The organism is Pontibacter mucosus (genome assembly GCF_003054055.1).
In the GTDB taxonomy this organism is placed as follows: Bacteria; Bacteroidota; Bacteroidia; order Cytophagales; family Hymenobacteraceae; genus Pontibacter; species Pontibacter mucosus.
The window spans coordinates 172,427-216,953 of the sequence record NZ_QBKI01000010.1; the positions used below are offsets into that span (position 1 = coordinate 172,427).

At 48.0% G+C, this 44,527-nt stretch carries 28 protein-coding genes (1 of these 28 only partly in view); 21 read left to right on the forward strand and 7 right to left on the reverse strand.

What is annotated here, in order from left to right:
• Positions 1 to 1,523: the 3' portion of a hypothetical protein gene (locus tag C8N40_RS18200; RefSeq protein WP_108213226.1), read on the forward strand. Its footprint begins 2,500 nt before the window's first position; only the last 1,523 of its 4,023 coding nucleotides appear in the window; the start codon falls outside the window, past its left edge; its stop codon occupies positions 1,521 to 1,523.
• Between the two features lie 16 nt (positions 1,524 to 1,539).
• On the forward strand, positions 1,540 to 2,871 hold the full coding sequence (locus tag C8N40_RS18205) for a S8 family serine peptidase (protein WP_108213227.1): 1,332 nt from the start codon (positions 1,540 to 1,542) through the stop codon (positions 2,869 to 2,871).
• A 463-nt stretch (positions 2,872 to 3,334) separates the two neighbouring features.
• On the opposite strand, the gene C8N40_RS18210 is transcribed toward C8N40_RS18205, so the two are convergent.
• From C8N40_RS18210 to C8N40_RS18225, 4 genes are all read right to left on the reverse strand, one after another.
• Positions 3,335 to 3,805: a JAB domain-containing protein gene (locus C8N40_RS18210; RefSeq protein WP_108213271.1), complete on the reverse strand. Its 471-nt coding sequence runs from the start codon at positions 3,803 to 3,805 to the stop codon at positions 3,335 to 3,337.
• A 382-nt stretch (positions 3,806 to 4,187) separates the two neighbouring features.
• On the reverse strand, positions 4,188 to 5,855 hold the full coding sequence (locus C8N40_RS18215) for a type IV secretory system conjugative DNA transfer family protein (protein ID WP_108213228.1): 1,668 nt from the start codon (positions 5,853 to 5,855) through the stop codon (positions 4,188 to 4,190).
• A complete protein-coding gene (locus C8N40_RS18220) occupies positions 5,852 to 6,649 on the reverse strand; it encodes a DUF5712 family protein (RefSeq protein WP_108213229.1) in 798 nt (265 codons plus the stop codon). Before C8N40_RS18220 ends, C8N40_RS18215 begins: the two co-directional genes overlap by 4 nt.
• Complete coding sequence (locus C8N40_RS18225; protein ID WP_108213230.1) at positions 6,646 to 7,170, reverse strand: BfmA/BtgA family mobilization protein; 525 nt, start codon at positions 7,168 to 7,170, stop codon at positions 6,646 to 6,648. Before C8N40_RS18225 ends, C8N40_RS18220 begins: the two co-directional genes overlap by 4 nt.
• 1,252 nt (positions 7,171 to 8,422) lie before the next feature.
• Between C8N40_RS18225 and C8N40_RS18240 the strand changes: the two genes are divergently transcribed.
• From C8N40_RS18240 to C8N40_RS18250, 3 genes are all read left to right on the forward strand, one after another.
• The gene (locus C8N40_RS18240) at positions 8,423 to 8,701 is read left to right on the forward strand and encodes a helix-turn-helix domain-containing protein (protein WP_108213233.1); all 279 of its coding nucleotides are present in this window, start codon (positions 8,423 to 8,425) and stop codon (positions 8,699 to 8,701) included.
• Positions 8,692 to 8,901 carry a hypothetical protein gene (locus C8N40_RS18245; RefSeq protein ID WP_108213234.1) on the forward strand — a complete coding sequence of 70 codons (210 nt, stop codon included), beginning with the start codon at positions 8,692 to 8,694 and terminating at the stop codon, positions 8,899 to 8,901. The genes C8N40_RS18240 and C8N40_RS18245 overlap by 10 nt, the downstream gene beginning before the upstream one ends.
• A 447-nt stretch (positions 8,902 to 9,348) precedes the next feature.
• Positions 9,349 to 9,765 (forward strand): helix-turn-helix domain-containing protein, encoded by a 417-nt coding sequence (locus C8N40_RS18250; protein ID WP_108213235.1) that lies wholly within the window; start codon positions 9,349 to 9,351, stop codon positions 9,763 to 9,765.
• A gap of 229 nt (positions 9,766 to 9,994) precedes the next feature.
• Here the strand turns inward: C8N40_RS18250 and C8N40_RS18255 are convergent, their stop codons facing one another.
• Positions 9,995 to 10,222 carry a hypothetical protein gene (locus C8N40_RS18255; RefSeq protein WP_108213236.1) on the reverse strand — a complete coding sequence of 76 codons (228 nt, stop codon included), beginning with the start codon at positions 10,220 to 10,222 and terminating at the stop codon, positions 9,995 to 9,997.
• Between the two features lie 46 nt (positions 10,223 to 10,268).
• On the opposite strand from C8N40_RS18255, the gene C8N40_RS18260 reads away from it, so the two are divergent.
• The 16 genes from C8N40_RS18260 to C8N40_RS18330 all read left to right on the forward strand — a co-directional run bounded on the left by C8N40_RS18260 (position 10,269) and on the right by C8N40_RS18330 (position 38,480).
• Entirely contained in the window at positions 10,269 to 10,700 is a 432-nt protein-coding gene (locus C8N40_RS18260) for a very short patch repair endonuclease (protein ID WP_108213237.1), read from the forward strand.
• Positions 10,681 to 12,309 carry a DNA cytosine methyltransferase gene (locus tag C8N40_RS18265; protein ID WP_211318141.1) on the forward strand — a complete coding sequence of 543 codons (1,629 nt, stop codon included), beginning with the start codon at positions 10,681 to 10,683 and terminating at the stop codon, positions 12,307 to 12,309. The genes C8N40_RS18260 and C8N40_RS18265 overlap by 20 nt, the downstream gene beginning before the upstream one ends.
• Before the next feature lie 133 nt (positions 12,310 to 12,442).
• A complete protein-coding gene (locus tag C8N40_RS18270; protein WP_108213238.1) occupies positions 12,443 to 14,569 on the forward strand; it encodes an ATP-binding protein in 2,127 nt (708 codons plus the stop codon).
• A gap of 5 nt (positions 14,570 to 14,574) precedes the next feature.
• Positions 14,575 to 16,152: a hypothetical protein gene (locus C8N40_RS18275; RefSeq protein ID WP_108213239.1), complete on the forward strand. Its 1,578-nt coding sequence runs from the start codon at positions 14,575 to 14,577 to the stop codon at positions 16,150 to 16,152.
• A gap of 3 nt (positions 16,153 to 16,155) precedes the next feature.
• Entirely contained in the window at positions 16,156 to 17,301 is a 1,146-nt protein-coding gene (locus C8N40_RS18280) for a restriction endonuclease (protein WP_108213240.1), read from the forward strand.
• The gene (locus C8N40_RS18285) at positions 17,271 to 18,209 is read left to right on the forward strand and encodes a DUF2971 domain-containing protein (RefSeq protein ID WP_108213241.1); all 939 of its coding nucleotides are present in this window, start codon (positions 17,271 to 17,273) and stop codon (positions 18,207 to 18,209) included. The genes C8N40_RS18280 and C8N40_RS18285 overlap by 31 nt, the downstream gene beginning before the upstream one ends.
• A gap of 249 nt (positions 18,210 to 18,458) precedes the next feature.
• Positions 18,459 to 19,958, forward strand: coding sequence for an ATP-binding protein (locus tag C8N40_RS18290; protein WP_108213242.1), 1,500 nt, complete (start codon positions 18,459 to 18,461; stop codon positions 19,956 to 19,958).
• A 5-nt stretch (positions 19,959 to 19,963) separates the two neighbouring features.
• The gene (locus C8N40_RS18295) at positions 19,964 to 22,855 is read left to right on the forward strand and encodes a Z1 domain-containing protein (protein ID WP_146173595.1); all 2,892 of its coding nucleotides are present in this window, start codon (positions 19,964 to 19,966) and stop codon (positions 22,853 to 22,855) included.
• Entirely contained in the window at positions 22,830 to 23,837 is a 1,008-nt protein-coding gene (locus tag C8N40_RS18300; RefSeq protein WP_108213244.1) for a PD-(D/E)XK motif protein, read from the forward strand. The genes C8N40_RS18295 and C8N40_RS18300 overlap by 26 nt, the downstream gene beginning before the upstream one ends.
• Positions 23,838 to 23,839: 2 nt before the next feature.
• A complete protein-coding gene (locus tag C8N40_RS18305) occupies positions 23,840 to 26,194 on the forward strand; it encodes an AIPR family protein (protein WP_108213245.1) in 2,355 nt (784 codons plus the stop codon).
• A gap of 566 nt (positions 26,195 to 26,760) precedes the next feature.
• Positions 26,761 to 26,937, forward strand: a complete 177-nt coding sequence (locus C8N40_RS22775; protein ID WP_170114145.1) for a hypothetical protein — start codon at positions 26,761 to 26,763, stop codon at positions 26,935 to 26,937.
• Between the two features lie 156 nt (positions 26,938 to 27,093).
• Entirely contained in the window at positions 27,094 to 28,605 is a 1,512-nt protein-coding gene (locus tag C8N40_RS18310; RefSeq protein ID WP_108213246.1) for a hypothetical protein, read from the forward strand.
• A gap of 2,216 nt (positions 28,606 to 30,821) precedes the next feature.
• Positions 30,822 to 31,064 (forward strand): DUF4981 domain-containing protein, encoded by a 243-nt coding sequence (locus C8N40_RS23485; protein WP_425440667.1) that lies wholly within the window; start codon positions 30,822 to 30,824, stop codon positions 31,062 to 31,064.
• 849 nt (positions 31,065 to 31,913) lie between these two features.
• Entirely contained in the window at positions 31,914 to 33,188 is a 1,275-nt protein-coding gene (locus tag C8N40_RS18320; protein ID WP_108213248.1) for a Gfo/Idh/MocA family oxidoreductase, read from the forward strand.
• A 61-nt stretch (positions 33,189 to 33,249) separates the two neighbouring features.
• Complete coding sequence (locus C8N40_RS18325) at positions 33,250 to 36,678, forward strand: 3-keto-alpha-glucoside-1,2-lyase-like domain-containing protein (RefSeq protein WP_108213249.1); 3,429 nt, start codon at positions 33,250 to 33,252, stop codon at positions 36,676 to 36,678.
• An 86-nt stretch (positions 36,679 to 36,764) separates the two neighbouring features.
• Positions 36,765 to 38,480: a GMC oxidoreductase gene (locus C8N40_RS18330; RefSeq protein WP_108213250.1), complete on the forward strand. Its 1,716-nt coding sequence runs from the start codon at positions 36,765 to 36,767 to the stop codon at positions 38,478 to 38,480.
• A 154-nt stretch (positions 38,481 to 38,634) separates the two neighbouring features.
• Here the strand turns inward: C8N40_RS18330 and C8N40_RS18335 are convergent, their stop codons facing one another.
• Together C8N40_RS18335 and C8N40_RS18340 are read right to left on the reverse strand one after the other, a co-directional pair.
• Positions 38,635 to 40,368, reverse strand: a complete 1,734-nt coding sequence (locus C8N40_RS18335; protein ID WP_245905183.1) for a RagB/SusD family nutrient uptake outer membrane protein — start codon at positions 40,366 to 40,368, stop codon at positions 38,635 to 38,637.
• A gap of 71 nt (positions 40,369 to 40,439) precedes the next feature.
• Positions 40,440 to 43,796 (reverse strand): SusC/RagA family TonB-linked outer membrane protein, encoded by a 3,357-nt coding sequence (locus C8N40_RS18340; RefSeq protein ID WP_211318142.1) that lies wholly within the window; start codon positions 43,794 to 43,796, stop codon positions 40,440 to 40,442.
• Between the last annotated feature and the right edge of the window lie 731 nt (positions 43,797 to 44,527).

Genomic DNA, 44,527 nt, shown 5'->3' on the forward strand with positions numbered 1-44,527 from the left:
AATACTCTATTCCCACCAAGCTTTCAGGATCAGGCATATTTTTCCAGCTAAAACTAAATGAGCAGAGCACCCTTGAAGCCTTTTATGATCAAACGGCCGGTGGGAGTCTTCGGTTGGGTGATGAGGAGGTTAAAGGCAATGAATTTACTCTTCAAATTATTTTTGAGCCTTCAGAACACTGTTATTATGTTGTTAAGGATGGGACCAGATGGCAGAAACTATCACAGCTCATACATCCAGAACTCTCTGTTGTCGATCTGCAACTACCCCCAGAGGTGCTTCCCTTTGTGGTGCTAGATGGGACTGGAAACATTAGTTTAGAAAGGTCAGGGCGATATATTTTTATTGCCAACTTGGGACACCCCTATGCCTGTATTAAAAGAGTAAAATTATTTGGATCATCCATTTTTCAAGCATATTTCCCTGGAGCATCTACAGAATATGACATTGGCACAGAAGGTACTATCTTTAGCCTCGCCATTCCGAATAATAGTCAACCCACTGCTCCAAAGGTAGATGTAGATATATTGCTCAAACATCAAATAGACTTGGGCTGGTCAGAGCCTAGATCTGTCAATCTGAAGGAAAATATCACAGAAAGCCTAGTCCGCTTGACTGTTCAAGAAGATTTTATGACTGAAGGCAAAAATCAGTTGGGCATTGTGCTTTCGAAAGTAAATGCAGTTGCAGGTGACAAAGATCCTTATGTTTCCAGAATAGGAGAGGATATTACTAAGTTGACAAGCACGGACTGGTCTAATGATACACTAAGAAGTCTGCTAGACCTATCGGAAAAAGATCCGGCGTTAAATAAGTATTTCACTGATAAATTATTGTATTGTCAGATTAATCAAGGCGTTTACGAAGTGCTTCGATGTACTCCGTATTATAATACAGAGCTTCGCAAATGGCAGGTTGTGCTTCCTTTAAAATTTTTCCAGGGATCTGAGGTGATGTTTTTGAAATTGGTATGCCTGAAGATTGCGCCAGGGAAAAACCCACCTACTGGTAACTATACTCCGCATAACCCTTTCAAAGACACTACAGGCACGAATCTTTCGTCCTTTAGTGATGCGGTACAACTACCGGTTTATACGCGAAAGATTATCCGCGTAACGAGAAAAAAGCAAGGTGGGCGTACTACGTTTACCATTCGTGTTAACTCCAAATCTCGCCATATTAAGAAAATCTATTTCTTGATGATGCTTAAGGAAAATCCAACTGGTTTTTTGCTTAACCTTAAAGATAGTACCCATATTGATAAGCTCTCTAGCCTCGTATCCTTTACGGTAGTTCCTAGTGCGGAGGGCACTCCAAAAAAGGGTAAAATATTGGCTTTCAACAGCACTGAAGATGTCACAGTTTATAGAGAAGATTGTTACTCACTATTGGTATTAGAATGTGAAATTCACGACAATGCTGGTAATCTTCCAACCCATAAATCTTTCGATGTACCAGAAAATCCTTTCTTTGAAATGAAGGGTGTGCGTGTAATTAACTTGGCAGAATTTAAAGTAAATTGATTTTTAGAAACTTAAGATGTTTGTAAAATTTTGTCTTTCTGTGTCTATCATTATTTTTACCTTGCTGCTCTCATGCAACAACGTATCTAAAGACAGCCCCGATAATGTTAAGGTAGATACTTTTCCCCAACCTACCTCTACATCTGATTCGAGTGTGGTTGCCAAAAAAAATGAGGTGGCTCAGCCATTGGAAGGTGATTATATTCTTGTGTATGATGATACACTAGCTCGCCGTCTTGCCGCCATTCAAATACCTGGTGAAAAAAAGAGTAATCCAGGTTATTTGGACAGTTTGTTTACTGCGGAAGCCAAAAGAATTTTTGAGTTTCAGCTGTTGGCTGAGGATCCTACCCTTGAAATTTACAATGCGACTGCATTTTGTTTATTTGCGCGTTCTCGTCTTTCTTATTCCGGTTTAGTTGCCAAAAGTAAACTGTACAGGAACACCGGTTTACGCAGGGTAGAAGACAACTACTTATTTCGAGTTGATATTCCGGAATCTAAAAGTGTGGCAGCGCCTCCAACATCGGAAGCGCAGTGGGGAGTGCTTGCTGTCAGTAATTCTTCCAAACCCAATGGTACTTATAAAGCAGCCTGGGTGCTGGATACCGGTATTGATCCCGAACATGAAGACCTCAATGTTGATATGGTCCGATCGCAAAGTTTTGTTGACGGAGAAGCTCTTATGGATCAAAACGGGCACGGGACACACATTGCTGGTATAATTGGAGCAAAAGCAAACGGTACCGGTGTGGTAGGAATAGCTCCAAATGCTCCTATACGGGCACTAAAAGTGATTTCTTCAGATAATCAAATCATATTAGGGGATTTAATACGAGCTCTTAACTATGTATTATTTAATAGTATTTCCGGTGAAGTAATGAATTTAAGTTTTGTTCGCGGTTTTGGGCCGGACATTGATGTACCCATTATTCAAAGCATTGCAGCCAGAGGGGTTTATGTGACCATTGCTGCCGGCAATTCCAGTAATATGCCTAGCCGGTCTGCGGAGAATATAGACTCCTACACGTATAATGGTCGTACAGGAGTTTACCCAGCTGCCATAAATGGTCCCCGAATTTACACAGTATCTGCTTTTGGTAGTCCCTTGCATGATGCCATTTTCGCAAATTATGGCCCTTCTGTAGATTTTAGTATGCCTGGAGTAAACATTATATCAGCTGAGCCTTTGGGGCAGTATTCAAGTCGTGATGGAACTAGCATGGCAGCGCCTCATTTGGCCGGTTTATTACTCTTACACAATGGTAGTGTCCACAATAGCTCGAAAGTCCTATGTTCCCATGATGGTAATACTTACCAAGTAGCTAGCGAGCCTAAACTTGATTGATGGAATATGACATTTACTATATATTAATTGACGCTCTTACAGGTAGACCAGAGATCATTGAAAGCTCAACACCAAGGGTGGCGGTGTTGAATAGTGCTATATGCGATAACCAATGAATAAACTAGCTATAGTATTTCGTTTTTTGAACCTATAGGTTTAAGAGATTACGCTATTAATAATCTATCTGAAGTGCATACAGCTGGAGAACATCGTCAAAGGCTATTAAATTTAAAAATGATAATAAATAACTTCTGTTGCAAACAGGAGTTTGCTGTCTGGTAGATGATAAGTTGTAATAAGCATAGTATTTTAAACTGCTACTCTACCAATTATCGAAACGTTGTGTTTCATCTTGAGACTTAAATACACTTTTGATAAGTAGCTAGTATTGAAATCAATCTGCACAAAAGGTATTCTGTCTTGGAGGGTGAGTTTATAAGTATATATTAGCAGACGAGGGGCTCTACATGAGCCCCTCGTCTGCTAGTGAGTAATAGCCCTCGCTGGTGAGAATGATATGATCCAGCACCGCGATGTCCAGCAGCTCGCCGCCTTGTTTGATTTTCTTAGTGAGCTGCAGGTCGGCCTGGCTGGGTTTGAGGTTGCCCGAAGGGTGGTTGTGGGAGAGGATGACGGCCGAGGCGCAGGCTTTAAGCGCGGCCACGAAGACGAGCTTGGGGTCTGCCACGGTGCCGGCCACGCCGCCGGTGGAGAGCTCGTAGACGCCCAGCACGCGGTTGGCCCGGTTTAAGAGCAGCACCTTGAACTGCTCGACGAACTCCAGCTTTCCTAAATCCCAGCTCTCTTTGAGGACCTTGTAGGAGTCGGCCGAGCAGGTGACCTGCGGCCTTTCGCTGGGCTTTACCTTGTTACGGTAGGAGAGCTTGACTTCGGCTACTCGGGTTGTGGCGGAGATTTTAACGGTCTTTTCCATAATCATCTGGTTTTTAGAGTGAGGGAATTGATTATGGTGCCCCTACAGGCCCCGGGCAACCAAGCCCGGAAGGAAACGGAATAAATGGGCCGTGGGCGGGCCTCGAGGGTTTATGCCGTAGTCTTTTGGGCGCCCCGGCAGCCCGGGGCCTACCTTTGCGCCAACACCAATGACCATGGACTTTTGCATTGAAGTGGCTTCCGGCCTGCGCCTTCCAGCTTCCCGCTTTTTCTTCCTCCTTTTGATCAGTTGCCTTTACCATTACCACCGCGCTGTTGGCATGTGGGAAACCCAATGGGCTTTTTCCACATGCCAACAGCCTTTGAAGTGGGTCTTGGAATGATTTCCAGCGCTTGGGCAAACTGTTGTTATTGAAGCACCGTTACACGTCCAGCCGGAAGCGGGAGGCGGGGTCTTGCCCTGCCCGTTTCCCCGGTTCGGTCTCCTGCGGCGCGTCCACCGCCACGAGCAGGCTGTTTACCTCCCGCCTTACCCGCCGGTAATATTCCAGCATGTCGCCTTCCGCAGTAGGCTGAGGGAGGGGGACTTGCGGCGGCCTTGCCGGCACCCGGAACTGCGCGTTGAACTCTGTCATGTTGCTCTCCACGGCGATGCCGGCGAAGCGGCCCACCGGGAACCGGAGGAACGCGCTGGCCCTGATCCTGTCGCGCTCCTGCACCGTCTCGCTTTTCCCCTCGTTGCCCCCGAGCCACTGGCGCCAGTTTCTGCTCGCGCTCGAGGTGGTGTAGACCTGGTCGTAGCGCCCGAACTGCTCGGACATGAACCGGGCCGTCTTGCTGCTGCTCACCCGGCCGTAGAAGTGGGTGTTGAGCGCCGCGCTCAGTACGTCGGCCTTCTCCGTGCCGTACATGTCTACCATCTGCGCCAGGTCCTGGCACATAAACACGGTGGCCACCCGGTTGCTCCTGGCCGTGTTGGGCAGCAGATCCAGGTGGGGGATGAAGAGCGTCGGCCCCTCGTCCAGCAAGAGGAAGCTGTGGTGCTTGCCCGGCTGGTTCATCAGTCGGGTGGCCACGGTGATCACCAGGCTGCACAGCGGCGCGTAGGTGCCGGCAAGGCTCGGGTGGCTCCCCAGCGATAGGACAATAGGGTTCTCTGGGTCGTTGATGTCCAGGGAGAAGTCATCGCCCCCGAAGAGGTAGCAGATCTCGGGCGTGTTGATTTGCGCGATGGCCCCTTGCAGCGTGCCGACCACGCCGCTCACCTGGTTCTCCGCCCCCCGCTCCAGCGCCCCCAGGATGGAGACGGTCATCTGCGCGCACTGCTCGTTTTGCTTAAGCGTCTTCAGCAGCGCCTCGTCCGGGCTGGTGACCAGGGCCAGCACGTGGGGCAGGTCACACATCTCGGGGTGCTCTGAGCGCAGGTACCAGATGCAGGCGGTCAGAAGGTCGGTGGCGCTGCGGGTCCAGAAGTCGGGCCGCCTAATGCTCTCCCGCATCAGGTTGCTGACGATGGCCGTGGCGTACTCCCGCGCGTAGCCGGTGTGGGGCAGGTAGCGGGGGTGCAGGGGATTGACACGGTAGGAGCGGAGCGGGTCGTGGAAGTTAAGGAAGTAGTGCGGCAGCGGGTTTTGCCGTGCGGCCAGCAAGCTGTACATGTCCCCAGTCAGACTGGGGAACTTGAAGTCGTAGAGTACCCCGGTGTAGCCTTTTTGGGCGAAGCCGCGCATCAGGGGCAGGGCGATGCTCTCGCTCTTGCCGCTGCCGGCAGCGCCCACGACCAGTATCCCCCTGAAAGGGTTGTAGAGCCGGATCGGCCCTCGGGTGGTAGCCAGCTCCAGGCTGTAGGGATGCCTGTCGGCTCTCAGCCCCTGCCCGAACCGGCTTACCCGTTCCAGTATATATCTGGAGAATCGGCAGAGCCCATAGGAGGCAATGCATACGAAAAGGCCTCCCACCGCTAGCACAACACCACCGGCCACCTTGGGGGCCTGGTGCACGAGCACAGGAAACAGGGCCATGCCGAAAAGCAAAAGTAGCAGGGCCAGGCAGCCGCAGCCGCGGTAATCCCTTAATTGTCCTCGTCTCATCGCCTGATCCCCCTGTTTTGCCTGCGCCCGAGCTCCTGCGCCTGCTTTTGCTCCTGCTGCTGTTTCATCTTCTCCGCCTGCTTCTCTTGCTGTTTCCGCTGCGCCTCCAGCGCCGCCCTCTCCCGGGCCTGCTGCCGGATCGCCTCCACGTCTCCCTTTTTCAGGGCACGGCAGTAGGCGAAGCTTTCCTGCGGCTCTCTTTTGTAGCCCGTCTGGCGGTCGAACCGCTCCTCACAAGCGCTCACGAAGGCCTCCCGGTCAAAGCCGCCCCGCACGGCCCCTTTCCCCGTAGCGCGGTGGTTGGTCATGGGGCTGAGCTTGACCTTATTGGCCACGTCCTTGCGCGAGACGATGAGGTGGGCGTGCATCTGCTCGCCCACCTCATCGTCTCGCTCGTGGTGTACCTTGCCGTAGTAGAGGATATCTTTCGCAGTGAGCCCCTTGTTGAAGTTGGCCGCGTAGGCCGGCAGCACCTCCTCCCGCACGTAGGCCTTGAGCGCCCGGGCCTGCTCCTCCTTCGTTTCGCCCAGGTGACGCAGCTCCTTCTCCGAGGGGCTGACGATCAGGGCGTAGAACTTGGCGTCGTTCTTTCCCAGCTGCCCCTTGTTGTGGTCGAGCCGGTAAATGGCCTCCCGGGCGCTCACCCTGTCGCGCTCCTGGTCGAAGAAGGGCTCGGTGGCCTGCCCCTCCCGGAGGCGCTCCAGGTCCTCGTGCTGGAGGTAGTTCACAAGGGCCGCGCTGCTGCCCCGGTTGGCGTAGGTGCCGGTGCCCCCGCCCAGGATCTTGATGTTCACGGCTGGCCTCCTTCCCCGTAAAGTTTGGCCAAGTCCTGCAAAAAGCCGCTCTTGTTCTTGGCGTCCACGAGGCGACCCAGCAGTTGGAGCGCCTCCAGCTCGCGCCGCGCGTGCGCCTCGAGCAGCCGCTCGGTGGCCGCCCTGGCGGCAGCGGCGGCCGGCAGCAGGGTGTTGAGCTGCCGGACCAGGCTGGCCAGGTGCTCCTCCAGGAGCTGCAGCTGCTGGGCCGTAGCCACGGTGTCCAGGCTGCGTTCGATGCGGGCCTCGCTCAGGCTCACGGCCTCGGTCATCGGGCGCAGCAGGTCGCTCTCCTGCTTGCGGATGAAGGCGATGACCTGGTCCACCCGCTTGATGAGGCGGTTCATCTCGGCGGCTGGGCTCTCGTGGGTCTGGGGGTTGAGGCCATGCCTTTCGAAGTAGTTGAGCGAGGCGGCGATGCACTCGCCCAGGCCCAGGCCATGGCGGGCGCAGTAGCGCTTGAGCCGGGCATGCACGGCCTCGGGTATTCCGACTGTCTTCATAAGCGTTCTTGTATAAGTCGTTGTTAATAATCAGTTAGTTATCTGCCGGTTTATAGCCGTTCTATAGGTCCCCCGGCAGGCCCTCTCTCGGTAACCCCGCTGTGCAGACGGCTGGAGGCCTTTTGCCCCGCAGGGCAAGATTGAACCGGACGCCAGTCCTGTTTCATCTTGCTCTTTTCCGGCGGGCTTGCTTCGCGCCTCTCTACCGGAAAAGACAGCCCCGCTGGCTTTGACCGGGGGGAGGGGCGTTGCTTGCCTGCCGGGAAAGCTCCCCCGGGGCCCGCCTGCTCCTGCAGGCTTGCTTCGCGCACCGGGCAGGGCGGCCCTAGGCTCGCCCGAGGCCGGGGTGCGTTGCTTGCCGGAAGGAGCTACCCTGCAAGAAAGCTGGCAAGGCGGAAGGAAGTGGTGAGGGTAGTGCAGGGGCAGAGTACGTGTGGCTGGCAATGCGGTGGAGAGAGGCGCCAGCAGCGCCTTGTGTTTTTCCCGCACTGCAGTAGCGATGGCAGCGGGAGGCCTCATGCAGCATCGCTCTCCGGATCCGAGCTGATCAAGACAACGAGCAGGCGGATGATCTCGTCAAGGGTTTGCTCGCACTCTTTTTCAACTAGGTGCGGCCCCTCCCGCTGAACCCGCAGGCCTAGCAGGCTGAGCCTGACGGCAAGATTCTTGAGCGCGTCGAACGCGGCGAGCCTGGTAGGGGATAGGTTTGCCCTCCCGAGGTGACTGTGATGAGCCACACGAGCGCGCCTATGCTCGCCGCTTCGGCTTTTTGGCAGATGCGCTGGTCTGCGGCTTCGCCTACAGCCAGGTAATCCTGTTGCTGAGCCTCGCCTGCAGGGTTTTCCTCCTGCCTCTTCGGTGTATTGGTGTTGGTTTACATAAGTATGGTCCTTTAGAGTTATGATCCGGTGATGCGGAAAGCTGGGGAGGGACACTCCTTGCCCCATAGCGGCTTCCCCAGCCTGGCTCCCTTCAAAGGTGAGGGGCAATGGCAAAGGTTGTTCACAAGGCAGTGCCGCATAGGGGAAAATGGCATAAGAAGAGGCTCTTTGGACGGGATAAATGGGAATTTGGCTGCTTTTCCGCGGAAACAGCCTGGTTCAGGCGAATCTGGTGGGGTTAAGGACGGGAGGAGGAGCTTTTCTCCTTGTTTTTTACCCGGTAAAATTGTTTTTCACAAGTTGGGCTCGGCTTGTGAAAAGGGGGATGGAAAAGGGGGCATCTTCACCCTATAACCATAAAAACTAAGAAAATGTCCGTAGAAATTATCACCAGGCAAGACCTGCAAGCCTTCCACCGGCAGCTGCTCGAGGACCTGGCCAAGCTCATTGGAAAGCAGCAGGCCGAGGCGCCGAAGAAGGTGCTTAAGTCCGCTGAGGTGCGGCGCATGCTGCAGGTTTCCCCCTCCACGCTGCAGAAGCTGCGGGTGGAGGGCACGCTGCCCTCCGTCAAGGTTGGAGGCACCCACTACTACCGCCAGGAGGACATCTCCAAGCTGCTGAACGGAAAGGAGGTACGGTCATGGAGGTAAGTGCGCAATTGACGGGCTTTTACAGGAAAGCGCGAGGGGACAGGCGCCTGCGCCGCCCGCACCTAAACCTCTACATGGCCCTGCTGGTCCAAAGCCGGGGCGGCGGGGCTTTCCGGGTAAATAGGAAAGAGGTGATGGCTTGGGCGCGCATCAGATCCCGAACCACCTACCACCGCTGCCTTCGGGAGCTGGACAGGTAGGGCTACCTCTACTACCTGCCCTCCTACGACCCCTCCTCCAAAAGTCTGGTTTGCATCAGGCCCTAGCGAAGGAGGGGGAAGCAACTGAAACAGCCGGGGACGCTAAGCTAATGAAGCTGGGTTTTTCTTGGAATTGAGCTGTGAGCCGAGGAGGCTGGGAGGTTATCTGTGTTGCCACATCCTTCCAGCCTCCTCGGCTCTAACTGGGGGAAAGCCGGAAAGACGTTTTCCGGCAGCGGGAGGACAGGCTTAGCTTACCCGTTTTTGATATACTCCGAATACCTTCTATCTTTATAACGGTTGTTTAGCGACCTGCCAGCCCAATCGATTAAGGACAATTTAAATTACGCTGGAAGGCATGGTGCACTTTTAATAAACAATATTTTGCTTGTGAAAAACAAGAAATTATTAATTGGTATTTTAAGGAGAAATTCGTAAATTAATTATATGGAAACAGCAGCCAGAAAACAACCGATCCACTTGGGCGACCACGTCCGCAGAATGCGCACCGCTCTTGGTGTGAAGCAAGCCGCCCTTGCCACTGAACTGGGCACGACCCAGCAGAACATCTCCCGCATAGAGCAGGAAGAGGAGGTGGATGATATGACATTGGAAAGGATTGCTAAAGCTTTAGGTGTTACGGCTGAGGCTATAAAGAATTTCACAGAGGAAGGCACTGTGTTTCACATCCAAAATATGCATGATCATTCTTCAGCTGGAGCAGGTGTAGGTAATTGTAATCAACATACCTTCAACTTTAATGCTGTTGAAAAAATCATAGAACTATACGATGCTTTGCTTAAGAGTGAAAGGGAGAAAGTTGAGTTACTGGAAAGACTGTTAAAGAATCAAAGTGCTCATTAGTAATTTTATTACTCCTAGGGTTCCTGTTTAGAGTGCTGAGATATAAGATCCTGTTGTTTGATTATAACAATATACAAATGTACTTGGGCATTATTTAACTTGAGTGCGTTTTTCGTTTTACGACTATAACCTATTAAGCCAATGTCGTTTAAAACATAGATAGAAAACAGAAAGTAAGAACTAACCTTGCTAAGGGCTATAGCTATAATTATGTCTTAAAGTTTTCTCCTTAGTAGTTCTCATCAAAGAACTCTTCTCCATTAATAAAAAACCTAAGCAGCTGTCCTCTTGCTTTCATCTTGAACAAGGCACAGGCAGTGACATAAGCATTCCTTTCTGATGTGGCTTCTATGTTCAGCTCTTCATATGCAAAGGGATAAATTTCACCGGTTAAAGGGTTAGGTCCAGGTTCCCTGATAATCTCAACCTTATATTCCTTAATTATATCTTCGATCATATCCTGCGTTTAAGTTACTAATTTAGGTATTTTAGGTTTATAATCTATGGCAGATGTGCACTCCAAAGAAACAAGAAGTTTTAACATGTCCAGAATTAAAGGTAAGAACACGAAACCTGAACTGCTGGTACGTAAGTTTCTGCATGCGAATGGATTCCGGTATAGGCTTCATGATAAAAAACTTCCCGGGAAACCAGACATAGTACTGCCAAGATACAAAACTGTCATCAATGTAAACGGGTGTTTCTGGCATGGTCATGAGGGCTGCAGATACTTTGTTCTTCCAAAAACAAGAACAGATTGGTGGCGGCAAAAAATTCACAGAAACAAGGAGCTTGATGATCAGAATCTTTCGAAATTAACCCAAGAAGGATGGAAAGTTATAACGATATTTGAATGTGAGTTAAAACCAAAGACTAAGGAAGAAACTCTTAATAATCTAATTGAATCAATCAAGCTTGAAAATACCGGTAATTGATATTTTCGCAGGCCCTGGTGGCCTAGGCGAAGGTTTTAGCGCCTTGTTGAATGAAGAGGGCAGCAGAATGTTTGACATTGCATTATCAATAGAGAAGGAGGAATTTGCGCATCAGACGCTTACTCTCAGAAGCTTTTTCCGGCAGTTTGAACCCGGTACTGTTCCTGAAGACTACTATGATTTTATCAAAGGACAGATTTCATTGCACGAGCTTTACGAGAGGTGGCCAGACGAGGCAGCTCTGGCAAAGGAAGAGGCGTGGCTGACTACACTCGGAGATGATGAAGACTCTGCATCCTCCGAAGAGGTGGATCTGCGAATCACTAGTGCATTGAAGGGCAATAAGAATTGGCTACTAATCGGAGGCCCTCCTTGTCAGGCTTATTCTATTGTTGGAAGGTCAAGAAGACAAGATAAGATACTTGATGAAGCAAAAGATAACAGGGTAGGGCTGTACAAACAATATCTGCGTATTCTGGCTGTGCACAAACCTGCAGTTTTCGTCATGGAGAACGTGAAAGGGCTGCTTTCAGCGAAAACAAAAGATAGCTCCATTTTTACAAGAATTCTTCATGATCTTTCTGATCCGACTAAGGTTTTCCCGGGTGTAGGAGATGATACGCAGGAGGAAACTGAATGCCAAGGCTACAGGATATTCTCCTTAGTAGAGACTCCCCCAAGCTGGGATCTGCACGGCAACCCTGTTTATGATCAGAAGAGCTTTGTCATACATGCTGAGAAGTATGGTGTTCCGCAGACTAGGCACCGTGTCATTTTATTAGGTGTAAGAAAGGATATTGATTTTTCTCCAGCTTCACTAAGGCCAACTGAAGAAGTTTCTATAGCCCGTGTTCTCGAAGGTTTGCCAAAACTTCGAAGTGGCCTGTCAAAACAAAAAGATAGTTGTGAAGCGTGGAAAGATGCTATTGTACAGACTGAGTTGGCAAAAGTCTTCGCAAATGTAGGAGAGGAGCTTCTTGAGGAAATTCAACTTCAGGTTGAAAGCATCCGGAACTCTAATATGGATAAAGGTACAGAGTATTTTCCCGACGAGGCGATTAGGGTTGAGTATAGGCAAGATTGGTTCTATGATAAAAGAATCGGGGGAGTGTGTAACCACACAGCAAGGGGGCACATGAATAGTGATCTTTTAAGATATTTGTTTGTATCTAGTTTCGCCAAAGTATACCAGAGATCGCCAAAGTTAGAGGACTTTCCTGCAGAGCTGCTACCAGCGCACAAAAATGTGAAGGAAGGGGTCGATAGTCAGAAATTTGCAGACAGGTTCAGGGTGCAACTTTGGAATAAACCGTCCAAAACAATTACAAGCCATATCTCAAAGGATGGTCACTATTATATTCATCCTGACCCGGCACAATGCAGAAGCCTGACAGTAAGAGAAGCTGCGCGTATTCAAACCTTTCCCGACAATTACTTTTTCTGCGGCCCGAGAACTTCTCAGTATCAACAAGTAGGTAATGCTGTTCCTCCTTACTTGGCATTTCAAATTGCAAAAATAGTAGTTGATGTATTTCAATTTGCCGAAGACCAGCTCAATACGTTAGAAAGCACTATTCAGAGGATTGAGGCTGTTGATATAATAGATTAAGGTCAAGCCTACTGTAAACTAATCATTATGTTGGATAAGGCCAGTACTGTATCATCAGGTGTGTGGTGGCAGTTCATCATTTTGGCAAAACTGATCGGAGATACTGATTTAGGTATTTTTTATAAAAGGATTAATGAGCAACAACGATACGAATTTTCGCCCCAAAGCCCGCATCATACTTCAACTTGGAGATCAACTAATCCGAAGTGAAAGTATTGCTGTTCTCGAACTCATAAAGAACTCTTACGATGCGTGTGCGAAGAAGGTCACCATCAGGATGAAGAACATTGAGAATCCGGATCAAGGTCAGATTATTATTGAGGATGATGGCTATGGTATGGATCATTCCTTGATTAAAAATGTGTGGCTAACACCAGGTACGACACACAAAAAGGTCCAGATTGAAAAGGAGGAATTTATAGGAGAATGTAACCGCGTACCTTTAGGAGAAAAGGGTATCGGACGTTTCGGAGCACACAAGTTGGGGCAGCGTATTGAGATGATTAGCAAAAAAGCTGATAGCCAAGAAGCGCATCTCATAATAAACTGGGAGGATTTCGATAATGATGATATGTTGGACAAAGTCCCTATTAGTCTAACAGAGCGAAATCCTGAAGTATTTACTGATGGCAAAACGGGTACCAAAATTATTATTAGTGGCCTCAGAAGCAAGTGGACGCGAGGTGCTGTACGGAGCATGTACAGGGCCATAAATTCCCTAAACTCTCCCTTCGAATCTACGGAGTCTTTTAAGGTTGTTTTTAAAACAGACCGGCCAAACTGGCTAGGTGGCCTGCTTTCATTTAAAGACATAAAAGATAGTGCACTATTTATTGCTGAGGCAACCTTGAAAGACAATGAAATCAAGACGTTGAATTATGAATTCGTTCCTTGGGCTACTATGAAGGAGCTTCAAGGAAGAGAGTATACGGCCTCTGGGGTATCAATGGTGCAGAAAGAATATGATGAAGAGGCGAAGAAGAAAATCATGAAAGATATTGATCTCTCTGATCATAAAATCGGAGAAATCAAATTGAAGTTACTGATTTTTGATCTGGATAGTAACGTTCTTTCCCTAGGTGTACAGGACAAACAGGGACTTAAATCTTACCTCAAAGACAATGGGGGTGTTCGGGTATACAGGGATGGTGTTAGGGTGTACGACTACGGAGAACCGGGAAACGACTGGCTGAGTCTAGATTTGGAACGAGTTAATTTACCAGCTGCTAGACTGAGCAATAATATTGTTATTGGTGCGGTTTCCCTTGATCGGCTTGCCAGTAAGGACTTGATAGAGAAGACCAATCGCGAAGGTTTTATTGAAAATGATGCATTCCGTACATTTTATGCAGCAATTAGGTTTACCATAAGTCAGGTTGTAGCTCAGAGGAATATCGATAAAGATAAAATACGCAGCCATTACAGTAAAGGGGGCGGCAAGCAAGTTCCCGTAGCGGATAATTTGGAGATTCTTCGCCAAAAGGTAGAGGATAATTTAACTCCAGGAGAAGTGAAAACTGATATTCTGCGCAAAATCTCAGAGATTGAGGATGACTACAAGACTATTAGTGAAGTGTACATAAGAAGTGCCAGCGCAGGTTTAAGCCTTAGTATTGTTGTTCATGAGATAGAGAAAATTGTGCAGGAAATGCTTTACGTGGTAGAGGAAAGTAAGAAAGCTGATGCGGAATCTGAACGAATTAAGAACCTCACCTGGCACATGGGCAAACTCATTGATGGGTATAGCGGGTTAATCCGAAGGCGGTCTCGTAAAGAATCTGACCTCAAACAAGTGGTTCGACAGGCATTATGGAATATTTCCTATCGTATCAAAGCTCATAAAGTCGAAGTAATTGATGCCTGGAAGGAAGAAAAAAAATTTGAAACTAGAGTGCGCTGCTCTGATGGACTTGTAGTGGGTACCATCATCAATATCATCGACAACTCCATTTGGTGGTTGGACTATGGAAAAGTGCAGAAGAAAAAACTATGGATTGATGTTACTGATGAGTTACCGGGATTTGTCACCATCATTTTAGCGGACAATGGGCCTGGCTTTACCCTTCCTACAGAAGATGTCATTAAACCATTTATTTCTAATAAAGATGGTGGGATTGGCATAGGCTTACACATTGCCTATGAAATAATGAATAGTCAACATGGAGAGTTACTCTTTCCTAGCCCCGATCAATTTACTATACCTGAAGAATTCCGCGCAGGTGCTATAGTGGCGCTTGCTTTCAAGCTTAACGAAAAGTAATATAAATGAACCTGCCACAAAATGGATCGGTAGTGATTGTGGATGATCAGCCCAAGCAAGCACTTCCTATTATTACAGCCCTTTCAAAACAAGGCATTGCCACTACTTGGTACCGTGGCAATAACCCCGACGAAATGCCTGAACAACCACTTCAGAAAGTTCGTCTGATTTTCATGGACCTTCAACTAATTGAAGGCGACAATGATGCACATACAATTGCTTCAAGAGTATTACACATACTAGAACATATCATCCCTTCAGACAATGGGCCATATATGTTGGTTATATGGAGTTTAAAAGATGCTCTATATGCAGAAGAGTTGAAAGAGCGGCTTAAACTTCAAAACGACTATTTGTGTCCTGTGTGTACGGTAACACTAAACAAAAAAGACTGTATCAGGCAAAAGCAGGAAGTGGGAGCACATGAATTGATTGAAGAGGTCTTAGCGCAATTAACAGATGCGGGTTTTGAAGATGATGAATTGACGAGCGTTGCTGATGCAATTAAGAACAAATGGATTGTTGATAAGGATGCGGAGTACGAAGTACTACCTGAAGCCGTAGCCACTATAGAAAATGCTATTGCAGAAGAATTAAAAAAGGCAGGAGTTTTTCATCTGTTTATCATCTGGGAAAACCTTATCAAAAGCTCAGCAGCCCATACCGTAGCTAATATCTCTGCAACTCTGCCTCACGATGAAACGTGGGAGCAAAACATGCGTGATGTATTCAGGCGAATGGGCATAGCACGTGTAGGGCAGAATGAAATCTCTGATGAGGAATTGCTGAAAGAATCCGTACTCACATTTATTCAATCGTTTACTGATAGCTTAGAAACCAGTATCCAAGAAGTTAAATTACCAGATTACGCATCCAAACAGGGTGAGCAACTAATTAAAGTTAAGTTTAAGGAATCAGTAATTCGTCTTGTAGCGGAAGATAATGTATTCAAAATCTTTCAAGATGATATTGATGAAAACAGCCAAATTAATAGCATTAAAATAGCTGAGAATAAAGATAAGCACAAGCTTAAAGCAATAAAGATTGAATGGGAAGAGGCCGTCAATTTTGTACTCGATATCTACAAGTCTATCCCTCCTCACTTAAATACTAAGCTTCACCTTGAACAAAACCCAACAAACGTACTGGTACCTGGTAATATTTATGAAGTTAATGTAAAGGAAGATGATCGTGAAAGGTTTGCCGATACCTATTTTATAAACATTGATAAGGAGGAATTAAAGTTAATCCGCTTTATTGAGTTGGAAGTCTCTCCAATTTGCGATTATGCACAGAAAAAATGGAAAAAATGCAGATTGGTTTCTGGAGTAATTTATCCAGAGTCACTAGCAAAAAAGCTTAGAGTACAGAACGATCATTTATACAAAGCACAACCAGTATTTTTTTTAGATGATGGCTATGTAAAAATGGTATTCGATTACCATCTCCTAAAATCTAGGGATCCGCATGAAATTAGGAGCCGAACCACTCTTAAATATCGACTTAGACGAGAACTTTTACTTGATATCATTGCTAATGTTTCGGCTCATGTGAATCGGCCTGGGATTTCTTTTGTCTCCTGATATATGAGTAATGTCTTTATAATATCCCACAATTACAAAGATATTCTAAGTGTGTCTCGTGAGGAAGATCAATTTGTGAGCTGGTTCTCGTGTAGTGAAAGTGGTATAGGAAATTCTGGCGGAATTCGTTCAGCTAGGTACCTTAATATTCGTGCGGACTTGCCAGCTTATATCGTTATGATTACTCGAAACATCAATCACCGATGGTATAATCCATGGGAGGATACAATTGATTACTCTTCGGGATCAATCTTTTACTGGGGCGATGCCAAGCATCATGAAAAAACGAGCTATGATGGATTCAGAGGAAATAGGCACCTGAAAAATGTTTGGGAAAAAGTGCTGGAAAATAGAAGAAGTGAAATTCCTCCAATACTTCACTTTTCCAAAGTAAAAAGCGGCCTCGTTAAATTTAACGGCCTTTGCGTACTCACCAACCTCGAGCTTACTTGGTTTGAAGATCAGGGAAAACCGGTAAAAAACTATCGTTGCGAACTCTCTATACTTGATGAAGAGGAGGTAGATGTAGCTTGGTTGCACCAGCGAGTGAAGTGTGAAGATCTTAAGACGCTGAACGAGACAGCACCACGGGTATGGCAGGACTATATCCGTGGCAATACCCGTAAGCTGGATGTGTGGTCTAGGAGCATAAGAAGCCGTGATGAACAGTTGCCGCCTGAAATGAGTAGAGAGGCCCAACTGTTGAGTCAACTTAGCGAACTTACCCCAACGCAGTTTGAAGCGGTAGTTGTGGAACTCTTTCGAAACTTACCACACGTTCACCACAAGATTACGCGAACACGCCCTACAGCAGATGGAGGATTCGACTTCTTTGGGCAATTTGCTATCCCATATCCGATTCATTACGAATTAGAGTTTCTTGGAGAAGCCAAAAAATTTGCACGAAACAATCCTGTACAGCCTAAACATGTATCTAGACTGGTAGCCCGACTAGGTCGTGGTCAGTTTGGCATTTTTGTAACCACCTCATATTATACACCTCAAACCCAAAAAGAAGTGTTGCAGGATGATTACCCTGTGAGGCTATTCTCAGGGAGTGATATTGTCAACATTTTACGTGAACTACGCCTAACTGAACAGGATGGTATAAAAGCTGAATGGTTGCAAGCAGTGTTGAAGAAAATGTAAATCCTTCTAAATCGAGAATAGGAACAGAAGTAATGTACAAATATTGTGCTTTTAACCATTATGCCCTGACTAACCTCATAAACTTGGAGCTGTGGTGTAGCCATTACGAGGCCTTCAATGATCCGTTTGAGTGCTGGTGTATTGAAAAAAGTGGAATACCCGACCCTGAAAAAGAATGGGACCGCTTTGATCATGTTGCTAGAATGTGGGGTTTTACTTCAGGACATAACGTTTCAAAAGAAGACCTATTTAACTATTGCAGTGAGTTTATACATCCCTGTTCCATGAAGGTAGGTCACTATCTTGAAAGTGCCCGAATATCATGTTTTAGTAGAAGACCAGATAATTTGCTAATGTGGTCGCACTATGCTGATGGATTCCGCGGCTTCTGTATTGAATTTGATAAAGACCTACTGCTAAAGAATTCGCCTAAATATGCGGAGGTGCATGAAGTATTTTATTCAAAATTACCTCCTGTTATTGATACTATGGTTTATGAAGTTGCCAGAGATCAGGTATGGTACCATGAGATGGCGATTGAAGAAACAGAATCTTCAAAGAAGTACATAAAGGACTTTAAAGAGGATGTTTTTTTGCCGGATTACCGCAAAGCATTACTTGAAGCACAAGATCTACTGTACGTTCTATATCGGAGCATGCTTTGTCAGAAACCAATTAATTGGGAGTATGAAGAAGAAACCCGGCTGATACTGCACACAGAGTCTGATGGTAAAGATGGAGAGCCCTATTTATATTCTAAGGATGCGATAAAAGCGGTAATTATTGGTGAGAAAGCATCGAATGATAATATCGATAAGATCAACAACATACTGACGCTACTTGGCCTAGACGTTCCAGTAAAACAAGCAGTACGTAGCAAAAGTAAATATGAAGTTCTCATTCAATAAAATAGTTCTCAAACCGTATCATTAAGGCACAATAATAAGTAAACAGCATGCCAGCTGTTCCCAGACGACCTCTACAGAAGCTTGTTGAGGGGCTAATATCTGTTAAATAATAGTTTTATTTAATATTGAATTTCATATATTAGCAATGGACAGGGGTGATCATGTGCAAAAGTTATTTCAGCTCATTCCTGCAAAGGATTTCAATTCTGGTCACTCGCATTCGTGCGATCATATGAACAGCTGAAGCAAATGGAACAAACTTATGCTACCTCTGCGGTTGACCTATCATCCGTGGAAACTACTCCTGCCGAGCCTGAGGCAGGATCGATGATTGAAACTTTCCGAGCCATTGGCTATAGTCTCGAAACGGCTGTTGCCGACATCATCGATAATTCTATCTCAGCCGGTGCTTATAACGTGTGGGTTGACTTTGACTGGAAGGGTGCTTCTACTTGGCTTGCTATAAAAGATGATGGCAGCGGCATGAACAATGAAGAGCTCATCAGAGCCATGCGCCCCGGCTCCAGAAATCCTAATGAAGTGCGCCACTCCCATGACTTGGGGCGTTTTGGCTTGGGACTAAAAACCGCCTCCTTTTCTCAATGCCGTAAGCTTTGTGTCATCTCAAAAAAGAAAGAAGCTAATCCGATTTACTGGACTTGGGACCTTGACTATGTCAACCAAACAGGTAAATGGAACCTGATCAGGATTCTGCCGGATCTGTTGTTTGAGCAGCAGCTGGAGGAACTGGAATCTGGAACTACTGTGGTGTGGAATGATATAGACAGGCTGGTAAGCAATCTGAATGAAGGTGACAAATCCTCTCTGGATAAGTTTCTGAAAAGGATGGAGCAGGTGAAGCAACATCTGGCCATGACATTTCACCGGTACATCGAAAATAATAAAATCAAGCTTTGGTTCCAGCAGCGGGAAGTCATCGCCTGGGATCCCTTCCTGATCAATGAGCCGGCAACGCAGAAGTTTCCCGAGGAGCCTCTTCAGGGTGCAAAAGTAAAGCTTCGGGGCTATGTTCTGCCGCACAAATCCAAATTAACGACGGTAAAGTTCAGAGAGGCTGAAGGGCCAAATGGCTGGAACGCTCATCAGGGCTTCTACATTTATCGTAAGGAGCGCCTGCTATTGGCCGGCGATTGGCTAGGCATGTTCCGAAAGGAGGAGCATTTCAAGCTTGCCAGAATCATGATTGACTTGCCGAACAGTCTGGATGAAGACTGGCAAATCGATATTAAAAAATCAGTCGCCAGACCTCCCCTTGTCCTGAGAGACCACCTTAAGGCTTATGCCAGCAAAGTCCGTGCTCAGGCTGTAGAAGTATACCGGCACAAAGGGAAAGTGTTGCAGCGTAAGTATGCCTCTGTTGAGTTTCAGCCTGTATGGGTTGAAAAAGTCAGGCACGGGAAGCGTTTCTATAACATCAACAGAGAACATCCTCTCATCAGTCAGTTGCTGTCCGGCTTCACCGGAAAAGCAGCTGATCTCCAACGGTTACTCAGACTGATTGAGGAAACAGTTCCTGTGCCCCTTATCACTATCAGGGAAAGTGAGCAGCCTGATGCACAGGGGCAACCTTTTGAGGGAAGCTCCCATGAGCCGGTCATTAACCTGATGAAGCTCATGTACCAATCATTTATAGCGCAGGGCAAAACAGATGAATTCGCTAAAATGGCGATTCTGAACATGGAGCCCTTTAATTTATACCCACAGTTTATAGACTCTGTATCAGAGTGACGGAAATGATCGAACAGGCAAAGCAAATAGGCATAACGCTTCTACAGGCGAAAAAGAACGTAACGGATTCGGATTTGAAGGACGCAGTTGAAAATGTTCTGAAAATATTCCCGGGCCTGGCAGGAGAATGTGATTTCCTTTACAAGTATCTGGAGTCTCAGTTTTCTGTGTTTTCTGACAATTACAAAATCCTCATTGATGATAAAACCTACACTCCCTGGTTAAAAAATAAAAAGTCAGAAATCAGATGGAACTTCTGGAACAGGTATGTCATGTATCTGCAGAGAAAAATTGCTCCGTCTACGCTGAATAAGCTGGATAACCTAACAGATGATATCCTTGACAGGATAATCGATCCCACAACGCCGGGGCCTTGGGATAAGCGGGGCATGGTGGTAGGCCAGGTGCAGTCAGGTAAGACCGGTAACTACATCGGACTGATCAACAAGGCTGCTGATGCGGGGTTTAAACTGATTATCGTTCTGGCAGGTATGCACGACAGCTTAAGAAGTCAGACGCAGATAAGAGTTGATGAAGGATTTCTGGGGTTCAACACACAGACAGCTATGAACTTCTCCAACGCCGGAAACAGAATCGGTGTAGGGCAATTCAATAAAAACTTACCTGCGCATGCCCTAACAACAAGCAGAATAAACGGAGATTTCCGGGGACCTGCCGCACAGGCCTCCGGAGTGAACATAAGAGGCACGGATCCGATTATACTTGTTGTCAAAAAAAATGCGTCAATCCTTAAAAATCTTGTATCCTGGCTTGCAGTAAGGGGTGATAAGACGCCTGACGGAAACATCATTATCCGGGATCTGCCGTTCCTTCTGATTGATGATGAGGCTGACAATGCTTCAGTCAATGTGAATCCCAGCACGGTTTCAACCATTAACGGATGTATACGTGCTTTACTGGCCCTGTTTGAGCAGAGCGCATACGTGGGCTATACGGCCACCCCTTTTGCAAACATCTTTATCCCTCTTTTGAACGAGGAACAGACAAAAGGACTTAACCTTAATATCAAGGATTTCGAGTTTTCTGTCGGACAGGATCTGTTCCCAAGGGACTTTATCATCAACATTCCTGCCCCTTCAAATTATATAGGCCCCTCAAAGGTATTTGGCCTGCCAGCCTCTTCATCATCAGAGACTTCCGAAGAGCCTCTGCCTGTAGTTACACAGATATCGGATTACCATAGCTTTGTTCCGGATAAGCATAAAAAAGGAGTAGGGCTTCCGGAGGTGCTGCCGGAGAGCCTGAAGTATGCGATAAAGAGCTTCCTGCTATCGTGCGCTGCACGGAGAGTCAGGAAGCAGATAAATGTGCATAACTCCATGCTGATTCACGTCTCCAGATATATTGACTGGCAGGACCGGATTGCCAGCTTGGTGGATGAAGAGCTAAAGTCTTATCAACGGCAGCTGGAGTTTAATCAGGGTACGATTCTGAAAGACCTGAAAAAAATATGGAAGGAGGACTTCGAGCCAAAAACCAACCAGATACTTAATCAGACGCATACCTTTTATGATCCGGAAATCAAGCCCATTCCCTGGGCTAAGGTGGAGAAGGAGCTTTTCAATGCAAGCTCAAAGGTTGAGGTTCGGGCAGTTCACGGCGATAAAAATATAGCAGGGCTTACCTACCATAATATCTCACCGCTGGATTACTTTCTGTCTGAACAGCAGGGGAACTACCTGTCGGTTATAGCGGTCGGCGGAGATAAACTATCCCGCGGACTTACGCTGGAAGGGCTAACAACAAGCTATTACCTGAGGGCTTCGAAGATGTATGACACGCTGATGCAGATGGGCAGGTGGTTCGGTTACAGGCCCGGCTATGCAGACCTGTGCAGGCTGTTCACCAGCAGAGAGCTGATAGAGTGGTTCGAGCACATCACTATAGCCTCAGAGGAAATGAGAGCTGAGTTTGACTATATGTTCCTGCTGAACGAGACCCCCAGAAATTACGGACTTAAGGTGCGTACACATCCCGGAGTTCTGAAAATCACCGCAGCCAATAAGTTCAGGCATAAGCAGATTATGATGCTGAGCTATTCCGGTGAGCTGGAGCAGACATACAGGTTTAAGGTTGATCAGAGACTCTTTCAAAACAACTTTGATGCAGCAACTCAGCTTATTGCAGCACTTGGAAAACCCGGAGGACCTGTAAACAAACTTTTAGAAAATCAGCAGTATGTGTGGCAGGGAATCAACAACAGTAATTTAATTACCCAGTTCTTGGGCGCCTATTCAATAGGAAGAGAAGTGCTTGATGTCCACAAGATGGCAGATTATATTAATGCACAGGTGCGAAGCAATAACCTTGTCAACTGGACAGTGGTGCTTGTGAACAATACAACAGCGAAAAAAGAGGATGCCTGGCACTTTGAAATTAATGGGATGGATACTGAGATCGGTTTGACAGACAGGAGCATTACCCTGACACATCCTGAAGAGATTGTCTCTTCCTACTCTATCAACAAAGCCATGATCATCTCGCCGAACCATGAAATGATTGACTTGTCTGATCAGAGGATTAGTCATGCGCTGGCCTTAACCAAAATGGACTGGCAAAAGGAAGAGAAAAAAAAGGAACCTGTGTTGCCAAGCGGAGCCAGAGTAAGATATACGCGTGCGGCCAGCAACGGTCTGTTGATTCTTTACCCTCTTCATTATTCCCCTAACCACAGGTGGCCGGAGCCCGGGGCACCGGATCAGAAAGATTTCAAATCAGAGCGCAGAACCTTGTCAGATGTTCCTATCATTGGCTTTGCTGTCAGTTTTCCTGAAATAGCGGATGACGAGAAGATAGAGTATGCTGTAAATAAGCAGTTTATAGATGAATTCGATTACCCGGATGAATTAGATGCCGAAGATGGAGGGAATGAATAGAATAAGCCAGATATGGCGACAGCTTCAAAGGGACGTACTTAGCCAAGGATTTGCCAAGTTAAGGTACTCAGAACAGTCTGCCTGTGATCTGTACCTGGGGCTGACGAACCCTAACAGTAAACGATGCTTAATGATAAGGGTGCCCCTGTCTATAGGTAACGCTGTGTACACTGAACGAAATCTGAAAGGGCTGAAGATTGAAAAGGTGGCTGATCCGCAGAAACCGGAATGTATGCTGCTGTCACTTTCACTTCTGGATAGTAACTATGAGGATATCTTTGATAGTCTGCTGCTGGACATCATCTCCAGAATCATTGATGTATCAGATCACAAGCGTGTCATAAAAGAATTCCTAGGCAGAATAGATAAATGGCAGGCGCTACTTGAGAAAGCATCTTCTGAAGGGCTGACACAGGAACAGCAGGCTGGTTTATATGGGGAGCTTTATGTGCTCAGAAGGATGCTGGCTACCTCCGATAACGTGAAGTGCCTTGCTGCCTGGGTTGGTCCTGAAAATGGTATCCGGGATTTTCAATACGGTAGCTGGGCATTGGAGGTAAAGACGTGCCGGGGTAATAATCACCAGAGGCTACAGATCAGCAATGAAAGACAGCTTGATGTAACGACCCTGGAGCTGTTATTTCTCTTCCATTTGTCCATAGAGACACAGCAGGCATCCGGAGAGACATTGAATGATATGGTTGATTCGGTTTTAGCGTTGCTGCAGGATGACTTCAGTCTTTTTGCGCAGTTTAAGATTAAGCTGATTCAAGCCGGGTACCTGGCTCATCACCGGGTGCTGTACATGAGCAGAGGGTACATCATCCGATCTCAGTCACTTTATGAAGTAAGAGACCAATTCCCCCGGATTCAGGAAAATGAGCTTAGAGGAGGTGTGGGAGATGTGCAGTATTCAATTATTCTTAGCGATTGCAGCTCTTATCTTACAAATGAAGTGTCTGCTTTCCAGAATTTAAACTAACTATGGCAACAAACCTTGAACACCTGGAGCTTAACAGATTTCTCCAGAACATTCAGCAGGATATTAGGTCATCGCAGCTTGCTGAGGAAGAAGGGGGTACATCAGAACAGCTTTTTACTCAAACAGCTGTAGATTTGCTGGCTGACGCGGGTGAAACAGAAAATGTACGGGTATCCTATGATGAAAAAGTGCTTCGGACAGGGGTGCAGCATAAAATCAACGCGTATGCATTATCCGATAACTACGAGACGCTGGATCTTTTCATTACTGTTTACAAAGGAACAGAGGAATGCTCAAAGGTTTTTAAGGAAGAAATTGACCGGGCCGCCAAGCGAATCACTAATTTTTTCAGGAACGCGGTTTACAAGGACTATGTCAATGAGATAGAGGAATCCTCGGAGATATTTGATCTGGCGCATACCCTGAGCGATTCGCAGGAATTGAGGGAAGGACTGGTTCGTGTCAACGCCTTTATTCTGACAGATGGCATTTGCACGAGTGACAGCCTGCCAGGCCAGACAATTTCAGGACATCCGATCTACTACAGAATAGTAGACATAAACTACCTGTACAATATTTCAGAGAAGTCTCATGTACCTATCGAAATAAACTTTAAGGAGGATGGATTTCTCGTGCCCTGTATTTACTCTCCATCAGAGAACGCCGAATATCAGTCATATCTGGCTATTATTTCCGGAGAGGCCCTTGTGAATATTTATGAGCGGTTCGGTTCGCGTTTACTGGAACAGAACGTCAGGTCTTTCCTGCAGTTTACAGGTAAAATCAACAAGGGAATCCGGAAGACAATTCTGACGGAACCTCATATGTTTCTGGCCTTTAACAACGGACTGGCTGCTACGGCCGAGGAAATTCAGTTGGAACCCCTGCCTGATGGAAGCGGCAATGCTGTGGCGTGGGTAAAGGACCTGCAGATAGTAAACGGAGGACAAACTACTGCGTCTATCTATCATACCTGGAAAAAGGATAAGGCAGATGTGTCCGGCATTTTTGTGCAGGTTAAGCTGAACGTTGTAAAGAACCAGGAGAACTTCAGCAGCGTAGTTGCCCGCATTGCTGAGTATGCTAATACACAGAACAAGATTTCTGCATCCGATCTGAGCTCAAACAGTGAAAACCATATCCTGCTGGAGAAGCTGTCACGCACCACCTGGGCACCGCCGGTAGCTGGCAAATCGCAGCAGACACGCTGGTTTTATGACAGAGCCCGTGGTCAGTATAAGACAGCCATGCTTAAAGAAGGGTTTACTCCGGCGAAAAGAAAAGCTTTCGAACTGAAAAATCCTAAACAGCAGGTGCTCACAAAGGAAGACCTTGCCAAGTATATAAATACGTACCAAGAGGTATATGACGGAAAGAAGCTGCTCATCGGCCCTCATTATGTGGTAAGGGGAAACCAGAAGAACTACATCCAGTTCATGCATCATAATTTCGGCACCAAGCCAGATAGCATCTTTTTTGAGGACGCAGTTGCCAAGGCAATCCTTTTCAGAGCTGCGGAAAAGGTGTATGGGGTCAAACCAAATGCCATCGGGGATATGCGCTATATTACCGTTCCGTATGCAATTGCATGGCTTGGCTATCAGCTGAACTACAGGTTGGATCTTTATAAAATATGGAAAGCACAAAGTATCAGCGAGAAACTGCGGGACAAACTACGGGAGGTTATGATGTGTGTTGAAACCTATATTAAAGCCAACGCTCCCGGCTCACTTTACGGGGAGTGGGCAAAGAAGGAAGACTGCTGGACTGCAGTCAGGAAACAAGACTTTGGGGTGTCCCTAAATAGTATTGCCAAAGATCTGGAAGATAAGGGAACCAGCTATAAGCGGGCAAGGATTTCTGAGGACGAGATGGCCTCAGCTGAGAAAAAGGCACTTCAGGACAGGCTAAAGTCAGTTCATCCGAAAACATGGGATAAGATCGAGGAATGGGGTAAGGCTACCGGAAAGCTGTCGCAGTATCAGCGGAATATTGCCAGAACCATCGGGATGAATTTTACCAGAAACAGGGAACTAAGCGAAATAGAGTTCAACAACGGTCAGCAAATACTGGACTTAGTCATAGAGGAGGCGTCGGAGATACTTTTCGATACAGAAGAGTTTTTTGAGCGAGACGCTGCGGCTGTAACAGAGATACCTGAAATATCCCTTAAGCTTATCCAAGCGGTGGTGAAATGGGATAAGAAGAACAGGAAGCTCCGTGATTTTGAGTATCGTTTTATGGCTGATCTGGCTACAGAAAAAAAAGCTTTGACAGATTGGCATATGGCCTTAGCCCTAAGAAATTATGAAAAAGCTAAAAGGTTTGGTTTTTCAGAGATATTTGAGGAGGTATAAGCTTGGATAAGTTTATATTTAATCCGACTAACGCTGGATTTACTGCAGACTAATCCCTTAGGCGAAAAGATCTTCAAGAAGTGAGGGGGGAAACCCTGCATGTATGACACTAACCTTACGGCGCATTGGAGTAGGCCGTAGACAATATCTTGTATCACCGGGACTCCTTGGTTCGGGAATAGGTGGAGATTCACATCACGTACGAATCCAATGGTGATCTTTAACTACAGCGGACAAAACCGTTCCTTTCGGCATAGGAGGACCTCAATAGCGACCGCATCAGGCCTCACCGCTACCGTGATTTATGTTTGTTCAATTTTGTTAATTAATTGGATTTTTTTTGGAGACAGTGCCACCGGGATTTCGATAATTAAAAGAATACTGGAAAACAATGGTTCTCCTGCACCTACTTTCCGAACAGATGGGGGGACTTTCTCTGAGGTGGAGATTTTCTGCCATACTGCATTTCTGTCCAACAGCTTAGATAGTAGTGACCAATCAAAGGGGCTGCTAGTAGGTAGAGCGTGGAACACCTGCGGATCTTGATCCTTAGATCTTGGTAAAGAATGCTTCGATCATCACATCACTACGGTGGTGTAGAAGAGTTAAATTTTTTATTTTATTTGAGGTTAGTTATAAAAGATAAAGAAGTAGACTTGATTACAAAAGACACCAAAAATCTCGGAGGGGAGAGAAATTTAGGCGCCGCTGTATTTGAGAGAAAATATTCTCCTGATCGATAATAGGTTATTTAAATAGCTTGAATGCCTTTATAATAACCTGAAGTCAGGTACTTAGGAGTAAAATAGTTAGGTGGTGTTCTTATTTGCTCGAAATTTGCATAAATCTCTTATCTGATTAGTTTTAAACAACTCCACTAATAGCCAAAGACTTTGTAGATGAAATTACCAATAGGGAAAATATCAGGCAGCCATCTAGACAAAATTTTTGAGGATTCTATTAAATACCACTTAGATAGTTTCTTCTCTAATATTTCTGAATACTATCCAACACTGCTTTATAGTCATTGGCGTTCCACCGTGAGATCCATAGATGAAATGATTAACATTCCTATGGAGCTTAATACTGCCGAAGAGGTAGAACAGTTTCTTCAGCTAAAAACCAACTTTTTCAATCATAAGAATCTACCACCATTAAAAAAGGTTTTGGAATTACTTGAGAAAAAGTTCCAGAAAAATGTAGCGATTCGATTCCAGCAACTGGCCATGATGTGTTCTGCTGTTAATCAGACATACACGAGTCATAATATATATATTCATCAGGGAAATAGCTTGAATTTGTCTGATATCGAAAATTGCATATCCTATCTTCAATCAAGACGTGCATATTATGTAACAACTTTAAATTTGATCCCTAAAATAGCTAAAGGTAAGAAAGCTGTTGAGTACATAAATACATTTGGTTTCCTACAACATTTAATTGATAGCTGCTTGGTTAATATAACTACAGCTTATTATAATTTGCTCCTCAATCACTGCCTGCCTGACTTCGAAATGAAATCTGATGGTATAGTTGCAAAAAGAAATTTTGAGTACAACCATTTAGAGGGCTTTTTCTTTGAACCAGAGCGACTTTCTTTAATAGACCAATTGGAGTTGCGCCCTGAGGTAATTGTATTACAAACCCTACTGCCTAAAGCAGCTAATAAGATTTTTTCTTTTAGTGAGGTTGAAAATACACTGACGCTACTTGGAGGTGCTTTTAACAAGTATAATGTTATGCATAATGATGTGTTTAAGGAAATCAATCATCTGCTAAAAGATATTAAAATTCACTTAAAAGATGATTTTCACGTTATTATCGAAGAAAACGAATTCAAGAGAATAGTATCAAAATATAGTGCTCTAACACTTTATATTAATTCAAATGATTATTTTGATAATTTAAATAGCTATGCTCCCTTCCAACTGGTAGAGAAAAACTATTACACAACGGTAGTCCTGTTAATTAGATTTGTATATAGGACTATATCTCAGTCACTTCTCAAAAACCGAACTTTTCAAATCCATTCTGGATTTATTTTCGAGGATAAAGTCTCTAAAATACTTGAATTAAAAGGATTTTTGCCAACTGGTATTACCCGGATAAACCACAAAGAATTTGATTTAATAACAACTAGAGATAATAAAGTTTATAACTTTCAATGCAAGAACAATTTCATTGACATATCAAGAGTAAATTACGATTACAAGAAAATTGGAAGGTTAAATATGAGGCTATGCCGCTACTATGAGAGTGCTTTGAAAAAAGAAATTGGCAGAGAATCACTAATAAAAACAAAGACTGGAATTAATGAGATTGAGCATTTTGTAGTTACAAGATTTCCGGTTATTACACGAAATCGAAGAATCATCAACTTTGTAGACCTTGAGAAGTGGAACCTAAAATGAAGTCAGAAAATAAAACAATAAAAGTAACCGTTGCTATAATTGCTTGCAGGTAGTAAAGTGTGTTTTACAATATTTATCTCCTATCACTTCTATGTTCCGAAAAATCTATACTTCTAGCTCGGCTAATACCGCCTTAGCGCTGAATTAACGTATTACTTCAGAGCAGAAGGACTAACTTATCTAGTTTCATACTTGAAGTTGGTGTTTAAAAGAAGTAAATTTGATTACGTAAGGCATCAGGAACCTTAGAGGGGAGGAAAATTCGGGTGCCCGCTGTATTTGAGAGTATTATATATTTGATAGTGAATGAGTTATGTGGGAAGTTCGAATCCCTGCATCTCCACTTAGTAACTTATCAAGTAGCATAAAAAGCCCTTAAATCAGCGATTTAAGGGCTTTTTTGTTTTTATTCTTCTAAAGAATAAAAACTACCTGCGACTATCAGGGGCGGCTGGAGCTGAGCACTTACCGATATGCCGCGCCCGCCCGTTTTAAAGTGGCCAGTACCCCGCCGTCTATTTCATGTGTGCATGAGCAGCTTGGCTATAACAGCTTTTTATTCCTATATAAACTTTACTATATTACTGCTGCGATTTATTCTATTGCCTTTCCCCGGCCAGCAACTGCCTGAAGCTTATGAACACTACTATGGGCTTACCGATTAGAAGGGTGGGAAGTTGTGGCGGCGGGTAGAATGCTTATAGGTAGGAGAATAAGGTAGTTGGCTGGTGTAGAGCTATACTTTTTCATCTAAACCTAAAAGCCCATGCAGCTATCATCCAGCTTCCTTCTTCCGGTTATACTTCTCTTTGCTCTGGCTTTTCCTGTCCTGGCTCAGGAAGAAGGCAAGGCAGCGCTGGCAGATAGCCTGGTAGAGTATGGCCCTGTTGTCATCTCCTTTGAGAGTGAAGAAAAGGCCCTGACCTTCGACGTTTTATCTTCTGCGATGGTGGAGGAAGTAACGTGGGAGAGGGCAAATCAGCGCTTGGCCAGTGCCTCCGGGAAAGCAGCCCCTGCTTCCGTTTTTTCCAGTTCCCCGGCATTTCCGCCCCGGTGGGACGAATTAGAGAAGTTTCTGGTGGTGCGCACGCCTAAAGCAGCCTTTACCCTTGAAATCAACGGGCGCCGCACCCGGCTGGACGCGGCCGGTGTCGACGTGAAAATCCACCTTGGGCCGCTGCTGGCTGAAGAAGGTGACTCGCTGCGGCTGCGGGTTTGGGGTGACAAGGTAGCAGGTGAAGCAAGCGAGCTGGCCTCCGTTTTTTTGATAATGGCCGCACCCGGTTTTCATGTAGTGGAGACGCAGGTCAGGACCCTCATGCGCTACCCCAATTACTACAGAAGTCTTACCTGGTTCTATCTCTTCCGACTAAGAAACTACTCCTCACAAACTTTCAACACTTCTGATTACTCTGCGGAAGAGAAAGTAATGAGCCTTATAAAAGGCCAGTTGAAGGAGTATTATGTTCACGACCGCACGGGCAGCATCGGCCAATCCATACCCAAAGGGAAAACCCACTCGTTTTTTTACACCGATCACCCGGAAGTCATAGCAGGCAAGTGGACATCGGAGACGCCCTACCTGCACCTGGTTACGAATACTATCTCCTCCATCAAGTATAAGTTCTCGCAGGTCCTGGCTGAGCGGGTGGGGGTGCGCACCACGAAAGTGCAGGACCGGCAGCTACAGGTAAACGGCGTGCCTGTCCGGTTCAAGCCCGTTAGCTATACCCTCCCGGCGCTGAGCGAGGCCGCACCCAGTGCGGACCAACTGGAGACGTTTATTCGGGAGCTAAAGCAGCACCATGTCAACACAATTTTCGTATCCGGCATCCCCGCCAGCCTGGAGCTCTACCACCTGGCCGATAAGTACGGGCTCTACATCATCCAGCACCTGGCTCCGGAGGTGGGGAAAGAACCGGGGTTACAACTCAGGCTACCCTTGTCCCTTGTCCGAAAGCTCCGAAACAGGCCCTCCGTCATCGCCTGGTCCGCCGACAAAGCCCACCTCGCCCTTCTCACCGAGAGCCTCACCCACCCGGACCCTGACCGGCCGCTTATTGAAGTTACAAACGCCGATGCCATTACTAATTTGCCTTTCGCGGCCATTGATTTCAGCAAGCTTTCAGCAGAAGAACGAGCAGATCTTAAAAAGGCGAATCAGCCCTTCAGGATGGAGCTGACAAACGACAGGGGCATGAGCATCAGCAACGGCTATGATTTTGCTGCTGCACCAGGTAAAGCTGCAGTGGGAGCTGCTGGCGGGAGAGCAGGTCGTGGACAGGGGGGAGGTGACGGGCATCAGCCTGGGGCCGCGCCAGACCCAGCGCTTGAGCCTGCCGCTCAGCCCTGCGCAAAAAGGAGCTGGCAGGAGCCTGAAGGTAAGGGTAGTGCTGGAGGAGGACCTGCCTTGGGCCAGCAAAGGGCAGGAGCTTGCCCGGGAACACTTTAGCCTGTAGTACTTGAGTCTCTGCAGAGCTACCGCGTGCGTGACCATACTTGCCACGCCCTTTTATCCTTGCCGGTTCTATAAAACTACTACATGCCTGCTGCAACCCAATTTCTAAAGTATAAAAACCCACCCCTTGGAGCTGCGCTCGCTACCTGCGAACCTCCGTTCTCGGTAATCCACAGGAGTGGGAATTTCCACAGGTATAATACCACTATCGGGCTAGTTGTGCGCATCTGCCGTTATTTTGCCATCAAACCCACCCCTAGCCCCTCCAAGGAGGGGAATTCAAGCTACATGGCAGGTAGTTCCGTTGCGCATAAATGAATCCATAAGGGTATAAATCCACTACTACCAATATAAACCGCAACTAAAAATTTAGAATATTACAAGGCAGCCTTTGCTTGTGCTTTATCGCTCTAAAGTATAACTGCTTTCAAAGTATAAATCTTTGGCTTAAGAGGCAGAAAGTTAACTGAGACTGTACTCACGAAAGTCAAATAAATCTTATTTTTAAGTGCAATAGGCTTTTCTTGTAATATTTTAATCTCTATATTGAATGGCTCAAAAGTCACTTTACAGCTATCTGTAGCACAACTGGAATTGTGCAGAAAACTAATCAAACAAGAGAAGACCAACCCACACAACGCTTCCCTGACCCTATTTCACGCTAGTGGCAAAAAACTAAGATTGGTTTTCCTGCCTGAGCAGCGGCAAAGAATTTCTTACCTCCGGAGTGCTGCAGCTTATCGGGCTACGCAGCTATTGGTTTCGGATTTTACGCTTACTATTTGTTTTCACGTGGCTCCTGGCAGCCATACCACTATAAATTAGAAGTTGTATAAAATCTTCATGTTTCATGAAACCAGACAAAGAGAACCCAAGACGAGACTTTATTAAGAAGTCGGCGATGGCTTTTGCCGCATTTACCATTGTGCCCCGGTTCGTGCTAGGCGGGAAAGGCTATGTAGCCCCAAGCGACCAGCTTACCAAAGGCGTGATTGGGGTGGGAGCTATGGGGCGTAACCACTTCCCTTATGCCGACACGAGAGTAGTGGCGGTATGCGATGTAGACCGGAACCACCTAAAGAAAGCGGTGGATATGTTGGGCAAGGGCGTCAAAACCTTTACCGATTACCGGGAGCTGATTCAGATGCCGGAGGTGGATATCGTGCACATCGCCACCCCGCCGCACTGGCACGGCATTATGGCCGCGGATGCAGCCCGCGCCGGAAAGGACATCTGGTGTGAAAAGCCGATGACCCGGACCATAGGGGAGGGCAAGCGCGTGGTAGAGGCCGTGCAGCAGCATGGGCGCATCTTCCGCCTCAACACCTGGTTCCGCTTCGATGATGTTTTCTACGGCATGGGCACCACCGTAAAGCCTATCAAGAAACTGGTGGATAGTGGTTTGCTCGGCTGGCCTCTGAAAGTAACCGTTGGCCGTGGCACCGGCTACGACTGGAAATTCTACTGGGTAGGCCAGACCAACCTGGCTCCGGCACCTGTGCCGCAGGAACTTGATTACAACATGTGGCTGGGTCCTGCCCCTTATAAGCCTTACAACCCGCACCGCGTGCACGGCACCTTCCGCGGCTACTGGGACTACGATGGCGGCGGCCTCGGCGACATGGGCCAGCATTACCTGGACCCCATCCAGTACTTCCTGGGCAAAGACAATACCAGCCCTGTCTCCGTAGAGATTGATGCCCCGCAGCAACACGCAGACGCCGTAGGCACCTGGCGCAGGATAACTTATACTTATGAAGATGGCTGCCAGATCATTCTGGACGGTGAGGGCAAGGAGGAAAACATCCCTTACATCGAGGGGCCGAAAGGCAAACTCTACCCGGGCTTCCGCTCCGACATTCCAGACCTTAGAAGGAAATTAGCCGCTTTCCCTGATCCGGAGCCGCAGGTAACAGACTTTGTGCAGGCCGTGAAGAACCGCCAGAAGTTCGCCCTGAATGAGGAAAACGGCCACCGCTCCTGCACGCTGGTAAACATGGGCCTGGCTGCCCTGCGCCTGGGGCGCAACCTCAAGTTCGACCCCGTGAAGCAGGAGTTCATCAACGACGAAGGTGCCAACCGGCTGGTTTACCAACCGATGCGCTCCGACTGGACACTGGTGTAACAGTTTGGCTAAGAATTAAAAAGCATTCTTTTATAGGTTAGAATTATACTTTGCTAACATCATGAGAAAAATATCATTCGTGCTCCTGGCCTTGCTTATGCTAAGCACTGCCGTGATGGGGCAACGCAAAAATGACCAGCGAACCCTTTCCACAAAGATCGCTGACTTACTGGCAGAACTGCCGGCCCGGGACGAAAAGCACCTGGAGGCAAGTATGGCGGGAATTGCTGCCATGGGCGAGGAGGGAATCCTGCAAATGGCCAGTATGTTGTCGGAGCCCGGCAAGGGCGACAATACAAGTATAGAGTATGCGCTGGGCGGCTTCTCTTCCTACGTAATGGAGGCGGAGCGGGAGGATTGGCGGAAAATGAGTGCCAACGCCTATTGCAAAGCCCTTCAGAGCGCCGGGCATGAGGAGAACAAAGCCTTTTTGATCAGGCAGCTGCAGATGGTCGGCGACGATCAAGCCGTGGCTTGTTTGCAAGGCTACCTGGGCGATGGCCGCCTTTGCGGCCCTGCCGCCAGAGCCCTGACAAGTATAAATACCCCAGCCGCCAGCCAGGCGCTGCTGCAGGCCCTGCAGAATGCGCAGGGAGATTGCCAGCTGGCTTTGGTTGGGGCATTGGGTGATACCCGCCATGCAGCAGCCGTGCCGGCCTTAACTTCTCTGGCTAACAGCCAGGACGAGAAACTACGCAAGCTGTCTCTTTTTGCCTTGGCCAGCATCGCAGACCCGGCCGCCGAGGCCGCTCTGACCAAGGCCGCTGAAGCGGATAACTACAAGTTTGACAAAGATAACGCCGTTGCCGCCTACCTGCTGTATGCCAATCGCCTGGCAGAGAAGGGGCAGACGGATGTGGCTGCACGCCTGGCTCAGTCGATGCTGAGCAAAACTGCCGCGGATGAGCAGGTGCACACGCGCACAGCTGCCCTGAAGCTTTTAACCGACGCGCATAAAGGGCAGAGCATGCCACTTTTGGTAGACGCCGCCGGTGACCCGAATAAGGAATACCGCGCCGCTGCCCTGAAGTTTGCCGGTCCTTACCTGACAGCAGAAAACACCTCGCTGTGGGTAAACAAGCAGAAGAAAGCCGACCCGGCAGTAAAGGCAGAAATCATCACCATGCTGGGCAACAACGGTGCAAAAGGCGCCTTGCCAACAGTGGAAAAAGCCTTGAAGAGCAAAGATGCCCAGGTAAGAGTCGCTGCTATTGGTGCGGCCGGTAAATTGGGCCAGCAAGAGGCGCTGCCTTCCCTGCTGAAAGCCATGCGTAAAGGTGGTGAGCAAGAAGCCATCGCTGTTAGAAACGCCCTCCTGATCATGAAAGGAGATGGAATGACAGATAAAGTAGCGCAGGCCTTGCCGAAAATGCCCGCCGTGGCACAGGCAGAACTGTTAGCGGTATTGGGTGCCCGTGGTGAGAACAGAAAATTCCAGGAGGTGCTTCCTTATACCAAGCATAACAATACGGCCGTGCGCATGGCTGCGCTGGAGGCACTTGCCAACATGGCTACTAAAGACAACCTGCCGCAGCTGTTCACCCTGCTAAACGAAACTTCCCAGCCGGAAGAGCTTGCAGCGGTCCAAAAAGCCGTAGTAGCCGCCGTGGGCGACTATCAAAACCAGGCGGAGAAGGCAGAACTGGTGCTGCAAAAAATGAATGAGGCACCGGCAGAAAAACGGTCGGCTTACTTTAACATACTGGCAAGTATAGGAGGAGACCAGGCGCTTCAGGCTGTTGCCCAGGCCTTCCAGAATGGTGATGCCACTACAAAAACAGCTGCCTTGGCAGCGCTCTCACAGTGGTCGGATGTAAGTGCGGCAGAGGAACTGTACAATATCAGCGCGAATGCTAGCAATGCTACCTACCTGGACCAGGCATTGAAAGGCTATATCCGTGCCGTGAGCATTGCGAAATATCCTGCCGACCAAAAGGTGCTGATGCTTCGCAAGGCCATGGATGTGGCTAAAACTACAGAGCAGAAGCAGCTTATCCTCACGCAAGTAGGCAGAAACAGAACCTTCCCGGCGCTGGTGTTTGCAGGCAAGTATTTGGATGATCCTGCGTTGCAGCAACAGGCCGCCCATGCCGTGATGAACATCGCTTTGTCCAGCACGGACTTCCAGGGCAACGTGGTGCGGGAGTACCTGAACAAGACAATCCAGGTGTTGCAGGGGCCGGACAGCGAGTACCAGAAAGAATCGATGCGCAAGTTCCTGGCAGAGATGCCGCAAGGCGAGGGCTTCGTAGCGATGTTTAACGGCAAAGACCTGACCGGCTGGAAAGGCCTGGTAGAGAACCCTATCGCGCGCGCAAAAATGGATAAGAAGACGCTGGCCCAAAAACAGCAGCAGGCTGATGAGCAGATGCGCAAAAGCTGGGTTGTGGAGAATGGCGAACTGATCTTCACCGGCAAAGGCGATAACATTGCTTCTGTGAAGAAGTACAGCGACATCGAAATGTTTGTGGACTGGAAGATCTTCGACGACGGCCACAAGGAAGGCGATGCCGGTATTTACCTGAGAGGTACGCCGCAGGTGCAGATCTGGGACACTTCCCGCGTAGACGTGGGCGCACAGGTAGGTTCAGGCGGCTTGTACAACAACAAAGTCCACCCAAGCAAACCGCTGAAAGTAGCCGACAACCCGCTTGGCGAGTGGAACAACTTCCGCATCCTGATGCAGGGTGACCGGGTGACGGTATACCTGAACGGAGAACTTGTAACGGACAATGTTATCCTGGAGAACTTCTGGAACCGCGACCTGCCAATTTTCCCTGAGGAGCAGATAGAACTGCAGGCGCATGGCTCCAGGATAGCTTACCGCGATATTTACATCCGCGAAATTCCACGCCCCAAGCCATTTGAACTGAGTGCAGCCGAGAAGAAAGAAGGTTTCAAGGTGCTGTTCGACGGTACCAACATGCACAACTGGCAGGGCAACACCACCGACTACGTGATAGAGGATGGAGTGATGGTGGTGCACAAGCCCAAGTTCGGAAGCGGTGGTAACCTGTTCACGAAGGAAGAGTACAGCGATTTTGTTTTCCGTTTCGAGTTTAGGCTTACGCCTGGAGCCAATAACGGGCTTGGCGTGCGTGCCCCGCTTGAGGGCGATGCCGCCTACGAAGGGATGGAGCTGCAGATTCTGGACAACGACGCTGACATCTACAGAGATCTGGACGATCACCAGTACCATGGTTCCGTGTACGGGGTGCTTACCGCGAAGCGGGGTGCTTTAAAGCCGGTAGGAGAGTGGAACTATCAGGAAGTGATCGTGAAAGGGCCAAAGGTGAAGGTAATCCTGAATGGCACCACCATCCTGGACGGCGACATTGCCCAGGCAAGCAAGAACGGTACGCTGGACGGGAAGGACCATCCGGGGCTGAAAAGAACCAAAGGCCATATCGGCTTCCTGGGCCACGGCTCCACGGTTTGGTTCCGCAACATCCGCATCAAAGATCTGAGCAAAGACCAGAAAGTGCTATAAGTATCTTTCTGTAATGTATACCCTGAAGGCCGGCATCTAACCGGCCTTCAGTTGTTCAAAGGTTTAACATCATTTTGATAAGCAAGATGGCAAATATCAATACTTCTAAATTCGCTGACCATACCTTTGACGCCATCGTGATCGGGTCTGGGATTAGCGGCGGCTGGGCTGCCAAAGAACTATGTGACAAAGGCCTGAAAACCCTGGTGCTGGAGCGGGGAAGGAATGTGGAGCACCTGAAAGACTACCCCACGGCCACCAAGAATCCCTGGGATTTCCCGCACCGTGGGCGTTTATCGCTCGAACTAACTGAGGAAAACCCGATAGCCTCCAGGTGCTATGCTTTTAAAGAGGATGCCACCCATTTCTTTGTGAAGGATAAGGAGCACCCCTACGTGCAGGAAAAGCCCTTTGACTGGATTCGCGGTTACCAGGTAGGGGGCAAGTCGCTGATGTGGGCGCGGCAAACCCAGCGCTGGAGCAAGTATGATTTCGAGGGCCCCGCCCGCGACGGTTTTGCCGTAGATTGGCCTATTCGCTACGATGATATTGCCCCCTGGTACAGCTATGTGGAGCGTTTCGTGGGTATTAGCGGAAACAAAGATGGGGTGGACACCCTGCCGGATGGCGAGTTCCTGCCACCCTGGGAGATGAACGTGGTGGAGAAAGCCATCCGCAAGCGAATTGTAGAGAACTATAAGGAACGCCATGTGATGATTGGCCGCTGCGCCCATCTGACCAAGCCCGAGGAAATCCATCACCAGCAGGGGCGGGGGCAGTGCCAGGCCAGAACGCTGTGCCAGCGCGGTTGCCCTTATGGCGGCTACTTCTCCTCCAACTCCTCTACCTTGCCCTGGGCCGCCAAAACTGGTAACCTCACTCTGCGCCCCGACTCGGTGGTGCATTCTATACTTTATGATGAGCAGAAAGGCAAAGCCGTCGGCGTGCGCGTGGTGGATGCGCACACCAAGGAAGCAACCGAGTACTTTGCGAACATTATTTTTGTGAACGCGGCGGCGCTGAACACCAACCTTATCCTGCTCAATTCCACCTCTTCCCGCTTTCCGAACGGTTTAGGGAATGATAATGGCCTTTTAGGAAAGTATGTAGCCTTCCACAATTACAGGGGTTCGCTCTCGGCAAGTATGGAAGGGTTTGAAGACAGCTATTACTACGGCCGTCGCCCGTGCGCGGTGATGATGCCCAACTTCCGCAACGTGCACAAACAGGAAACCGACTTCCTGCGCGGTTACATGGTTTTCTATAGCGCCGGCAGAGGCAGGGCAGGCGCTGGCCCTAACGGCGAGCAACTTGGAGCAGCCTACAAGGATGCGTTGTCGGAGCCCGGAAACTGGGGCATCTATATGATGATGCAAGGGGAGACGATCCCAAAGGAGAGCAACTACGTGAGCCTGAGCACCAGCGAGAAAGATGCCTGGGGTATGCCCTTGTTGAAGGTGTCAGTCGGGTATGACGAGAATGACGAAAAATCGCTGAAGGACTTCTTGGTGCAGGGCGCGGAGATGCTTGATAAGGCTGGCTGCAAAAACATCCATACCAATGACAGCAAGCAGGCACCTGGACTCGACATCCACGAAATGGGTGGTGTCAGAATGGGTCGCGACCCGAAAACTTCGCTCCTGAACAAGTATAACCAGCTGCACGCCTGCAAAAACGTGTTCGTCACCGACGGCGCCTGCATGACCTCCACCGGTACCCAGAACCCCTCCCTCACCTACATGGCCCTGACGGCGCGTGCTGTGGATTATGCCGTGAGTGAGATGAAGAAGGGAAATCTGTAAGTATAAAAGTATAAAGCGAGACGTAACAGGATATCCTGGTCGAACGAGAAGTATAAATAAAGTATAAGTTAAAAGAAAACCCACCTGCACTCAAGCAGGTGGGTTTTCTTTTAACTTATACTTCTGAAATGAGCGGCTAAGCCGCTGACCTCAGTTAGTATCCCGGGTTCTGCGTTAAGCTAGACACACCGCCAGAAGTCTGCAGGTCTATCTGTCTCTGCGGAATAGGGAAGTAGTCATGCTTGCCAGGGATAAAATTGCCCCCTCTCACGTCTGGTAATAAAGAACCTTCATAAGAGAAGAAGGAGTTCAGCTCTTCAGCCGCTTTACCCCATCGAACCAGGTCAAAGAAACGATGTCCTTCGAGTGCCAGCTCTATCTTGCGCTCAAAGTAGATAGCCTCAAGTGCTTGTTCTTTACCTAAGCCGGCAAAATAACCATCCGGGTAAGGAGCAACGTTGTAGTTGGCAGCTGGGGTGCTGGAGAAGCCTGCCGTAGGATTGCTAGGGTTAGTATACTGGTAAACCCTGTTTTCCGGCTTAGCTGCCCTGGCACGAACCATGTTTACATAGCTCTGCGCCTGCGACAGATTCCCTAGCTGTGCCTCGGCTTCGGCGGCCATCAGCAGCACGTCTGCATAACGAATGAGCACCACGTTGATGGCTGAGCCTGGGGCCCAGGAGCTTTGGTCAGAAAACTTGTCAGCCGTAGCTTGCCAGTAAATGTGCTTCTTGGAAGAGTATGGACCGGCATAGCTTTGCAAACGAATCCATGTCTGGCCAGGGTGCGCTCCCCAATCCAGGAACGGTATACCACGGCGGCCTACAGTCCAGTCCAGGCGCGGGTCCACAGGCTGTGTGTCCGGCGTGAAGGCCTCGTTGGAAGCAATGCCTTGATCATGCTTCAACGGGGTGGCATTGTAATTATCCAGGTAAGGCAGGCCCTGGGCGTTGGTACGGTAAGAGTTAGCCAGGTCTATAGTCGGCTGGAAGAATCCGCAGCAGCGGAACGGGCTGTTGTACGGGTAGTTGAGCATCTCTCCCTGGTTGGCGTTGGCAATAGTACCTGTGCCGTCGTTGGCCACCATCTGAATGGCAAAAACCGACTCCTGGTTATTCTCATTGGCCGCATCAAAGTTGTCTTTGAATTTATCTACCAGGCCATACTTAAGGCCATTGGCGGTAACACCGGAGGTGATAACCTGATCAAAGATTCCCTTCGCCTCACCATACTTTTTCTGGTACAGGTAAGCCTTGCCCAGGTAAGCGGCTGCAGCCCATTTGTTGGCTCGGCCTACCTGTGCCTGTGTGTTGGGCAGGTTATCCATGGCAAACTGAAGGTCGGCCTCAATCTTCGGCCATATATCCACATTGTTCGGCTGGTTATAGTCAGTGACTGTCTCGTCAATCCAGGGAACCATGTTGAACATCTTCTTCAGCTCAAAGTAGTAGTGCGCGCGCAGGAAACGGGCTTCAGCTTCAATCCGCTTCTTATCTGCATCTATAATGTCCTCTGCCTTACCCAATAATTTTAATGTGGCGTTTGTACGGGATATACCTTCGTACATGGCCCGCCACTTGGTATTGAGGAAGCCGTTGCTGGGGTCGGCCGTGAAGGTGGCAATAGAGTTAATCGCCGGCTGGTCGGCGCCGTCGCTGCCCTTGTGGGCTTCCCCACCGGCCACACTGCCATATATCCAGTTGGTAGGAGCGGCCTCCCACTGGCCGCCGCCCGCGATGGCAGAACCATTACCCTGGGCATCCAAGGCGGCATAGGCGCCGATCAACAACTTTTCTACACCTGCCTGATTCGCAATAATGTCTTCACTGAGGGCTCCTAAGGCTGGTTTTTCCAGAAAGTCGTCTCCGCATGAAGTTAGTAGTTGCATAGAGCTAACTACAGCTGCTGTCATTAAGATTAATTTATATTTTTTCATGACTCTAGAAGTTATGCTCAAAACTAGAAGGATAGGTTTATGCCTGCTAAATACTGGCGCATGTTAGGGTAGTTGCCCTCGTCAATACCGAATGCGGTGGTGCCCCCGGATATTTCAGGGTCTATGCCAGAATAGTTGGTGATAGTGAACAGGTTTGCGGCCTGCACATAAATTCGCAAGCTGCCAACACCATAGTTGCTCAACAGGCTCTTAGGCAAAGTATAACCCAGCTGCACGTTCTTCGCTCTTAAGTAAGAACCGTTCTCCACATAGTAAGAGGTAGGAACGTTGGTGGTGCTGAAGGTACCTTTTGCTTCCTGTATAGGGGCTGTTGCATCGCGGTTCTCCGGGGTCCAGGAGTCGTGAAGTGCTGTTTTGCTTTTCGCACCAACGAAGTTCGGATAGAAGTCTGTCCACCATTTTACCTGGTTCCAGATGTCATTTCCCTGAGAGCCGTACAGAAACATGTTAAAGTCGAAATTCTTGTAGGTAGCCGCTATGTTCAAGCCATAGGTAAAGTCAGGGTTAGGGTTACCTAAGATAACTCTGTCGTCCGGGGTGATAATGCCATCACCGTCAGCATCCGCATAACGGAAACGGCCTATGCCAATGTCTGCCTGGTAAAGGGCATTGGCATCACCGGAGGCTTCAACGGCGCTCGCATTAGCCTGGTCGATTTCTGCCTGATCATCCCAGAAGCCTACAATCTGGTAGCCGAAGAAAGAACTCATAGGGGAGCCCACCTCGTTGCGGATAATGTTGCTGCCGTTAAAGCGACGAGACTCCAGGTCAAAGTTCTGGGCACCATTTGATACCTTCAGAATCTTGTTGTCGTAAGTTGTTAACGTACCTGTAACATCAATCCTGAAATCTGAGGACACATCTATGTGGCCTGTAATGGCTGCGTCAATGCCTTTGTTGCGCATTCTGGCGATGTTTACGAAGGGTCTGGTGGCACCACCGGCAGTTCCCGGCAGTTCAGGGTCAAACAAGAGGTCTTTGATCTCTTTGTTGTAGTAATCTAAGGTAAAGTCAATCTTACCATTGAACAGGGTCGCGTCAAAGCCTATGTTGCTGTTGATGTTGGTTTCCCATTTAGCATCCGGGTTGCCTATACGGGACTGTCTGAAACCTTCCACGATGGTGTTGTTGGTGCCGCCAATGTCGTAGTATGACAGGGCTCTATCGGAACCATAGGTTGTGAAGGCGTTGGCCGGGCTTACGTTCAACTGGTTACCCATTACGCCGTAGCCACCACGTATTTTAAGATCCGAGATCCAGCTGATGCCCTGCATAAAGTTCTCCTGGGAGATACGCCAGCCGGCGCTAGCCGCGGGGAACGTACCGTAGCGCTGGTTAGGACCAAAGCGTGAGGAACCGTCGCGGCGGATTACAAACCCGAACAGGTACTTGTCCATCAGGCTGTAGTCTAATCTGCCAATAAGAGAGAACAGCGCGTCTTCGCTCCTGCCGCTGAAATTGGTTCGTGTGCCTGCACCCGTTCCCAGTGTGGTAAAGTTCGGGTCGAAGGAGAAATATCCCTGCGTAGAACCGCCTACCTCACTCCAGTAATTGTTGTAAGCTTCGGAGCCCACCAGGACGCTAAGGTTATGCACATCGTTGAAGCTTCTCTTGTAAGCCAGCGTGTTACTCCAGGTCCAGTTGTAACCGTTGCTGGCGCTTTGGTTATACTGGTTAACGGTGTTGTTCTCACCGTTCTCGTATTCAGGGAAGGTGAAAGAGCGGTTGTTGTTATTATACATCTCGCCACCGAAAACCGTGCGTGCCGTAAAGTGGTTGAGGAAGTCTACTTCAGCGAACACATTACCGAACAGGCGGTTACCCATCGATTTGTTGTTCCTCAGCCTGTCGAGCTGTGCCACCGGGTTTCTGGCATTTCCCAGTCCGCTACCAGAGGAACCGGAGAAGTTGCCCATGATATCGTATACCGGTATAATCGGCTGCAGACGGTAAGCCATGTTTATCATGTTCTCGCCCCCACCGATTTGCGGGTTCTCAATCACAGAGTAGGCCAGGTTTTCACCCACCCGGATGTTATCGTTGAGGTTGTAGGAGCTATTGGCTCTAACAGTATAGCGCTTGAAATAGGTGTTGTTCAACACCCCTTGCTGGTCGAAATAGTTGGCAGAGAAGTAGAAGCTGCCCATCTCGCCACCACTGCTTACGGCCACATTGTGGCTTGTAATCGGGGCAGGTCTAAATATCTCCTTGTACCAGTCGGTGCCAGACTTGTTTGCCCGTGCAATACGATAGAAAGTGCTCAGTTCAGAGCTTCCTCCGGTATAAAAAGGATTGACGTTATATAAGGAAGGATCTGCTTCCGGGTCTCCTGCCATCACACCTGTTCTGGTAACACCTGGCCCTGAAACCAAATAATCCGGTAGCACAGGGCTTGCGCCAGAGCCGTATATAGGGCTTTCCGGAGCAACGCCACCATTTCTGGCTACCAGCCAGTTCAACTCCGCCATTTCCTGCGGGTTGGCCAGGTTCCAGGGGTTGTCACCAGACGGACGCTGTGTGCCGTAGTAGCCATCATATGTTACCGACACTTTCCCTTTGCCTTTCTTGGTGGTGATGATGATTACACCGTTGGCTGCACGCGCACCGTAGATGGAAGCCGAGCCGGCGTCCTTCAGCACCTGCATGGTCTCCACATCGTTGGGGTTCAGGTCCCTGATGTTTTCCGTTGGAACGCCATCCACCACAAAAAGCGGCGTGTTATTGCCGAACGTGTTGAAACCACGTATCCTGATTTGCTGCGACTGCCCAGGCTGGCCTGAACCGAGAACGGTAACACCGGATGCGCGGCCCTGCAGCATGCTCGAAACCTGCGCCTCCGGCTGCTTGGTCATTTCTGATACGTTTACCACAGCTACGGCGCCTGTCAGGTCTTTTTTCTCCTGTACCGCGTAGCCTGTTACCACTACCTCCTGCAATGCCCGCGCGTCTGTGGCAAGGATTACATTGATGGTGCTTTGATTGTTGATCGGAACCTCCTGGCTTTTATACCCCAAAAATGAAACAACTAGGGTGGTGCCTCCGGAAGGTACATTTAAGGTGAAGTTACCGTTCGCATCGGTGGCTGTGCCCACCGTGGTGCCTTTTACCACTACAGAGGCACCCGGAATGGCTTCTCCTTCCTCTCCCGTCACTTTTCCTCTTACTTCTGTGGTCTGCCTTGTGGCGCCGCTAAGCATGTTGGGCTCCACCATGAAGTTGGTGTTTGCTGCATATCCTGGAAGCGGGCTTTGCAGGGCGCAGACAGCTGCGAACACAATAGCCCAATCTTTCTTGCAGGATAAAATCTTTGCATGTCTGCCCAATGGAGGAAGCCATGCCCCGGAATATTTCTGTTTCATAAAAAATAGGTTAGGTGAGATGTGATTTTTGCTTTCAGAAAAGACGGAAGGTGCTATGTGCACCTTTCACGTAGGTGCCTGGAAAAGGAAAAGCAGCCAGGAAGCATCTTAGGATTTTTAAGTACACATTTTACATAGGCATTAGTCTATAACTGAGTAATCAATCATTAAAATATGTGTAAAAAAAGATAAAAAGCAAGGATAGGTATGCTGTTATACTTTAATTTTTTAAAAAAGTATATCAAAGTATAATAATCTAAGTGAATGTCACCTATTAGATGGATAAGTGTGATTGATAATCAGTGTTTTGTGTAAAATCGGCTGAAAGGCCTTTTAAATCGCTGTTTTTCTAAGTATGGGGCATTTTCCAGATAAAAACTCTGTGTTTATACTTTAATGTGAGTGGTTACTTATTTTTAGTGAAGGTAAAATGTTTTTGGGAACTATACATATTTATTATATTGTGTGGCTTAAAACACTTGGCTGTGTTCACCCATCCTCCATCTGACGAAGCCCTTCGGGTCAGGCTCAGAAAGTAATGTTGTTTTTCTGTGTATATCATAGGAGAAGTGATATTTGAGCAGAGGATGGTAAGCTTTAAAGTCAAAGAGACGAAACACTTAATTGCTGATATAAATGGATAGGCGCTCGGTTGTAAAAGGACTGTTGCTATTTGCCGGAGGCGTGGCGGTGCTGCCCTCCTGCGTGCTGGAGGAGGGCAAGGCCTCCAT

What these genes read in the sequence shown, in the direction of transcription:
- C8N40_RS18205 (WP_108213227.1), top strand. Translation starts at nt 1,540, where the DNA reads ATGTTTGTAAAATTTTGTCTTTCTGTGTCTATCATTATTTTTACCTTG.
- C8N40_RS18210 (WP_108213271.1), bottom strand. Translation starts at nt 3,805, where the DNA reads ATGGAAAAGACCGTTAAAATCTCCGCCACAACCCGAGTAGCCGAAGTC.
- C8N40_RS18215 (WP_108213228.1), bottom strand. Translation starts at nt 5,855, where the DNA reads ATGAGACGAGGACAATTAAGGGATTACCGCGGCTGCGGCTGCCTGGCC.
- C8N40_RS18225 (WP_108213230.1), bottom strand. Translation starts at nt 7,170, where the DNA reads ATGAAGACAGTCGGAATACCCGAGGCCGTGCATGCCCGGCTCAAGCGC.
- C8N40_RS18240 (WP_108213233.1), top strand. Translation starts at nt 8,423, where the DNA reads ATGTCCGTAGAAATTATCACCAGGCAAGACCTGCAAGCCTTCCACCGG.
- C8N40_RS18245 (WP_108213234.1), top strand. Translation starts at nt 8,692, where the DNA reads ATGGAGGTAAGTGCGCAATTGACGGGCTTTTACAGGAAAGCGCGAGGG.
- C8N40_RS18250 (WP_108213235.1), top strand. Translation starts at nt 9,349, where the DNA reads ATGGAAACAGCAGCCAGAAAACAACCGATCCACTTGGGCGACCACGTC.
- C8N40_RS18255 (WP_108213236.1), bottom strand. Translation starts at nt 10,222, where the DNA reads ATGATCGAAGATATAATTAAGGAATATAAGGTTGAGATTATCAGGGAA.
- C8N40_RS18260 (WP_108213237.1), top strand. Translation starts at nt 10,269, where the DNA reads ATGGCAGATGTGCACTCCAAAGAAACAAGAAGTTTTAACATGTCCAGA.
- C8N40_RS18270 (WP_108213238.1), top strand. Translation starts at nt 12,443, where the DNA reads ATGAGCAACAACGATACGAATTTTCGCCCCAAAGCCCGCATCATACTT.
- C8N40_RS18275 (WP_108213239.1), top strand. Translation starts at nt 14,575, where the DNA reads ATGAACCTGCCACAAAATGGATCGGTAGTGATTGTGGATGATCAGCCC.
- C8N40_RS18280 (WP_108213240.1), top strand. Translation starts at nt 16,156, where the DNA reads ATGAGTAATGTCTTTATAATATCCCACAATTACAAAGATATTCTAAGT.
- C8N40_RS18285 (WP_108213241.1), top strand. Translation starts at nt 17,271, where the DNA reads ATGGTTGCAAGCAGTGTTGAAGAAAATGTAAATCCTTCTAAATCGAGA.
- C8N40_RS18290 (WP_108213242.1), top strand. Translation starts at nt 18,459, where the DNA reads ATGGAACAAACTTATGCTACCTCTGCGGTTGACCTATCATCCGTGGAA.
- C8N40_RS18295 (WP_146173595.1), top strand. Translation starts at nt 19,964, where the DNA reads ATGATCGAACAGGCAAAGCAAATAGGCATAACGCTTCTACAGGCGAAA.
- C8N40_RS18300 (WP_108213244.1), top strand. Translation starts at nt 22,830, where the DNA reads ATGCCGAAGATGGAGGGAATGAATAGAATAAGCCAGATATGGCGACAG.
- C8N40_RS18305 (WP_108213245.1), top strand. Translation starts at nt 23,840, where the DNA reads ATGGCAACAAACCTTGAACACCTGGAGCTTAACAGATTTCTCCAGAAC.
- C8N40_RS22775 (WP_170114145.1), top strand. Translation starts at nt 26,761, where the DNA reads ATGCTTCGATCATCACATCACTACGGTGGTGTAGAAGAGTTAAATTTT.
- C8N40_RS18310 (WP_108213246.1), top strand. Translation starts at nt 27,094, where the DNA reads ATGAAATTACCAATAGGGAAAATATCAGGCAGCCATCTAGACAAAATT.
- C8N40_RS23485 (WP_425440667.1), top strand. Translation starts at nt 30,822, where the DNA reads ATGATTTTGCTGCTGCACCAGGTAAAGCTGCAGTGGGAGCTGCTGGCG.
- C8N40_RS18320 (WP_108213248.1), top strand. Translation starts at nt 31,914, where the DNA reads ATGAAACCAGACAAAGAGAACCCAAGACGAGACTTTATTAAGAAGTCG.
- C8N40_RS18325 (WP_108213249.1), top strand. Translation starts at nt 33,250, where the DNA reads ATGAGAAAAATATCATTCGTGCTCCTGGCCTTGCTTATGCTAAGCACT.
- C8N40_RS18330 (WP_108213250.1), top strand. Translation starts at nt 36,765, where the DNA reads ATGGCAAATATCAATACTTCTAAATTCGCTGACCATACCTTTGACGCC.
- C8N40_RS18335 (WP_245905183.1), bottom strand. Translation starts at nt 40,368, where the DNA reads ATGCAACTACTAACTTCATGCGGAGACGACTTTCTGGAAAAACCAGCC.
- C8N40_RS18340 (WP_211318142.1), bottom strand. Translation starts at nt 43,796, where the DNA reads ATGAAACAGAAATATTCCGGGGCATGGCTTCCTCCATTGGGCAGACAT.